This is a genomic window from Bradyrhizobium sp. CIR48 (assembly GCF_014198315.1).
Taxonomy (GTDB): Bacteria; Pseudomonadota; Alphaproteobacteria; order Rhizobiales; family Xanthobacteraceae; genus Bradyrhizobium.
This window is the reverse complement of sequence record NZ_JACIHG010000007.1, coordinates 333838-388248: the sequence shown is the minus strand read 5'-3', so window position 1 is coordinate 388248 and position 54411 is coordinate 333838. Positions and strand designations below refer to the sequence as shown.

Sequence of the window (54411 nt, the reverse complement as noted above, 5' to 3'; positions counted from 1 at the left end):
TCTCGCAGGCGACCGCGCGGCAGCTGGTGCTCTATCATCGCCGCAGCGGCGGACAATCGCAGTTCTCGAGCTTGCTCGAGCTCAAGACGCCGAACGGCCGCTTCGGCAGCCTGTTGTCATGGGTGCGCGAGAATCTGGATGCGCATCTCACGGTCGAGGCGCTGGCCGAACGCGCCGGGTTGAGCGCACGGCATTTCGTCCGCTCCTTCACCGCCGAGACCGGATCCACGCCGACCAAGGCCGTCGAGCGCCTGCGGGTCGAGGTGGCGCGCGAGCGGGTGCAGTCCTCCGGAGAGGCCATCGAGCGCGTCGCCCAATCCACCGGCTTTCGCGACCCCGAGCGGATGCGCAGGGCCTTCATCCGCGCATTCGGTCAGCCGCCGCAGTCGCTGCGACGCGCGGCGCGAAGCGCATGAGAAGCGGCCGATCGACCTCAAGGCCCGCCGGCGACTGATCCCGCGATCACCATGACGAGGGCGCCAAGGTCGATCTTGCCGTTGACGGTCAGCTCCTCCGAGCTCTTCACCTCGCCCTGGACCTTGAGCGATTGCGGCCGGTCGGCGGCCTGCCGCTGCAGCTCGCCGATGATGGCGTCCTTGAGTTTCTCTTCCAGCATGGGCTTCGTCCTTCAGGCTGCCATCGCGCGGCAGGATTGTGCACAGGAGCGGCACGCCGAGACGCATTCGTCCATGCCGCCGACCCGCTCGCAATCGGCGGCGCATTCGGTGCAGATCTCGGCGCATTCGCCGCAGGTATGCCGGTGGTGCGGCGTGTTGATCAGCATGAAATGCGCAGCCGTCCGGCACATTTCGGCGCAGGCCATCATCAGGCGGAAGTGTTTCGGCTCGACGTGCTTGCCGCCGGTCTCGAGGCAATGGTTCATCGCCGTGCCGAGGCAGGTCTGGTAGCAGCTCATGCAGAGCGAGATGCAGCGGGTCATGTCTTCTGATTGAGCCATCCGGTTCTCTCCGTTGCGCATCGGTATCCCCCGCTCCACCAAGGCAAGGCAACGCACTTCGTTCCTGGTTCCGGCCGATTGTGACGTCCGCGGAACCGCGCGATGCGGCGCTAGCCGAAGCGCCTCTCGCGCAGCGCGCGGTAGCGGAGATTGGTCTGCGGCTTGATGAACAGCGCCGCCACGCCCGGATGCCGCTTGCGGGTTTCCGCCTCGATCGCAATGACACATTGCTCGATGTCGTCCGCGCGCTTGTCATCCGCAAACTCGACGCTCAAGGCGGCGACGATCTCAGCCGGCGACAGCTGTACCGTCAGAAGGCCGTTGGCCCTGAGCACGCCGGGCGAGCGCCGTGCGATATCCAGAACGGACCGCGCCAGCTCCGGATCGGCAGGCTCGCCGATCAGCAGGCTCTTGCTCTCGCGCGCGAGGCCGACGGACGTGACCGCCAGCAATATGCCGATCAGGATCGAGCCGATGCCGTCCCAGACCGGCTGCTCCAGCCATACGGCAGCCGCTGTGGCCGCGGCAGCGATGGCGATGCCGACCAGCGCCGCGCTGTCCTCGAGCAGCACCATGAATGCCGGCGGATCCTTGCTGCGAACGAACGCCTGGTAGTATCCGAAGCGCTGGCCATCGGCGCTGAAGTGCCGCAGGGCGACCAGCCAGGAGGCGCCTTCGAACAGAAACGACAGGCCGAGCACCACGAAGCTGACCATGGGATCTTCGATCTGCTCGGGTGCGGCGACGTGCAGAATGCCCTGATACAGCGAGACACCGGCGCCCAGCGCGAAGATGAGCAGTGCAACGATGAAGCTCCAGAAATACAGCTCGCGCCCATAGCCAAGCGGGTGGCATTCGTCGGGCGGACGGCTCGCGCGCCGGTAGCCGTAGAGCAGCAGGATCTCGTTGGTGGTGTCGACGAGCGAATGCACGGCCTCGCTCGTCATCGCCGAGCTTCCCGTCCACGCAGCGGCGCCGATCTTGGTGACCGCGACGAGGACATTGCCGAGCAGCGCCGCGTAAACAGAGGTCTTCGTCGAAGATCCCCCCGCGACGTCTTCGATGTCTGGTGCCGCGCTCCTCATGCCAGGCGCCGCGGCAGGCTGTGGTGGATCGTGCAGGCGGCAACCGCGGCGTGGCCGAATGCGACCGAGATCTGGTGCAGGTCGGTGACGACGTCGCCGATGCCGTAAAGGCCGTCAACCGAGGTACGCTGATGGTCGTCGACCTTCAGATAACCCTCCCCGGTATGATCGGCGTCCAGCGAGACCGCGAGCTGCGAACGCACCTCGGCCCCCATCGCCGGATAGACCGTGTCGAATTGCATCGTCCGGCCATCGGCGAAAACGGCCTCGACGCCCCCCACCCTTCGCCGCAAGCGCAGGTCGGGCGCGAACACGATGTCGACGCCGGCCTCGACCAGCTCCGATGTCACGCTCTCCTCGTCGTCCAGTCCGGTCGCGAGCAGCGTCACCTCGCGCGAATAGCCGCGCAGGAACAGTGCCTTGCCGGCGGCCCGGCCAAGCGGACCGACGACGCCGATGCGGCGGCCGATCACCTCGAAGGCGTCGCAGACGGGACAATAGCGCAACAGCCCCTCCGCGACCGCGGCGCGCCATTGCTCGAACGGCGGATGGCTGTCGACAATGCCGCTGGCGAGGATGACGGTGGTGGCCTCAAGCGCGCCGCCGTTCCAGATCGCCTGAAAACGGTCGTCGCGCCGCTGCAAGGCGGTGACCTCGGCTTCCACGCGCTCGACGGCGAGCTCGCCCAACTGCGCCGACATGCGCGCGATCAGGTCCGCGCCTGATAGTCCGTGGACGAAGCCGGGAACGTTGTGGCTGCGCGGGATCAGCGCGGCCCGGCTCGCGCCAAGGTCGACGACGCAAACGCTGCGGCGGAAGCGTGCCAGATAGATCGCGGCCATCAGCCCGGCAGGGCCGCCGCCGACGACCAGGCAATCGAACCGCGCGCCGGTCATTTGGGATTCGGATCCGTAAGACCGGCGCCAGGCTCCTGCAGCTGCCCACTCCGCGCCAGCCGGACGGCATTGCCGAGCGCGCGCGCCGCGTTCCGGACCTCCTGCTGGAATTCCCCGTCGTCGTCGAGCTCGCGATGCGAGGTGGCATATGGCTCCATGTAGCCGACATAGCCGTCGAGCTCGGCAAAGCGCCCCGCCGAGATCAGCTGCATGTCGGTCAGCCAGTCCGACAAAGCGCGGCGCACGCCCTCAGCACCGACGGCGTCGCCATGAACGACCACGCCGAAATGACGGCCGGCGAGATGGCGCGGATAGGGCCAGCCCTTCAGCTCCATCGCCTTGGCCTCATCGGCCTTCTTGCCATGCGTCGAGGTCGGATCGGGATTGCCGCCGTCGGCGCAGACCATGCGGTCCATCATTGCCTTCAGCCCGGACGGCACGTGGTACCAATTCACCGGCGTCACGATCAGGATGCCGTGGGCCGCGACCCATAGCGGATAGATCTCGTTCATCCAGTCGCCGGTCTGCCCCAGCGAATAGTTCGGATAGCAGCTGCACGGCCAGTGACAGAGCGGCATGGCCGTGCCGACGCAGGATTTGCAGGGATGAATAGACTTGCCGAACTCCGAGGCGAGGCGCGACAGATCGAGGATGTCCACCGCAAACCCCATCTCGACGAAAACAGGTTCGGCCAACTTGACCAGACGCCAGGTCTTGGACATCTCGCCGGGACAGGTGTGCTCGCTCCGGGCCGAGCCATTAATGATGAGAATGCGCGGCGTCTCCTGCGCATCGTCATGCTGGCGCTGCGCCGCCAGGATCTTCGCGCGCGCGTCGAGCCAGTCGACGGCAATGTCGTAGTCGGGATCAGAGAAACCCGCGCCCGCCTTCCGCGTCAACGGCGCCTTGCGCGAATGGCTATAGGCGTCCCAGGCGGCGCCGACCACGGCATCGAGCTCGCGCTGCAGTGGGGCAAAGGCGGGATCGATGAACTGACGCTTGTAGCGCCGTTCGAACTCCTCGCGCGACAGCTTGACGGGCGGCATCCCCTTGCGAATTTCGGCATCCGTCATGCTGGCTCCCGGCGAGTCGGTATCATCCGACCAACCCGGGGGGCAGCAACCGGTTCCTTGCCGCTACTGGCGCGCCACGTCCTGCGGCGTATCGAATTTCGCGATACGCTGGTCCAGCCGCCACAGCTCGATGCGATGGGCCAGCACGAGCGAGGCGGCCTCGCGCTTGGCCTGCTCGTCATTATCGCAGACGAGATTGATGCATCCGAACACATGCCCGTCCGGATCGATCTGGAACGCGCGGTAGTGCTTGAAGTTGCGCATCGTCATTCTCCTCGTCTCGTGCAGACCGGTGCGCTCAGCCAGTCCGTCAGGTTCGAGGTCACGTCGTTCTGCTTGGCGCGCTGCAGCAGCAGCTCGCGTTCCTTGCCAGGCGGCAGGCTGAGTGCGCGCTCGCGGGCGTTTTCGGCAAATGCGGCCAATCGCTCCTGGAGCGATTGGGTCTGTTTCCTGCGGTTGCGTTTGGCGGTCATTGTTGTTCACGGTGATTTCGGTTGGACGGAAATCGGCGCCGGCGGGGCCGCCGGGGTCGAGGTTCTCTTGTCATTCAGCTTCCGTCGCAACGGCGGGTTCCGGCATTTCAAAAAGTTAAAGCTGCGCGATTTTGCGCGAGGACGGCCGCACGTCATCGTCCCTCGTGCTCGCGTGCCGTTCGTCACGATAATCGACTGCGCCGGAACCGAATTGCTGATTCGCATGTTCAAGAACGACTTGAAGGAGAAACATCATGGCGAAGACAGCATGGAAACGGCCGGGCTCCCCGATCGGCCGCAAGGGGCCACGCAAGGCCAATCCCGCGTACAAGCGCCGCGCGCGTCAGCCGTGGACGCCTGCGGATGTGAGCAAGCTGAAGCAGCTCGCGAAGGGAAACACGCCGACGGGCGTGATGAGCATCAAGTTGCAGCGCCCGGTCGCGGCCATTCGCAGCAAGGCGCAGCGCGAAGGGATTTCGCTGCGTCCGGCCAACCGCTCACCCTACAACCGGCGAACCAAAGCCGCGAAGCGGCGTTGACGGAAGGCACCGCCGGGTGACAACCGGACACAACGGGGACGATGGACGTGGCGCTCATTTTTCCGGTTTCTGCCCACGACATCAGCGCATCGGTACGCGCCGACATCTAACCCGTTCCCGGCGCGTGCCGCCTGAACTGCTGCACGCTTCGCTCCGTTCACACGCCAGACCAAGCCGGCGTCAAACCGGCGGCTGCAAGCCCGGCGAGCGCAGCCACTCGCTCATCTGGGACCCGGTCTCCGCCTGGCGCGCCTTACGCAACATCTCGTCGCGCGCCGCTCCGGGCGGAAGCGACTTGGCTTCTTCGCGCAGCCGCTCCGCTTCGGCGGTCAGACGCATCTCCAACAGATCCGTTTGCTTCACTCGACGCCGCGTCAACATGGGCGTTCTCCCTGATCACTGGGTCGGAGCGCTCCGTTGCGTTCTTACCGATTGAGGTCATCGCGCATAGCGATGGTTCTAGAACGTTCCAGAAGCGCAGCGGTTGCAGGCCAGGCGCATCCCATGGTCGCGGCATAACCTAGGTTAAATTAGTCGGTGACTAAATTTGCTAATCTGGCAACATCGAGTGACCGGCTTGGATTGGCGCAAATGGACGACTATCGCCGACTGCAGAAAATCTGCGAGAGCCAGGCCGCTCTCAGCTCCTCCCCCGCAACGCGGACTGCGCTGCTGGAAATGGCGGAGGAGTATCGCAAGCGAGCCGAATGCACGGCACTTCAGGGGGGGCGAGCCGGCCAGTCCCGGACGCACCGAAGGTCTCGGCTAGCCGGCTGTCCCGGCCTCGATCAATCGGGCCGATAGAGCTGCAGGTAGTTCGGCGAGAACAACGCCGCGTCCTTGAGCGCGTCGAGATCGTTGATGGTGAGCGTGCGGTCGCGCAGCACGATCAGACCGGTCGCACGCAGCTCCTGCACCGTCCGGTTAAGATGCACCACCGACAACCCGGTGGCGTCGGCAAGATCCATCTGCGTGACCGGCATGACGCAGGAATTGCCGTCGACCATCCCGACGGGTCGAAGCCGCTCGAATATCTCGCAGAATAGATGCGCCACGCGCTCCAGGGCGGTGCGGCGACCAAGGTTAATGGCCCATTCGCGCTGGATGGCGTTGTTGACGAGGGTCTCGCACCAGAACGCCTCGGCGAGCGAGCGATCGCTCATCGTCAGACTTTCGAAACGTGCGCGCTTGATCTCGGCGTAGACCACCGGCGTCATTGTCGCGATGGAATGGTCCATCACGGGGAGCAAGAACGCGTGCGCGTCACAGCTCTCGCCCGGAAAGATGAAATTGACGATCTGGCGCCGGCCGTCCTCGAGCGTCTTGTAGCGGCAGAGCCAGCCTGATAGCACCACACGGACGCTGTCAACGGGATCGCCCTCCGAGATCAAGTCTTCACTCGCCCCGGCGCGCTCGAGACCTTCGAGCAACGCATATTCAAGCGACGCACGGGCCTCCGACGACAACCGCCGCATCACGTTCAGCCGGCGAATGACCAGCTCCACCAGGCTGCGATCGGAGGTCGACAAGGACATCAGTCAGCCATCGCCGGTGTGTGGAACGTGCGCTTGTTCAGCGGAATAGCGATCGTGCATTGCAGCCCCGGGGGGTCGAATGCCAGGGAGGTCAGCCCCTTGAACTCGAACGCCAGCGTGCGCTCCAGAAGCTCCGTGCCAAAGCCCTTTCGCGGCGGCGGCTTGACCTGTGGCCCGCTGCGCTCGCGCCATTCGAACACCAGCTCCGCGGGCTCCGTGCTTTCGTCGATGCGCCAGCCGATTTCAATACGCCCGCTCGGCTGGCTCAAGGCGCCATATTTCAGCGCGTTGGTCGCAAGCTCGTGGATCGCGAGCGCGAACGTTTCGGCGGCCTTGGGCTGGAAGCGCACCTTGGGACCTGAGACCTGCATCTGCTCGCCCTCGCGGGCATTATAAGCGAGAAGCTCCTCGACCACGAGATATTCCAGATCGACACCGCCCTCGGGATCGCGTGTCACCAGCGCCTGGGTGCGGGCAAACGCGTTCAGCCGTCCGTCGAGATGGGAAGCATATTCCTCGACAGTAGTGGCGGATTCGGCCGAACGGCGGGCGATGGAGCGCACCACGCCGAGCGTATTGCGAACGCGGTGCTGCAGCTCGGCCAAAAGCAGGCGCTGCCGCTCCTCGGCGCGGGTGATCGCCGGAACATCGATGAAGGTGATGACAACGCCAGCGATGACATCGTCGATGCTGTGATAAGGCAGGATGCGCACGATGTAGCGCGTGTCGCCATCCAGCGCGCTCAGCTCACGCTCGGCGCTCGCAAGCGTACGCAGCACGCGGCGAATGTCGTCATAGAGTTCCTCGATCGGGATGCGCGCCTTGATGTGAGTGATGGGCCTGCCCGTGTCGGTCTCCACGAGATGCAGGAGCTGGGTAATTGCCGGTGTGAAGTTCATCACGCGCAGCTCATTGTCGAGAAAGACGGTCGCGATGCGCGTGCTCTCCAGGAAACTCTTGAGATCGCGGGTGGCGCGCGTCAATTCCTCGACACGGTGCGTCAGCTCGCCGTTGATGATGGTCAGCTCCTCGTTGACCAACTGCAACTCCTCGGGCGAAGCTCCGGGCTCCTCGTGGGCCAAATGTAACTCCTCGTTGAGAGACTGGTATCCTCGTGGACGGTTTCGGCTACTCAGGGATGCTCTTCAGGGTTGCTCGCGAACTCCTCGAAATGTGGCCTGGAGGCGCTCGCCTGTGGCGCGCGCAGCTCGCTCCCGGGACGCTCGACATGCTCGGTGCGCACTGGCCCCTACCATAGCAAAAATCGACATTCTCCCAACGGATCAAAGGCAAATGATGATGGAGTCGCGTTTGGCCATGGAACCCACCCCGGCTTCCATCGTTGGGACCAAACCGGCCTCCGACCCTATGTTCCCATCGGTCCGGCAGGCTTGCTGGAGGGATCATGTCTGTCTCCACCACCCCGCCTAGGCTAAGCTCCCCACTAACGGGTCGCCGTATCCTCGTGGTCGAGGATGAATATTTTCTCGCCGATGACATCGGCAAGGCGCTGCGCGCGCTCGGCGCGGAGATCGCCGGTCCCGTCGGCCACATCGAGGATGCGGTGGAAATGCTGCACGATGGCGGCGTTCTGGATGCAGCCGTGCTCGACGTGAACATCCGCGCCAAGCCGATCTTTCCCGTCGCCCGAGAGCTTAGGGCACGCCAGGTGCCCTTCGTGTTCACCACGGGCTACGACAGGATCAGCATCGAGCCGGAATTCCAGGACGTGCCGATCTGGGAGAAGCCGATCGACATCGTGGCCATGGTGCAGAATCTGGCGAGCCTCGTCGACGGTCAACCGTCGTCGCCGCAGCCATCGTCGCCTGAACGGGCTGCGCCTGCGGGATGAGCGAGCCGCAACCAAACGGGAATCAGAACAGATGCGCGAAGGCGAGCCAGGCGGTCACCGCCAGGCACAACACAACGGCGACGTAAGGTAGCGCGACGCGCAAGACGGCAAGCCTTTCCGCGTCAGCTCATCATCATCCAGGTAAATGCCGCCACCATCACGAGAAAACCCGTGATCGCGGTCGCGACAAAGGCCTGTTCGATGCGATCCATCGCCATCGCAGCCCCCTTTCCAGCCCGGGCAATGTGACCGCTTCGGGGCCGCCGCGCATTAGGCTATGTGAATCGGCTTTCCTCCTTTTGTCAGTCCGCCGGTTCAGCCGGGCAGCGCCGCGGAAGTTGCGACGACATCGCCCTACGACTTCGCCGTTCCCGGCTCGGCCATCTTGCGATGCTGCCTGGCCAGCATCTCGTTCGGGGTGACGTTGGCGACCGTGCTCTGGATCTTGTTCTTCAGCCCGGTGACGACATCGGACTCGCCGCGCAGCATCGCATCGAACCCCGCCTTGGCGACGTCGTAGGCGCCGTCCTTCTGCTCGGTGCCGACCTTGGTGTCCATCATCCCGGCGCGGCGGAAGAACTCGGTATCGGTGGCGCCCGGCATCAGGCAGGTGACGGTGACGCCGCTGTCACGCAATTCCTCGCGCAGCGCGAACGAGAATGAGTCCAGGAACGCTTTGCTGGCGTTATAGGCCGCCTGGAAACTGCCGGGCGTGAAGCCGGCGATCGAGCCCGTGATCAGGATGCGTCCGGACTTGCGCCGCAGCATCTCGTTGCCGACGCGATGGATCAGATAGAGCGTGCCGGTGATGTTGGTGTCGACGAGGTGCCTGACCCTGGCAAAATCCTGATCGAGGAACGCCCTGCCGAGCCCGATTCCGGCATTGGCCAGCAGCGCGTCGATCGGCCTGTCGCCGACCGCGGCGCAGAGCTTGTCGACGCCCTCGGTGGTGGCGAGATCGGCCTCGACGGGCTCAACGCTGACGCCGAGCCTGCGCAGATCGACCGCCACCCGCTCGATCATCGGCTCGTCAGCCGCGATGACGAGGTTGAAACCCGCCTGGGCGCAGCACCTTGCGAGTTCCAGGCCGATACCGGTGGAAGCGCCGGTGACGATTGCGAGTTGATTGGCGGGCATGAGCGTGTCCTCGCTTGAGGTTGATCACGCCCAATCACTGCCCTGCGCCCTCGTTCCTATCCGCGTCGCGATTTGCGCCAGCCGGTGCAGTGCGAAGAATTTGCGCGCGGCGTTAGCAACCATCGTTCACCCCTCGACTTAGATGGCCAACTGGTTCAGTCGGGAGGACGGAAGGATGAAGGCGCTGGTTTGGCACGGCAAGGAGGACATAAGGTGCGACACCGTCACCGATCCGGAGATCCAGGACCCGCGCGATGCCATCATCAAGGTCACGAGCTGCGCGATCTGCGGCTCCGACCTGCACCTCTTCCACAATTTCATCCCGGGCATGCTGCCCGGTGACATCATGGGCCACGAGACCATGGGCGAAGTGGTCGAGGTCGGCTCCGGCGTCGACGGCAAGCTGAAGAAGGGCGATCGCATCGTCGTGCCCTTCACGATCATCTGCGGCGAATGCGACCAGTGCAAGCGCGGCAATTTTTCCGTATGCGAGACCACCAACCGCAAGCGCCATCTGGCCGACAAAGTGTTCGGACACACGACGGCCGGCCTGTTCGGCTACACCCATTTGACCGGCGGCTATCCAGGCGGCCAGGCCGAATATCTCCGCGTGCCCTATGCCGATGCCACCCACATCAAGGTGCCGCCAGGCATTCCCGACGAGCAGCTGCTGTTCCTCAGCGACATCTTCCCGACCGGCTGGCAGGCCGCCGTGCAATGCGACATCGAGCCGACCGACACCGTCGCGATCTGGGGCTGCGGTCCCGTGGGGCAGATGGCGATCCGCAGCGCCATCCTGCTCGGCGCCAACCAGGTGATCGCGATCGACTGCCTGCCCGAACGGCTCAGCATGGCGGAGGCCGGCGGCGCCACCACCATCAACTTCGAAACCGAGAGCGTGGTGGAGCGGCTGAACGAGCTCACCGACGGCAGGGGACCGGAAAAGTGCATCGACTGCGTCGGCATGGAATCGCACGTGATGGCCTCCTTGCCCGACACGCTGCTCGACCGCGCCAAGCAGATGGTGATGGCGGAAAGCGACCGGCCCCACGTGCTGCGCGAGATGATCTATGTCTGCCGGCCCGGCGGCATCATCTCGGTGCCCGGCGTGTACAGCGGCCTGTCCGACATGCTGCCGATGGGCGCGTTCATGAACAAGGGCCTGACGATGCGGACCGGCCAGACCCACGTCAACCGCTGGACCGACGACCTGCTCCGTCGCATCGAGGAGGGCGAGATCGATCCCTCCTTCGTCATCACCCACACCGTCCCGCTCGAACAAGGACCGGAGATGTACCAGGTGTTTCGCGACAAGCGCGACTCCTGCGTTAAGGTCGTGCTGAGGCCCTGAAGGAGCAAGCCATGTTTCATTTCTCCAACATCGTCCGCACCAAGGGCGATCCGAAAATCGTCGAGGGCGGGCCGAGCCTGAAGCGGCCGGAGGATCAGCTCGCCCGCGCGCTCGGCTGGTTCAGCATCGGCCTTGGCGTCGTCGAATTCTTCGCGCCGAGACGCGTCACGGAAACGCTGGGCATGGAAGGCCATGAGACCATGGTCCGCGCCTTCGGCGTGCGCGAGATCCTGGCCGGGATCATGTCGCTGTCAGTCGACAAGAACGCCGGCCTGTGGGCCCGCGTCGGCGGCGACGGTCTCGATGCCGCCGCGCTGCTGTCGGGGCTGACAGCCGACAATCCCAAGAAGGGCAACATCGCGCTGGCGCTCTTGATGGTCGGCGGCATCGCCATGCTCGACTACCGCGCCGCGCAGGACACCAAGCCGAGGCGGCCGCCGCGCGAGGCACGGCGCAAGCTGTATCCGAACCGCAGCGGCTTCCCCAAGGGCATCGAGAGCGTCAGAACGGCGGCCAGGCAGATCGCAGCGCCCGCCGATAATGAGGTGAAGCAAGGCGATGAGCGTCGAGTCCCGTGATAAAGCTGCGTGGTGGGAATCCGCCGTCATCTACGAGATCGCACCGATCTCCTTCCAGGACTCCAACGGCGACGGCAAGGGCGATCTCGCCGGTTTGCTGTCGCGCATCGACTACCTGAAATGGCTCGGCGTCGACGCAGTCTGGCTGACGCCGATCTACAAAAGCCCGTTCCGCGACCTCGGCTACGACATCTCCGACTATTGCGCGATCGATCCTGCCTTCGGCAGCCTCGAGGATTTCGACCGGCTGCTCGAAGCTCTGCACGCCGAAGGCATCCGGCTCATCCTCGACCTCGTCCCCAATCACACCGCCGATGATCACGAATGGTTCGTCGAGAGCTCCAGCTCGCCCGCCAGCGCCAAGGCAGACTGGTACATCTGGGCCGATGCGGCCGAGAACGGCGGGCCGCCCAACAACTGGCTGAGCCGCTTCGGCGGCAGCGGCTGGGAATGGTGCGAGGCGCGGCGGCAATACTATTATCATTCCTTCCTGGTCGAGCAGCCCGACCTCAACTGGCGCAATCCGCAGGTGCGCGGCGCGATCGCGGGCGTGATGCGGTTCTGGCTCGACCGCGGCGTCGACGGCTTTCGCGTCGATGCCAGCGCGGTCCTGATCAAGGACGAATTGCTGCGCGACAACCCGCCCAATCCGGCGGCCGGGAGCAAGCCGCCGCCGCAGCGCCAGACGCCCGTCTTCACCGACGACCGGCCGGAGACGATGGATTGTATCGAATTCATCCGCGAGGTGATCGACGGCTATCGGGGGCGCATGCTCTGCGGCGAAGTCCAGGGCAAGGCCGACCGCATCGGCCACTTCTACGGCAACGACAAGCCGCGCCTGCATCTGCCGCTCAGTTTCGCCCTGCTCGACTCGCAATGGGACGCTCTCTCGCTGCAGGCAACGATCGATGCGTATTTCAACGCCATCCCAGAGCACGCCTGGCCGGTCTGGGTCGTCGGCGGCCACGACAGGCAGCGGGTCGCCAGCAGGATCGGCGAAGCGCAAATGCGCGTGCTGGCGATGCTGCTGATGACGCTGCGGGGAACGCCGTTCCTCTTCATGGGCGACGAGATCGGCCGCAAGCGCGTGCCCATTCCACCCGACCGCGTCCATGATCCTTTCGAGAGGCTGGTGCCGGGATATGGCCTCTGCCGCGATCCCGAGCGCGCACCGATGCGATGGGACGACAGCCCCGACGGCGGCTTCACCACGGGCCGTCCGTGGCTGCCGCTGGAGCCCCCGGATGGCGCGGCCAATGTTGCCGGGCAGCGGCGCGACGAGCATTCGATCCTGGCGCTGTTTCGCGCGCTGATCACGCTGCGGCGCGAGCATGCGGGCCTGCATCACGGCGGACACGAGCCGCTGCGCGCGCAGAACGACGTTCTCGCCTACAAGCGGACCGACGGCCGCAACGAATTTCTGGTCGCGCTCAACATCGCCGCCGAGCCGCGCAAATGGCACTGGCTGGGCCGCGGCCGCCTGCTGATGTCGACGCATCTCGACCGGCCGCCGGAGCCGTTACCGGATGCTTCCATCCTGCTCCGGGGCAATGAAGGCGTGATCATCGCGCTCGATCCGCGCTGAAGGCCGCGAGGAACCATCCGCGCGGCAGAGCGTCTGATCAACGCCTCCGACGTCCCCCCTGCCGGAGGCAGACTGCACGAAACCGCAACCCCGGCGCTCACCGCCCCTTCAGGCGCCGGGGTTAGCGGCGTGGGTCTGGGAGGCAGGTCACCTTGGAGACAGCCATTTGGAAACTAGCCATGGGCAAGACAAAGGGACTTCAGCAACGCATCGTCGGCAAGACCAGGCAAGCCGTCGGCGAGATCATCGGCGACCAGGATCTGCACGATGACGGCAAGGCCGAGGCCGAGCGCGGCCGCGACGAACGGGACAAGCCGAGCGAGCTCAACCCGCTGAAGAAGCTCAAGCAGCTGACGTGAACGCAGAGCCGCGACCAGCACTTGCCAACGCAGCGCGGCGCACTGACGAAGGCCTGTCGCGGGTCACGGGGAGACGACGACGTTCGCGCTGGATTGCCGCCGCCGAACTCGGCCTGATCAGCAGCACCTTCTCGACCATCGTCAGCCAGCTGTTCGCCGCGCGGATCGGCCGCGATGCCGCGGTCGACTGGATGACGGTCGCCGCCATCCCCGCGCGCGACTGGGCGATCAGCGCGGAGCCGTCATGGAGTGCGGTCCTGATCGGGATCGCCTTTCATCAATGGGCGGATTTTTCCTGGGCGCTGGCGTTCTTCGGTGTGCTCGGACGCTGGACCGCCGAGTTGCGGCCGGCGACCATCCTGCTGCTCGCGCTGCCCTGGGCCGCGTTCTCGTCGGCCACGGAATGGTTCGTGCTGGTGCCGCTGTTTCCGTTCTGGCAGCCGCAGTTCACGCTGCAGCAGCCCTATTGGATCGGCCTGCTTGTTCATGGCACCTCGGCCCTGATGTATCCCCTGTTCGCCCGGTTGCGCTGGAGGCGCGGCGCTGCAGCCGAGCGCGATATCCGTTTCACCAATGCCTGGATCACCGGTGCGCTGGCTGTGATGGCCCTGCTCGGCGTGATCGCGCTATTCGGCAGCCACGGCTACGAGCCGCCCTGGATGGGCCGCGACAGGGATGCGGACCAGACCTATATCCGTCACATGACGGCGCATCATGCCCAGGGCATCGAGCTGGCCCGGATCGCCATGGAGCGCACCCAGGACCCGCATCTGCGCAAGCTCGCGATGCTGATGGTCGCGAGCCAGGCCGGCGAGAGCCGGATCTTCGAAAACTGGTGGCTGAGCTGGTTCGACACGGAGATGCCCGACTGCAGCACCGAAGAGCGTGCCGCCATGCCGGGCTTCCTGACTCAGGCCGAGATGCGACAGGTCAAGGCCGCGCCGGTCGACCGGTTCGACGCGGTGTTCGTCGAGACCATGAGCAAGCATCACATGGGCGCGGTCAGGATGGCCGACCGGATGTGGCGGAGTAGCGGAGACCCGCGCCTCCGCATCATGGCGCATGCCATTCGCCACGCCCAGCAGGGCGAGATCGCGCTGATGCACGATGCGAGCGGCATTTCGGCGGTCGCCACGGCCGTCCGCAACATGCTCGCCGACAACGTCAATTGAGCGCCCCTACTCGCGCCAGAACTTCGCAAGCTCCTCCGCGGTCACCAGGTCGACCTGGCCGTGAAACCGGGTGCGATACATCGTCATGAGCGCGTCGTGCCCAACGTCGGACGAGCTGCACAATGCGTCCTCGACGATGACGACCCTGAAGCCGAGATCGACCGCGCTCAGGACCGTCGAGAGCACGCAGACGTCGGTCTCGGCGCCCGAGATCACGACGGTGCCGACGTTCTTGTCGATCAGCCGGCCCGCAAGCGCGGGATTGCTGAACGCGGAATAGGCCGGCTTGTCGATCATTGCAGCCGGCGGAACGAACTTGCTCAACGCGGGCACGAGCTCGAGCGCGGATGGCGGCAGATGCTTGCGCGTTGCCTGGCTCCAGCGATGAAAATAGCGCCGCCACTGGCCGGGACGGTCTTCCGGATCCTGCGGCGTGATGAAGCGCGTGAAGATGGTTCTGGCCTGGTGGCGCGCAACGATCGAGACGATCGCCGGCAGGACCCGCTCCATCCACGGCGTCGCCCACAGACCACCGGGGGCGAAAATGTTCTGCATATCGATGCAGAGGTGAACGGCCTCCCTGACCTCGGCCACTTCCGACGTGCTGTCCCTCATCGTCCTCCACCATCAAGCGCATTCGGCGATCCATTGCGAATGCGAAGGCGAAGGCTTTGGTTCCGAACCGCCGCGGTGCAGAGGCAGACCTGGAACTCGCTCCGCGCGGTCACGCCGGCGTTGCGGTCGGCGCCACGTCGAGGCGAACCGCAATCCCATTCAGCTCCGGGCTTGGCGCCGGGTAGAGCTTCATGACGAGCGGATCATGGCCGGGGACGATGTGGTCCGCATCAGGTGCCGCGGCGCGCAGCTTGTCGAAGCCCACAAGCATGTCGCCGACATGAAACGCCGTCGTGAACGGACGCTCGCTGGTCATGTTCTCGTAGAAATGACTGACGTCGGAGGCGAGCACGACAGGGCCGCGGCATGTGTTGACGCGGACGAATTGGAGACCGGCGGAATGCCCGCCCGCCGCATGCACCGTCAGCCCGGGCGCAATCTCGGCATCGCCGTCGTAGAACAGCACCCGGCGTGCGTAATTCAGCCGCACGATCCCGCAGACGTCCTCGACCTCGAACGAATGCGACAATCTCGGATATTGCATATAGCGCCCGGTGGCATAGGCGAGCTCGCGTTCCTGCAGATGAAATCGCGCGTTCGGAAATCGGTCGAAATTACCGACATGATCGTAGTGCAGATGGGTGAGGATCACATCCCCGACGTCGGCAGGGTCGATATCGAATGCGGCAAGCGTCTCGACCGGGCAGCGCAGGAAATTCCGCCTGCGCTGCCTGGCCACTTCCGCGTTGAACCCGGTGTCGATGACGAAGCTGCGCCCGCCTCCCCGCGCCAGCCACATGAAATAGTCCATCGGCATCGGCCCGTCATGCGGGTCGCCGCCGATGAAGTGCTCGCTCCGCTGCGCATCCCGCGTTGCGTAGCGGATGGCGAAGAGCTCGTAGTCCGGGTCAGCCATGGGATTCGCTCAGGAACCGGCCGCGTCGACCTCATTGAAGGCCTCGCGCGCATTGCGGAAGGCGTCGATGCCGGCGGGAACGCCGCAATAGACCGCGACCTGGAGCAGGATCTCCTTGATCTCCTCCTTGGTCAGCCCGTTCTTCAGGGCGCCCTTGACGTGCAGCTTCAGCTCATGCGGCCGGTTCAGCGCGCCGAGCATCGCCAGATTGACGATCGAGCGCGTGCGCCGGTCGACGCCGGGCCGCGTCCACAAGGCACCCCAGCAGAATTCGGTCGACCATTCCGCCATGGTGCGCGTGAACTCGTCGGCCCCGGCAATCGACTTGTTGACGTAGTCCTCGCCGAGCACCTCCTTGCGAACCTTGAGGCCTTTTTCGAACAGTTCGGTCTTGCTCATGATCGTCCCTTTCAGGTCTTGAGAGAGTTGAGTTGGAAGTTGATTAGCGCGATGCCGGTCGCAGCGATTGCAGGAGATTGCCGACGTCGTCGACCGAATCGAGCCGCCAGACTGCGTCGATGACACGGTCCGCATCCCAGTCGCTTCGGCCGGTCCGCACGGCCTCGCGCAGCTTGGCCTCGAGGTCGCGATCTGTGAGCGGCGCAGCAAGACTGCCACGCGGCGAAATGACGGTCTCGGTGAGGACCTCACCGGACGAAAAGCGCAACGTCACGCGCGCGGCACCATCGGGGATCTCGCTGTCCAGCTCCGCCCTCACCTTCTGCCGCAGCTGCGCGATATCGGGCCGGACCACCGTCTCACGCGCGAATTCGGCCACCCCGGCCGTGCCGAGCAATAATCCGCACGCCACGCAATGATGGATGCTGACGCGCGCATCGCGCTCGTTGTTGACCGGGCGATCGCCGCGGGCAAGCAGCAGCGCCGAGCCCTGCACAATCACCAACTCGATCTGGTCGACGCGTCCAGCGATGCGCTCGCGCAATGAGAGGCAGGCGTCGATCACCGCGTGAAAGACGATGCCGGCGGGATAAGGCTTGTAGGTGTTCTTCGCGATCTCCCAGGTCTTGCCGAGACCATCGAGCAGGCAAGCAATATCGGGCTCGTCTCCCGTGGTGCGCGCCCAGCCGAGCGGGCCTTCGATGGCGCGGGGCGCCGCTTCATAGCCCTGCTGCGCAAGCAGTGCTGCAAACAATCCGTTCCGCGCCGCGTTGCCGACGCTGACATTCTTGGCTGCACTGGGCAGGTTCTCGACATTGCCCGCCGACTGGCTCGCCGCGAGCCCGATTGCATTCGCAATCCCCTCCGCGGGCAAGCCCAGTAATTTCGCGCAAGCCGCCGCTGCACCAAAAATCCCGCAGGTCGAGGTGATGTGCCAGCCGCGCGCGTAGTGGCGCGGCGAGACTGAATTGCCGATGCGGCATTCCACATCCACGCCGAGAATGAACGCGGTCAACACCTCCCGGCCCGACAGCTTGCGCATCTCCGAAAGCGCCAATATCGGCGCAGCAACCGGCGCGGCGGGATGAATGATCGTCTCGGGATGGGTGTCGTCGAAGTCGAGCAAATTGGCCGAGATGGCATTGAGAAATGACGCACACAACGCATCCATCGGCTGCGAGTGACCGATGACCGTCGATGTCGCGGCCCCGCTGAACGGCGACAGCGTGCGCATCGCCGCCATGACGACGGGATCGCGCGCGGAGCCGAGCGCCGTCGCGAAGAAATTGAGAATCGATCGACGCGCCTCAAAGCTCTGCGCCTTCACCTCCGCCCAGGACGAAGCAGCGACGAAATCGGCGAGCGTCTTGCTCACACTCGGAATTGGGACTTGCGGCACGCGGAGCGTCTTCCTCGTTTTCCCGAACCTTATGCCGATCCGCGGCAAACTGTCGACCCTAAATGTTATGCTTGACAGCTTGTCTGACAATCATAACAATCCGGCCCGTTGGCGCGGGATCCCCCGCTGCCACGACGACGGCGGCCGAGACGACCGGCCGGCGAACGCGTTCGACCAACGAGATGAAGAAGGCGCACCCGTCACGGGATCGCGCGACAGGGAGTAGACGATGGCGGGAGAGATTCTCGGCGTAATCGGCACGGGCCGCATGGGCGGCCCGATGGCGGGACGATTGATGGACGCGGGCTATTCGCTCGTCGTCTATGACACGCAGGCCGAGGCGACTCAGCCGCTGGTCAAGCGCGGCGCACTCCTCGCCAGCTCGCCGGCCGACGTCGCTTCACGCTCCGACATCGTGCTCGCCAGCCTGCCGACGCCCGACGTCGTCAAGGCCGTTGCGCTCGGCCAGGACGGCATCAGCAGCGGCAACCGTGCGAAGATCGTCATCGATCTCTCGACCTCTGGGCCCGGCGCAGCGAAGTTCGTTGCCGAAGGCCTGAAGGCCAAGGGGATGACGCTGGTGGATGCGCCCGTGAGCGGCGGCATCAAGGGCGCCGTCAACGGCACGCTGGCGGTGATGGTGTCCTGCCCGCAGGCGACCTACGACACCGTGCAGCCGATCCTGAAGAACTTCGGCAAGCTGTTCTACACCGGCGACAAGCCGGGCGTGGCGCAGACCGCCAAGCTCGCCAACAATCTGATGGCAGCCGCCGCACTCGTCATCACCTCGGAAGCCGTCGCGATGGGCGTCAAGGGCGGCGTCAACGCAAAAGTGCTGATCGACATCATCAACGCCAGCAGCGGCCGCAACAGCGCCTCCGAAGACAAATTCCCCCGCGCGGTGCTGCCCGGCACCTTCGATTTCGGCTTCGCTACCGGCCTCTCCTACAAGGACGTCCGTCTTTGCGTGGACGAGGCCGAGGCGATGGGCGTGCCGATGGTCTGCGGCGCGGTGGTGCGGCAGATGCTCGCGATCACCAACGCCAAATACGGCGCCTCATCCGACTTCACCTCGATCGCCAAGGTGCTCGAAGAGTGGGCCGGGGTCGAGATGCGCGGCTGATCGCGCAGCCTTTCAGGGAGAACGACCGGCGATGACGACCGGCCCGACCGTATCAAGCAAGGTCCCGCTCGCGCGCCAGATGGCGCGGAGCGTGCTTGCGCTGGATATTGGTTATTTCGGGCCGGACGTCATCGCCAAAGCAAAACTCTGCCTGCTCGACTTCCTGTCCTGCGCCTTCGAGGCGGGCCATCATCCCTGGAGCCGCCAGGCGATTGCGATCGCGCAAGCCGGCGACAGCGCAACGATCATCGGGACGTCGCAACTCTCCTCGCCAGCCGACGCAGCTTTCGCCAATGCGGTGATGGGGCACGGTCTCGTGCGCGAAGACATGCATGCGGCCAGCATCGCGCACCACGGCGTGGTGATCTGGCCGGCCCTTCTCGCGCTGTCCGAACAAACGCCGCTGCACGGCGCCGGACTGCTGACGGCAGCCATCATCGGCTATGAGACCGGCGCAAGGATCGGCCGCGCGCTGCTGACCTCGGACCTCGCACGCCTCTATCGCCCGACCGGCCTCGTGGCCCCCTTGGGCGCCGCGCTCGCGGGAAGTTTTGCACGCGGCCTTTCCGAGGACCAGGCCACCAGCGCGATCGCGATCGCGGCCAATACCTCCAGCGGGCTCAACGAGTGGCCGCATGCCGGTGGCTCCGACATGTATTTCCATCCGGGCTTTGCAGCCAGCAATGCGATCAAGGCAATTGGCCTGGCCGCAGCCGGCGCCTTCGGCTCGGAAACCATACTGGAGGGTGAAGCCGGCCTGTTCGCCGCTTATCGCCGCCAGGCCGCGCCGGACAGCATCGCGCTGTTTCCCAATGGGGAGTGCGAGATCATGGCCGTCTACAACAAGCCGGTGCCGGCCTGCAATTTCGCGCAGACCGCCGCGCAAGCAGCGCTACGCGTTTCGCACGAACTCGCCAGCGCGGAGGAGATCGACCGGGTCGTCATTCGCGCGCCGGATGCCGCGGTTCGCTATCCCGGCTGCGACTCCATAGGTCCCTACCGCAATGCGCTTCAGGCCAAGATGAGCATTCCCTTCAGCGTCGCGGCGACGCTGGCGCGGGGCGAGATCGAGGAAGACAATTACGCCGAGCTCGACGATGCCGACATCATCCGCCTGATCTCGGTGACCGAGCTCAAGGCGGAAGCCGGCTTCACCGCCGCCTTCCCCGGCAAGCAGGGTGCGGAAGTGTCGGTGCAGCTGCGCGACGACCGGACCATCCGGCACGCTCTGCCCGACGTCATTGCCGCGACACCTGCGGATATTCGCGCACGCTTTCGCAGCTCGGCAGCGGGAGTCCTCGGTGAGGACCGCGCGCATCGGCTCGAGCAACTCATCGACGATTGCGAGCAGCTCGGCAATGCAGGCGACATCGCCGCGCAGTGCCGCCTGAACGCAACGGAACGGGCTTTACGATCGGCATCATGAGAAGTGCCGGAGAGTACGGGGGAAACATGGTCGATCTCGAGACCAGCTTGGAATTGTCAGCGGCGCGGAGGCGGGGCTGATGGAAGGATTCCTGCAAGCGCTCGCCGCGGGGCTTTTGATCGGCGCCGTCTACGGCCTGATGTGCGTCGGGCTCGGCCTGATCTTCGGCGTCATGCGCGTCATCAACTTCGCCCATGGCGATTTCATGATGCTCGGCATGTACACCGCCTTCTATCTCTTCACCGCCGCCGGCATCCAGACATTGTTCGGCAATGCCGTCGGGCCGTTCGTCGCCATCCTGCTGGCCGGGCCGGTGCTCGCACTGTTCGGCTATTTCGTGCATCGGGCGCTGATCTCGCACGTGTCAGGCACGCGCACCGCCTCGCTCGAAGGCGAAGGCCATTACGCCCAGCTCATCCTCACGCTCGGCATCGCGCTGATCCTGCAGAACGGCGGCCTCATCGTGTTCGGCTCCGTGCTGGCCTCGATCCGCACGCCGCTGTCGAGCTCGGCCTGGGAGCTCGGGCCCTTCTTCGACATGAGCATCTTCCTCAACAAGGCTCGCAGCATCGATATGATCGTCTCGCTGGCGATCATGGTCTTTCTGTCGCTGCTGATCACGCGCACGCGGATCGGCAAGTCGCTCCGCGCCGCCGCGGACAATCCGACGGCTGCGACCTATATGGGCATCGACGTCGACCGCGCGCATCGCACCGCCTTCGCGCTCGGCTGCGGCATCACCGCGATCGCCGGCGGCCTGCTCGCCACCAACTACCCGTTCCACCCCTTCGTCGGTCTTGAATACGTCATCGTCATGTATGCCGGCGTCGTGCTCGGCGGCATGGGCAGCATCATCGGCGCGTTCTGGGGTGGCATGACGATCGGCCTCGTGCAGCAGATGTCGACGCTCATCCTGCCGACGCAATTGCAGAACGCCGCGATCTTCGCCGTCTTCCTCCTCATCATCTTCTTCCGTCCGCAGGGCTTCTTCGGGCGCATGGTCGAGAGGACGTGACCATGCTGCGGATGCGCTCCTGTCTGCCTCCCCTGCTCTTCACGCTCGCCTATGCGGTCGTGTCGCTCGGCGTCACTAACTCCTACTATCAGCTGATCCTGACGCTGGTCCCGGTGTGGGCGGTGTTCGGGCTGTCGTGGAACCTGCTCAGCGGCTACACCGGCCTGATCTCGTTCGGCCATGCCGCCTTCTTCGGGATCGGCGCTTACGCGACCGCGCTCGGCCAGATCTATTTCGACATCTCGCCCTGGCTGCTCATCCCGGTCGCCGCCATGCTCGGCGGCATCGCCGGGCTCCTGATCGGTTTTCCGACCTTCCGCCTGCAGGGCCACTACTTCGCCTTGGCAATGCTCGCCTACCCGCTCGCCATTCTCTACGTGTTCGAATGGCTCGGCTTCCAGGAGGTGACGCTTCCGATCAAGCGCGAGGCGCCGATCGCCTACATGCAGTTCGCCGATCCGCACCTCTACACGCTGCTTGGGCTGGCGCTCATGCTCGCCACCATCGTTCTGACACAGGTGATCGAGCGATCCCGCTTCGGCATGGCGCTGCTCGCGATCAAGCAGAATGAGGCTGCGGCCGAAGCCGCCGGCATCAACACGCTGGCCTGGAAGCTGCGCGCGATCACGCTGAGCGGGGCGATCGCCGCCGCCATCGGCGGGTTCTACGCGCAGGTGCTGCTGGTCGTGACCCCGGCATCGGTGTTCGGCATGCTGGTGTCCGCGCAGGCGCTGACGGTCGCGATGTTCGGCGGCGTCGGCACGGTCTGGGGCCCGGTGATCGGCTCGGTGATCCTGATCCCGCTCGCCGAGATCCTGCACGCCGAAGCCGGCGCGCGCATCCCCGGCATTCAGGGCGTCATCTTCGGCATCGCCATCGTCTGCGTCATCCTGCTCGCGCCGGAAGGCCTGTTCTGGAAGCTGCGCGACCTCCTGCGCAAGCGCACCGCATCCAAGGCGGCGGTCAGTGATACACCGGAAGCAGCAGCTGCCAACGTGACGGCCCTGAAGCCGGCTGCGCGACAGCGTGCCGCCACCGGCGAGGTCGTGCTCGAAGTGAAGAACCTCTCGCGCTCCTTCGGCGGCCTCAAGGCCGTGCAGGACGTCAGCTTCAGGCTGCACAAGAACGAGATTCTCGGCATCATCGGGCCCAACGGCGCCGGCAAGACCACGCTGTTCAATCTCCTCAACGGCTTCCTCAAGCCGAGCCAGGGCGAGGTGCTGATCGACGGCCGCAACATGTCGGGCCAGCGGCCGCACGTGATCTGCGAGGCCGGCATCGGCCGCACCTTCCAGGTGATGCGGCCGTTCCTGCGCATGTCGATCCTCGACAATGTCGTGGTCGGCGCCTATGTGCGCGCCCGCACCGACGATGAGGCGCGCAAGATGGCCGCCGACGCGGTCGCCCGCGTCGGGCTCTCTGCCGTCGCCGACCGCGTCGCCGGAGAGCTCTCGACCAAGGAGCTGCGGCTGATGGAGCTCGCCCGCGCGATCGCCGGCCAGCCGCGCATCCTGCTGCTCGACGAGACGCTCGCGGGCCTCGGCCACGGCGAGGCCGACGAGGTCGTCGCCGTGATCCAGCAGCTCGCGCGCGACGGCATGACCATCGCGATCATCGAGCACACCATGCAGGCGATGGTCCGGCTGGTCGACAGATTCCTCGTGCTCGACCACGGCGCCGTCATCACCGAAGGCCTGCCGGAAGTGGTGACGCGCGACAACCGCGTGATCGAGGCCTATCTCGGCAAGAAATGGGTGGGCCATGCTGCGAATTGAGCGATTGAGCGCGGGCTATTCGGCCAAGCCCGTCCTGAACGACGTCTCGATCAATGTCGGCGCGGGCCAGTTCGTCGCGATCGTCGGACCCAACGGCGCCGGCAAGACCACGCTGTTCAAGACGATCTCCGGCATCGTCAAGCCGAGCGGCGGCGCGATCACGTTCGACGGCGTCGATCTGCTCGCGGTGCCGCCGCCACAGCGCGCCCATCTCGGCATCGCCCACGTCCCGGAGGGACGCCAGGTCTTCCCGTCACTGACCGTGATGGAGAATCTGGAGATGGGCGCGATGACCGAAAGCGGCCGGCGGGACTGGCAGGCCAATATCGAACGCATCTTCGAATGGCTGCCGGTGCTGAAGGAGCGCCGCGATCAATTCGCGGGCACGATGTCCGGCGGCCAGCAGCAGATGCTCGCGATCGGCCGCGGCCTCGCCTCCTCCCCGAAGCTTCTGATGCTGGACGAGCCCTCAATGGGGCTGGCGCCCTCGACTGCGGACTTCATCTTCGAGCGGCTGATCGAGATCCGGCGCCAGTCCGGGCTGACCATGCTGCTGGTCGAGCAGCGGGTCGCGGAAGCGCTGGAATCCGCCGATCACGGCTATGTCCTCGAAGCCGGACACGTCGTGCTCGAAGGCAACAACGCCACGCTGCGCGCCGACGACCGCGTGCGGAAGGCCTATCTCGGCATGTGACGACGATAAAAAAACAGGGACCAGGGAGCAAACAAAATGGACAAGACATCGAAGAGTAAAATATCGACGGGCCTCACGCGCCGCACCGTGCTCTCCGGCGCCGCGGCCGTCGGCCTCGCCGGTGTAGCGCGCGCGCAGGCACCTGGCGAGATCAAGGTCGGACTGATCGTGCCGCTGTCGGGCATCTACACCCGCCCCGGCCAGGTGATGAAGATGGGCGCCGAGATGGGCATCGAGCACATCAACGCGCAGGGCGGCATCAAGGCGCTCGGCGGCGCTAAGCTGAAGCTGGTCGTGATCGACTGCGGCGATACCACAGAAAAAGCCAAGAACGCGGCGCAGCGCATGGTGGCGCAGGAGCCTGATCTGGTCGCCGCCACCGGCTCCTATCTGTCCTCCTTCACGTTGGCCGTCACCGAGGTGACCGAGCGCGCCGAACTGCCGGTGCTGACGCTGTCCTATTCGGACCTGCTGACTGACCGCGGCTTCAAATACATCTTCCAGACCGCCGCGACCGCGAGCCGCCAGTCCGAGCTCGGCCTGCCGACGCTGATGAAGCTCGCCGAGAACGCCTCGGGCAAGAAGCCGAAGACCGTGGCGATGTTGATGGACAACACCGCGACGTCGGTGGCAACCGCCAAGGCTCTCAAGGAGCGGCTGTTCGCGCAGGAGGGCCTCCAGCTCGTCGTCGAGGAAGTCTGGACCCCGCCGCTGTCGGATGCGACGCCGCTGATCCAGAAGGTTCGTTCGGCCAAGCCCGATCTGCTGCTGTTCATGCCAAATGCGGTGTCGGACGCCAAGCTGGGCCTCGAGAAGATCAGCGAGTTCGGCCTCGGCCAGGGCAAGATCCCGACCGTGTCCTTCAGCATCACCATCGCCGAGCCCGACATGCTGCAGAGCGTCAGCCCGGAGACGGTGCAAGGCATCATGACCATCGTCGCCAATTGGGGCTCGAAGGGCCACGAGGCGCTGATCGCCGAGCTCAAGACCAAATACAAGGAGCCCTGGATGACGCAGAACGTCATCTCGACCTATGGCGACATGTGGCTGATGAAGGAAGCCCTGGAGAAGGCCGGCAAGGCCGACCGCAACGCGGTCGCGCAGGCCTTCCGCACCATGGATGCCGGTCCCTCGAAATATTATCCGGGCGGTCAGCTCAAATTCGACGAGAAGGGCCGCCGGGTCGGCGCCGGCGTCGTCATCGTGCAATGGCAATCGGGCGTGCCTGTCACCGTTTATCCGCCCGAGCTCGCGCAGGCGCAGCCGTTCTGGCCGAAGAAATCCTGACAACGTCGCGCAATTTTTCAGGGAGGAGAATTGTCATGACTGCCAAGAGCAAGATCACGATATCGCGGCGAACGCTGCTGGCCGGCGCCTCCGGCACGCTGATCGCGTCCCGCGCCGGCTGGGCGCAGCAACCTTCTGAAGTGAAGGTCGGCCTGCTTGTGCCGATCTCGGGACTCTATGCCCGCCCGGGAACGGTGATGCGCGAAGGCGCCGAGATGGCGATCGACCACATCAACGCGCAAGGCGGCGTCAAGGCGCTCGGCGGCGCCAAGCTGAAGCTCGTGGTGCTGGATTCCGGCGACACCACCGAGAAGGCCAAGAACGCGGCACAGCGCATGGTGGCGCAGGAGACCGATCTGGTCGCGGCCAGCGGCGCCTATCTGTCCTCGTTCACCCTCGCCGTGACTGAAGTGACCGAGCGCGCCAACCTGCCGATGCTCACCCTCTCCTACTCCGATCTCATCACCGAGCGCGGATTCAAGTACGTGTTCCAGACCGCAGCCACGGCGGGATCGCAGGCAGGGCAGGCGCTGCCCCAGATCATCAAGCTGGCGGAGACCGCCTCGGGCAAGCGGCCGAAGACGGTCGCGATCCTCACCGATAACACGGGGGCCTCGATCGCCTCGGCCAAGGCGATGCGCGACGGCCTGCTGGCGGAGAACCAGCTGCAGCTGATCGTCGACGAGACGTTCACGCCGCCGCTGGCGGATGCGACATCGCTGGTGCAGAAGATCCGTTCGGCCAAGCCCGATTTACTGTTCTTCCTGCCGACCGTGATCTCGGACGCAAAGCTGCTGCTCGAGAAGATGAACGAGTTCGGCCTCGGCCAGGGCAAGGTGCCGACGATCTCGTTCGGCATCGCGATCGCCGAGCCCGACATGCTGCAGACCGTCAGCCCGGAGCTGCTCCAGGGCGTGTTGACCTGCGTCGCCAGCTGGGGCGCCAAGGGCCATGAGGCGCTGATCGCCGAGTTGAAGACCCGCTACAAGGAGCCGTGGATGACGCAGAACGCGATCTCCACCTATGGCGACATGTGGGTGATCAAGGACGCGCTGGAGAAGGCCGGCAAGGCCGATCGCGTCGCCGTCGGCGAAGCGCTGCGCACCATGGATGGCGGCCCCTCGAAATATTACCCGCTGGGCGAGATCAAGTTCGACGAGAAAGGCCGCCGCGTTGGCGCGGGCATGACCATCGTACAGTGGCAAGCCGGCATTCCAGTCACGGTGTTCCCGCCCGAACTCGCCCTGGCAAAACCGTTCTGGCCCAAGAGCTGACCTAAGAGCTGACAACGCCAAACCAAGAAACGGAGACCACAATGGACAAGGCGACCTACGACCGCGGCCTCGAAATCCGCAAGAGCGTGCTCGGCAACGAATTCGTCGACAAGGCGATCGCATCCGCGGACGACTTCAACCGGCCGATGCAGGATCTGACCACGGAATATTGCTGGGGTTACGTCTGGGGCCGCGAGGGCCTCACCCGCAAGACACGCAGCTTCCTCAACCTCGCAATGCTCTGCGCGCTCAATCGCCCGCACGAGCTGAAGACCCATGTCCGCGGCGCGCTCGCCAATGGCGCGACCAAGGAGGAAATCCGCGAGGTCTTCATGCAGGTCGCGATCTATTGCGGCGTGCCGGCGGGCGTCGATGCCTTCCGGAACGCGAAGGAAGTCTTCGCCGAGCTCGACAAGACGTAGCGGAGCGTGGCTGCGATGAAGGACAAATGGGCACTCGTGACCGGTGCGACCGCGGGCCTCGGCTTCGCCGTCGCGGAAGGCCTTGCCGGCGCGGGCGCCAATATCGTCCTTCACGACCTCGCTCAGCCGAAACAGGCCGCAGATGATCTGCGCGCCCGCTTCGGCGTCGAGGTCATCGCAGCCGGCGCCGATCTGTCCCGGCGCGAGGCGATCGAGCCCATGATGGCGGATCTGCTCTATCGCTGCGGCGCCATCGACATCCTCGTCAACAACGCCGTCGTGCGGCATTTCTCTGCCATCGACCAGTTTCCGCCCGAGCGCTGGGACCAGGCCCTCGCCGTCAATTTGTCGGCGCCGTTTCACCTCATCCGCCTGGCGCTGCCGGCGATGAAGCAGCGCGGCTGGGGCCGGATCATCAACATGGGCTCGATCTATTCAAGCCGCGCGGTCGAGGACCGCATCGACTACGTCACCACCAAGACAGCGATCGCAGGCATGACCCGCGCGGTGGCCATCGAGACGGCGCGCAGCGGCATCACCTGCAACACGCTCTGCCCCGGCACGCTGCCGACGCCGGCCATCCTCAACAAGATCGCGACGATGGCTTCGAGCAGCAATCGTCCGGTCGACGACGTCACCCGCGACTATCTCGGCGAGCGCCAGCCGACGCAGCGCTTCATCGAAATGGATGCGGTCGCCGCCATGGTCGTCTTCCTCTGCGGTCCGGCCGCAAACGACATCACCGGCGCCAGCCTGCCGATCGACGGCGGTTGGTCGGTTGCATGAGAACTGGAATGGGAGTGCTGCGATGACTGAACAATCGGGACAAACCGTCGTGCTGACCGGTGCCGCCGGCGGTATGGGACGGGCCATCACCAAGGCGCTGCTCGACAGCGGCCGCCGCGTCGTGCTGGTCGATCGCGACGCCAAGGCGCTGCAGGAATTCGCGGCAACGTGCGGCGACGCGGTATTTCCGATCCAACTCGACATCAGCGACGCCAAGGCTGTGGATGCCCTGCCGAACGCCATTCCCGCCCGCTTCAAGCCGGTCGAAATTCTCATCAACAATGCCGGCCACGACATCGGCGGCCGGACGCGCTTCGACATCGGTTCTGCGGACGACTGGTCCAACATCATCCAGACCAATCTGATCGGCCTGATGCGCGTGACGCGCGCGATCCTTCCCGGCATGGTCCAGCGCAACGCCGGCCATGTCGTCAACATCAGCTCCATCAACGCGGTGCGGATCGTGCCCGACATGGCGGCGTACAGCACCAGCAAGGCGGGCGTGCACATGTTCACCGAGACCGTCCGGGGCGAGCTGGCGGACACCGCGATCCGGGTCACCGAGCTGCAGCCCGGCCTGACCCGGACCAATATCATCCTGACTCGCTACCGCGGCGATCAGCAGAAGGAAAAGGACTATTTCGACCAGTTCAGGATGGCGCTCGATCCGGCCGATATCGCCCGCTCCATTGTCTTCGCCCTCGACCAGCCCGCCCACGTTCAAATTGCCGAAATGATGATTCTGCCTGTAAACCGGTACTGAGTTTTCCCGAACAGGACCCGGACATGGAAAGACGCCGCGAATTGCAGTCGACACTCCGCATCGAGGACGTCCCGACCGTCCGGGCGATGGTGGCGCAGAAGCTGCGTGAGGCGATCATGTCGGGAACGTTGAAGCCGGGCCAGCGCCTGGTCGAGCGCGAGCTTTGCGAGATGATGGGCGTCAGCCGCCCCTCGATCCGCGAAGCGCTGCGTGCGCTCGAAGCCGACGGGCTGGTCAATACGGTTCCGCACCGCGGCCCCGTCGTGTCCACGATCAGCCTCGAAGAGGCCCGGCAGCTCTACGCGGCACGCGCGGTGCTCGAGGGCTTCGCCGGCCGCGAATGCGCCAGGCTTCACGACCCCGAGGTCGCGCGCCGGATCGGCGACGCCCTGACACGGCTGAAGGCCGCCGCCGCCAAGCAGGACCTCGTCGGCAGCCTCGAAGCCAAGACCGATTTCTACGCGGCGCTGATCGGCGGCTGCCGCAATGCCTTCATCGAGCGCATGCTCAAGCCGCTGCACGATCGCATCCAGCTGCTGCGGATCACCTCGATGTCGCAGCCGAAGCGGATCAACAAGAGCCTTCGCGAGGTCACCGCGATCTGGCGCGCGATCCAGAACGGCGATCCGGATCTCGCCGAGCGTTGCTGCGTCGACCACATCAATGCGGCTGCGGTGGCCGCGCTCGACATGATCGAAAAATCGTCGGCGGCCAAGGAGGCGGCGCCTTCCGACGACTAGAACAACGCCGCCAGGGAGTGTTCGATGAAGTTTCTCGTACGATCGCTGATCCTGTTCCTCCTGCTCTGCCCTCGCGATGCGGCGATCGCCGACGACTACCCCGCCCGCCCGGTCACGGTCATCGTGCCGTTCTCCGCCGGCGGTCCCGGCGACGTCATCGCGCGTATCCTCGGCAGCGCCATGAGCGCGACACTGAAACAGTCCATCGTCATCGAGAATGTCGTCGGTGCCGGCGGCACGCTCGGCACCAACCGCGTCGCCAAGGCGGCCGCGGATGGCTACACGCTGCTGCTGATGCATGTCGGCCAGGCCACCGCCCCTGCCCTCTATGCCAAGCTGCCGTTCGACCCGGTCGGCGACTTCGCCCCGATCGGGCTGGTCACCGACGTCCCGATGATCCTGGTGGCGCGGCCGAACTTTCCGGCCAAGGATCTCACCGAGCTGGTCACGCACATCCGCAATGCCGGTGACAAGGTCACTTTCGGCAATGTCGGTCTCGGCTCGGCCTCGCAGCTCTGCGGCCTGATGTTCATGAGCGCCACGGACACCAAGCTCACCCCGATCTACTACAAGGGCGGCGGGCCGGCGCTGAACGACGTCATCGCTGGCCATATCGACGTCTATTGCGATCCCGCGACAGGGCCGACGCCGTACATCCAGTCGAAGACGATCAAGGGCTATGCCATCACCAGCAAGACGCGTGTCGCGACGCTGCCTGATGTGCCGACCTCGGCTGAAGCCGGCGTTCCCGAGTTCAATGTCACGACCTGGTACGGTCTCTACGCACCGCGCGGCACGCCCAAGCCCGTCGTCGATCATCTCGTGGGCGCACTGCAGACGGCGCTGAAGGATCCCGCGCTGATCAGCCGCTTTGCCGAGCTCAGCATGGCGCCGGTCGAGCCCGAGCGCGCGACGCCGGAAGCTCTCGAGACGTTCCTGAAAGCCGAGATCGGCAAATGGGGACGGATCATCAAAGCGGCCGGAATCGAGCCGCAGTAGGTTCGCGCCACGTTCTGATCAACGTGCAGAAATATCCGAGATTTCAAGGGAATATTGACTTTGGGGCACTCGAGTGGCGGCCGCGTTGAGAGTTCAGGTGCAGTTCCAGCTGATCGGTGCACTTTTCCGTAGGTCGGCCGAGCCCCATTGCGGGACTTCGTCGCGAGGCGTAATTTTCAACTCTACGTAGCTCATTCGAAAGCATCTATCGGGTTCGGCCTAGCGGGAGCGAGCAATGGCGGATGTCCCATGGCACCTTTCCGGTGACTATTTCGAGAATTGCAGTTGCAGCATCGTGTGTCCCTGTCTGGTGTCGGCGGCGCCGCCGTTGACCGCGAGACCGACCGAGGGCTTCTGCAACGTACCGCTGATCTTCCACATCGAAAGCGGACGCTATGGTGAGATCGCGCTCGATGGACTGAATGTGCTCGTCATCCTCCACGCACCTGGGGTCATGGCGGACGGAGATTGGTCGATCGCCGCCTATATAGACCAGCGCGCCAGTGATGAGCAGACCGAGGCCCTGGCTGCGATCTTCACCGGCGGTGCCGGCGGTCCGATGGCCGCGTTCGCGCCGCTGATCAGCAAGAACCTGGGGGTGCGCAAGGTCCCGATCACGTTCCGGATCGACGGCAAGACGCGGTCCGCGGAAATCCCCGGCATCCTGCACATGTCCGTCGATCCCCTGCCAACCATGCATCCGAGCGGGGAGATGTGGGCGAACATCGGCCATCCGGTCAGCCCCGATGCCATGGTGATGGCCGTCGGCGCCGCGGGCAATACTTTCAGCGATCATGGCATGCGCTGGGATAACTCCGGCAGGAACGGCCTCTATGCGCCGATCCGCTGGTCGAACCAGGCGTGATGTAGACTTCCGATACCGGCCTGCGTCAGGGCCGCCAATTTCGATCGCAAATGAAGGACAGCCCACTTGAAACCGTGCTGCGTCGCGATCGCTGGATCGTCGGCGGCGCGATCGGCCTCATTGTCGCGCTGGCATGGACCTATGTGCTCTGGCTCGCCCACGACATGGACATGGGCGGCATGGACATGACCGGATTCCGCATGATCCCGGCCGGGATCGGAATCATGCCGCCGACGAGCGAGCCGTGGCGAACCTTCGAGTTCGCCTACGTGCTCCTGATGTGGGCGGTGATGATGATCGGAATGATGGCCCCCTCGGCTGCGCCCATGATCCTGATGTACGCCCGCGTAGGCCGACAGGGCAAAGCACAGGGCAAGCCGTTCGCCGCGACCGGCTGGTTTGCGGCCGGTTATCTCCTCGCCTGGTGCGGCTTTTCGCTGGCAGCCACCTTTCTCCAATGGGCGGTCGAGCGGGCCACCTTGCTGGATCCCGGATGGCGCTCGCAAGCAACCTGCTCGGCGCCATCGTGCTGGTCGCGGCGGGTGTCTATCAATGGACGCCGTTGAAGAACGTCTGTCTCGCCCAATGCCAGTCGCCGTTTCTGTTCCTGATGCGCCATGGCGGCTTTCGTAGCGACTTGCGCGGCTGCCTGCTGCTGGGACTTCGGCACGGAGGCTATTGTGTCGGTTGCTGCTGGATCTTGATGGCGCTGTTGTTCGTCGGCGGAATAATGAACGTGCTCTGGATCGCGGTTTTGGCGCTGCTTGTCCTCCTGGAGAAAGTTACGCCGATCGGACGATGGATCGCGCGCGCTGCAGGGATTGCATGTGTGGCCGCGGGCGCCTGGCTGCTGGTGTTCTTGCCGCAGTCGTGAGCAACCTCTGAACGGGCCGCCGCTCGTCCTTCGAGCCGTCCGGCATTTTGCCTGCCCCGCCGCTCCGTGCAGGGCAAAGAACAATCACTTGAACGTTCGTAACTCCAGCTGAGTCGCAAAACGGCTTGACGAGGACGCCGACAATGAATGTAATGTTATAACATTACATATCTGGTCCCGATGCCCAACCGTCACCCTATCCCCTTGAAAAGACTGTTCGATCTCCATGCGCAAACTCCCCGTCACCGTCTTGTCCGGCTTCCTCGGGGCTGGAAAGACCACTTTGCTGAACCACGTCCTGAACAACCGGCACGGCCTGAAAGTGGCGGTGATCGTCAACGACATGAGCGAGGTGAACATCGATGCGGATTTGGTCCGTGGTGGCGGTGCGAACCTGTCCAGGACTGACGAGAAGCTCGTCGAGATGACCAACGGGTGCATCTGCTGCACGCTGCGCGACGACCTCCTGAAGGAGGTGCGCGCCCTCGCCGAAAACGACCGGTTCGATTATCTGCTGATCGAATCCACCGGCATCTCCGAGCCGCTGCCGGTTGCAGCGACCTTCGACTTCCGTGCCGAGGACGGCGAAAGCCTCTCCGACGTGGCACGCCTCGACACCATGGTCACCGTGGTCGACGCGGTGAATCTTCTGAGGGATTATTCATCGACGGATTTCCTGGAGCTGCGCGGCGAAGCGCTGGCGAACGACAAGCGCACGCTGGTCGATCTGCTCGTCGAGCAGATCGAATTTGCCGACGTGATCGTGCTCAACAAGGTCGATGACGCCTCGCCGGCACAACGCGAAGCAGCGCGAAAGATCATCCGCGCGCTTAATCCGGAAGCGGAGCTGATCGAAACCAACCACAGCCGGGTCGCCTTCGATCGCATTCTCGACACCGGCCGGTTCGACCTCGAAAAGGCGCAAGCGCATCCGCTCTGGTTCAAGGAACTCTACGGCTTTGCCGATCACGTGCCGGAGACGGAGGAATACGGCGTGAGCAGCTTCGTCTATCGCGCGCGCCGGCCGTTCGATCCCGAAAGATTCGACAAGTTCGTGCGAGAGCCCTGGCCCGGCGTCATTCGCGCCAAGGGACATTTCTGGCTGGCAACGCGGCCGCAATGGCTGGGCGAGATCAGCCAGGCCGGCGCGATCACGCGCACCGAGGCCCTTGGATTCTGGTGGGCGAGCGTGCCTGCAGAACGCTGGCCGGACGACCCGTTCTGGCGCAAGCGATTGCGCGCGAACTGGAACGACGTCTATGGCGATCGTCGTCAGGAAATCGTGTTCATCGGCGCGGGCATGGACGAGCGCGCGCTCCGCGCACGCCTGGATGCCTGCCTTGTGCCGGGCAAGCCGGCCATGAACGTCACGGAATGGGCGAAGCTCGCAGACCCGTTTCCGGTCTGGCGGCGCGCGAACGAAGTCGTGGAACGCGAATGAGCAACGTCGTCCGCTTCGTCTCGAAATCCGAACTCGAGCGGCAGCGCCTCATCCGCGAGGCGCGTGCGATCTACGACAGCATCTTCCCGCCGGACGTCCCCGCCAGCGGCTGCGCGCATGATCCGTCAGATCAATGGGCGGCGCACGAGGCGGCCGCCGAAATCCAGCCCAAATAATAATAAGGGATGAAGGTGGTGCGCTCGGAGGGACTCGAACCCCCACGATTTTACTCACTGCCACCTCAAGGCAGCGCGTCTACCAGTTCCGCCACGAGCGCTTTGGGGATGCCGGCTTGAGGCTTGAAGGCCGGCCGGATCAACGGCGCCGATCTAACAAATCCATCAGAGGGGTACAAGCCTGCAAAGGCCCTGAATTCCACAGCTTTGCAGGAAAGTTCCTGGCCTTCCCCCGAATCGGCCCTTACCGCAGGTCCAGTGCCCTACCGCATGCCCGGGCCGCGACCACGTCCCCCTATCGGGTCCCCGGCGTGCGCGGCAGCATCTGCTTGACCTCGACCGCGATCCGGTTGCGGTCGACCAGCACGACGCCGGAGGCGACCGGCAGATTATTGGCCAAAACCTTGACCTCATCGGCCTCGGTTGCGTCCAGCTCGATGATGGCGCCGCGGGAAAGACGTAATACTTGATGGATCGGCATCGTGGTCGTCCCGAGGACGACCATGAGATCCACGGTGACTTTATCGAGAGTGGGCACTGTCAGGACCGCCGCAACCAGGGACTAAGGACCAAGGACTTAGAACAAGGCCTTGGCATTTGCGCCTGCAATGATCACCACGTTATGGTTAGCCAATGGTTAATTTGCCCCAAAACCCGCGCCAAGAGCTGGATTTGACGTCGTTTTCGGCGTCCCGCGGCCAGCCCGTGGAGTGGCGCATCTCCGACGCGCCAGTGCCCTATCCGGAGGCGGTGGCCGCCATGGAAGCCCGGGTCGCCGCCATTGCCGCGGGCGAGGCCCCGGAGCTGGTCTGGCTGCTCGAACACCCCCCGCTCTACACCTCCGGCACCTCGGGCAAGGACAGCGACCTGCGCGATCCCCGATTCCCGATCTTCGCCACCGGGCGCGGCGGGCAGCTCACCTATCACGGGCCGGGCCAGCGGGTTGCCTATGTCATGCTTGACCTCAAGCGCCGTCGGCCGGACGTCCGGGCCTATGTCGCGAGCCTGGAGGAGCTGATTCTGCGCACGCTCGCCGCCTTCAATGTCCGCGGCGAGCGGCGCGAGGACCGGGTCGGCGTCTGGGTCAGGCGGCCCGACAAGGGCGAAGGTTACGAGGACAAGATCGCGGCGATCGGCGTACGGCTGAAGCGCTGGGTCTCGTTCCACGGCATCGCCATCAATGTCGAGCCGGACCTGTCGCATTTCGCCGGCATCGTACCGTGCGGCGTGGTCGATCCCCGCTACGGCGTCACCTCTCTGGTCGATCTCGGCCAGCTCGTGACCATGGCTGAGGTCGACATCGCGCTTCGGCAGGCGTTCGAGGAGCTGTTCGGGCCAACCAAGGCGTTGGTGCCGGAAGCGGCCGCCTAGCATTGCTTCCTGAACAATTCCGAAGTTCAGTTCCGGGCAGCAAGCTGACGATCAGGCCGCGGGTGAGATGGCTCACCCGCGGCTTCAGCCTCACGCCGCCTGCAGCGACACGTCGAGCTTGCCGGCGATGTAGCGGCGCTCCTGGGTGAGGCCGCCGAAACCGTAGGCATCGCCCTTGACCTCGTCGACATGCGCATAGGTCTCGGGATGCAGCGGGCCCAAAATCTCGGCCATGCGCTTGAACATGGCGGCGAGATAGGCCGCCTTTTCGTCCTTGGTGTTGGTGCCTTCGGTGACGTGGATATCGAGCCAGTAGCTGGCGAGCTTCTGCTCGGCGAGCGACTTGCCGCCGGCGAACCAGTCACCGGCCTCCACCGATTTCACGATGATGGCAGTCACCTTGGGATCCTTGTGCAGGATTTTTGCCGTGAGCTCGGACACGGCGTTGGCGATGTCGGCCTTCAGCGAGGGCGACTGGCGGGACGAGGCGTAGGACACGGTGATCAGCGGCATGGTGGCTCTCCTCAAGATGCAGCGCGGGATTTGCGCGGCGTTGGTGAGAAGCTAGACCTCCCCTCGCCATTTTGATATCTTATCTCTATTGATACCAGTGATAATGATACATAATGACAGCCACCCTCGACATCGCCACGATCAAGGCCTTCCTGCTGGTCGCCGACCTCCAGAGCTTCACCCGCGCCGCGGAGGCGCTAGGCACGACCCAGGCGGCGGTCAGTCTCAAACTGCAGAGGCTGGAAACATTGCTGGCAAAACGCCTCGTCGAGCGCTCGCCGCGCGCGGTCCGGCTCACGGCCGAAGGCGCCAGCTTCCTCGATCGCGCCCGCGCGCTGATGGCGGCGCATGACCGCGCGCTGTCCGGCGAGGCCCCGGCTGCGCAATCGCTCTCGCTCGGCATCTCCGATCACGCGGCAGGCCCCGAACTGGTCCCGCTGCTGGAACGCCTGCACGCGATGTCGTCAAATCTCACCCTCGCCGTCACCATCGGCTTCTCGCGCGAGATGCAGGATGCCTATGACGCCGGCGAACTGGATGCTGTGATCGTGCGCCAGGAAGGCAGCCGCCGCGGCGGCGAGAAGCTGACGGAGGACGGGTTCGGCTGGTTCGCCGCACGACGCTTCACGCTGCCGAAGGGCGAAGCGCTGCCGCTTGCGACCCTCGCCCCGCCCTGCGGCGTCCGCGCCGTCGCCGTGCGCGCGCTCGACAAGGCCGGTCTCGCCTGGCGCGAGCGCTTCGTCGGCGGCGGCGTCACCGCGGTGGTCGCGGCGGCGCTAGCGGGACTTGCGATTGCACCGCTGGCGCGGCGGATCGCACCTCCCGGGCTGGTCGACATCGGGCCCGCGCACAAGCTGCCCAAACTCGGCAGCTCGAAGGTGATGCTGCATTCGAAGGTCAGCGATCCCGCCAAGCTCGCGGCGCTACGCGCGGTGGCGGCGACGTTCCGGAGTGCGGCGGCGACCTGATGCCTCACAGGATCGCCTCGAACGCGCTACGCAGCGTCTCGTGCCGGAACACAAAGCCCCGGCTCAGCGCCTTGTTCGGCAGCACTCGCTGACCGCCAAGCAGCAGCTCGTCGGCGAAGCCGCCGCCGATCCGGCGCAACAGGCCGCCGGGAATGCGGAAGATCGCTGGCCGATGCAGGCGGCGGCCGAGCTCCTCGGTGAACTTTGCGTTGGTGACGGGGATCGGCGCGGTGGCGTTGACGGGGCCCGACAGATCGGGCGTTGCCATCACATAGGCGATTAGCCGGATCAGATCGTCGCGCTCGATGCAGGACATCCACTGCCGCCCGGTGCCGATGGGACCACCGAGGCCGAACTCGAACGGCGTCAGCAGGCGCGTGACGAAGCCGCCTTCGGTGCCGAGCACGAGGCCGATGCGCAAACAGACCACACGGACGCCGAGCTCTTCCGCCGGCCACGCCGCCTTCTCCCACGCCGCGCAGAGCTCGTGGCTGAAACAGGCGTGCGACTTGGCGGACTCCGTCAGTACCTGGTCGGCCCACAATCCGTACCAGCCGATCGCGGAGCCGCTGACCAGCACCTCGGGCTTGCGATCGAGCCGTGCGATCAGTTTGACGACCTCACCGGTCATGTCGATGCGTGAGCCAAGAATCTTCGCCCGCTTCGCCTCGGTCCACAAGCCGTTGCCGATCGGCTCGCCGGCGAGATTCACGATGGCGTCGATCGGCGTGTCCGAAGCGAGCTGATCGAGGCTGGTGATCAGCGTGACCGGCGGCGGCAGCATCTCGGCCTTGGCGGGGTGCCGGATCAGCGCGATGACGTGATGCCCTGCGGCGCTGAGGCTCGCCGCGAGGCGACTGCCGATGAAGCCGGTGGCGCCCGTGATCAGCACGGTCTTGCGGCCGGGGAGCTTCTCGACGAGCCCCTCGGCGGGAACGCTGCGCATGCGGCCGAGCCGACGCATCGCTGCAAAATCCCTGAGGCCGCACAGCGCGGCACCTACCGCGCAGGCGGTCGCGGCGATGCTGAGCAGACCCTGATAGACGACGATCACGCCAAAGGGCTGCATTGCCCAGTCGATCAGCACGGGCAGCAGCAGCACCAGAATGGCGCCGTAATTGATCGCGAGCAGCGTGTGGTTGATGCGCTCGCTCGGCGGCAGTTTCCGGCTCAGATCCTCCTCGACGAAATCCATCAGCGTGATGACGATCTCGGCGACCAGCACCGCGACGATCAGGAGCGCCAGCAATCCATAAACCTCGAGCCAGCCGAGCACGAGGAATAGCAGCGCATAGAGCATGTTGCGGATGCCATGCAGCTTGAGCTCGAAGCGCTGCGACACCCGCCAGGCCAGGCGCTCGGTGAATTCGTGGTGATAGAAGGTGTCGAACACGCCCATCACGATCTGGATGGCGATGAGCGTCCACAACAGCGGCGTCATGATACGGCCTCCCTGAAGGTGGCGGACTGGTGGATCAGCGCGCCGAAACGTGGATGAATGACATCGAGGGTGAAGCGGAATGCGCCCTCGCCGAGATCGCGGTGCGTCACCGTGAGATCGCCCGGCGTGAGCCAGCGCGGCAAGGGGATCCACAGGCGTCCGAGCTGGAGCCCATAACCGGCGCTGCGGAAGGTCAGCGTCTGGTCCTCGACCGCGGTGCGGAGCGCCATCGAGACGCCGAAGCCGACATATTCCTCGAGCCCGGTCGGACCGGCAAAACGCTTGGCGGAATGGATCACGTGCGGAAAGCCGCGCTTGCGCGCGCAGATGCGGGTCCAGGTCTGACCGCCGGTCGTGCCGTCCTCAGTCACGGTAACGATCATGGGAACACCGGTGTCGCGGCCGGTCGGCAGCGGCCCGCCGATCAGACGCGCAGCCTGGGCGAACCACCAGCCGATCTCGCTGAAGGAGACCTCGTCGACCACGCCGACATAGACGACGCTCTCGCCGTCCGCGACGCGTTTGGAGAAACGCCGCCAGGTCGCGAGCGGCAGGCGGCCCCAATCCTCGTCCGACAGCAGCGCGCGGAAACGGCGGTCGTCGAGCAGTTTGGTGTGAGTGGAGGTCGATGCGTTGGAGCCTGATAATCGAGCCGACGTCATCGCACCCTCCTCAGCGCTATTTGGCCTTGCCCAGCGGCAGCAGGCTGACGATCTTCTCGCCAAGCCGCATCAAGGCGACCAGCCGCGGCCGCGGCACCTTCAGCATCTGCATGAACCAGTGATCGGCGAGCTCGGTGAAGGCAAGCATCTCCTTCAGCCGCTTGGCTGCGACCGGATTGATGGTGGGATCGCCGGCGGCATCGGACACGCAGGCCCTGAGCGCCGTGATCGCCGGATCGAGCTCCCGCTCCTTGCGCCGCGCCGCTATCCTGGCGGCGACCTCCCAGATGTCGGTCTCGGCCTCGTAATGGTCGCGGCGGTCACCGAGGATCGGCACCCGCCGGATCAGGTTCCAGGCGAGCAGCTCCCTGAGTGAGTTGGAGACGTTCGAGCGGGCCATGCCAAGCGTGTCGGCGATGTCCTCGGCGGTCATCGGCGCCTCGGCGAGATAGAGCAGCCCGTGAATCTGGCTGACCGAGCGATTGACGCCCCACTCATCCCCCATATCGCCCCAATGCAGGATGAAGCGCTCGACGGCGCTTGGGAGTTTCTTCTTTCCGGTTATTTCTGTCATTACAGAAATATCTGACGATAACGTCCCCTTGTCAAGCGGGCTTCGTCCCGTATACGGGTGCGGGATATCTGCCTAAAAATGTCCCAACTTCAGGGAACCATCCGCTTTCTGTGGCGTTTGCTCCCGTCGAGGCAGGGTCCCGGAATGATCGGAAAGTTCAGTCAACAGCGAGACTTGTTCGAGAGCGAGCGCAGTTTCCGGCTGTTGGTTGAGGGAGTTGCGGACTACGCGCTCTATATGCTCGATCCCAGGGGGATCATCACCAGCTGGAATATCGGCGGCGAGCGCATCAAGGGCTATTCGCCCGGGGAGATCCTCGGCCAGCATTTCTCCCGCTTCTACACCGAGACCGACCGTGCCAACGGCAAGCCGGCCCGCGCGCTCGGCATCGCCAGGGAAAAGGGCCGCTATGAGGAGGAAGGCTGGCGCGTCCGCAAGGACGGCACCTTCTTCTGGGCAAGCGTCGTGATCGACCCGATCTACGAGGACGGCGAGCTGGTCGGCTTCGCCAAGATCACACGCGACATCACAGAACGCCGCAATACGCAGCTCAAGCTCGAGGCGATGCAGAAGCAGCTCGCCGAGTCCCAGAAGTTCGATGCGCTGGGACAGCTCACCGGCGGGGTCGCGCACGACTTCAACAACCTCCTGATGATCATCAGCGGCAGCCTGCACATGCTGAAGCGGGGTCCCGACGACGCGGCCAAGGTTCAGCGCGCGATCTCGGCGATCGAGACCGCCACCAAGCGCGGCGCGGCGCTGACCAACCAGCTCCTCACCTTCGCGCGGCGGCAGAGCGTCAATCCGCAGGCGATCGATTTCGCCGAACGCATCGCGGAGATCCGCGAGGTGCTCGATGCCGGCGTCGGCAGTTCCGTACGCCTGGCCTTCGACATCGGCCACGATGTCTGGCCGGTCAAGACCGACGCCTCCGAGCTCGAGACCGCGATGCTCAACCTCGTCATCAATGCCCGCGACGCGATGCCCGACGGCGGCACGGTGACGATCGGCGCGCACAATGTCGTGCTGGACGAGGCGCCGCTTGCCGGCGACTTCGTCGCAATCGACGTCACCGATACCGGGCTCGGCATTCCCTCCGACGTTCTCGACAAGATCTTCGAGCCGTTCTTCACCACCAAGCCGATCGGAAAGGGCACCGGCCTTGGCCTGTCCCAGGTGCACGGCTTCGCCCATCAGGCCGGCGGCACGGTGAAGGTCGCAAGCGAACTCGGCAAGGGCACGACGTTCACCATCCTGTTGCCGCGCGGAGAAGACACGCCGTCGCGAGAGACGGCTGGGGGACCATCCTTCCAAGGCAGCGGCACGGTGCTGCTGGTCGAGGACAATCCCGACGTGGCGCTGGTCAGCATCGGTCTGCTGGAGCAGCTGGGCTACCACGTCCGCCGGGTCGCCGACGCCGAAGCCGCCTTGCGCGAGATCGAGAAAAACGGCGTCGACTTCGTGTTCTCGGACATCGTCATGCCCGGCAAGATGGACGGGCTCAGCCTCGCCCATCGCCTCCGTCAGATCCGCCCTGGCCTGCCGATCCTGCTCGCCACCGGCTACAGCGACGTCGCCGCCGGCGTGCGCGGCGATTTCCCGATCCTGCGCAAGCCCTACGAAATCCACGAGCTGAGCGAAGCAATCGCCAAACTGCCAAGGTGAGGCTTCGTCTTCACCTCTCCCCGTAAGAACGGGGCGAGGGAGCGCATCATCTGTGCGGCGAGACCGCCCTACACTGTCGGCAACACCGAGAACGCTTCCCCTGCCCTGCGCAGGTTCAGCTCATCCGCGCTGGCCGTCTCACTCGTCACGCTGTCGACGCGCGAGGACGGGGGGCCATGGCGGCATAGCGCGACCATGTCGGCGACGTGCTTTGGCGCGCCCGCGAACAGCGCTTCGACGCAGCCGTCGCGGCGGTTGCGGACCCAGCCTTCAAGGCCGCTCGCAGTCGCCTGGTACTCGACCCAGGCGCGATAGCCGACGCCCTGGACGCGGCCGCGGATCATCACCTGAAGGATCGCCCGGCTCATTTTTTCAGCCCGAGAAAGTCGGCGCTACGCGCCTTGACGTCGGCCTCGCGCATGACGCGGCTGGTCAGGTCGGATGATGCCAGACCTCTCAGCGCCTTCGGCGCCGTGCCCTCGCGCAGCGCTTTCTGCGTTTCATACACGGCTTGCGTCGCAGCGGCGATCGGCGCGTGGCCCTGAAGCGCGATACGCACGCGCTGGCCGGCGAGATAGTCGAGCGCGCTCAGCTCCTCCGGCGCACCACCGAGCACGATTGGCAGGCGCGTGGCGGCCGCGACGGCCTCGAGCTCCGCGCGCGACTTGATGCCGGTGAAGAACAGCGCATCGACCCCGGTCGCTTCATACGCCTGCGCGCGGCGGATCGCGTCCTCGATCGAGGTGATCGAGGCAGCTCCCGTGCGGCCCATGATGACCAGCGAGGCATCGCTGCGGCCATCGAGCGCGGCCTTCATCTTGCCGACGCCTTCCTCAAGCGAGATCAGCTGCGTCCTCGCCTCACCGAAGGCAGCCGGCAGCAGCGTGTCCTCGATGGTGAGACCGGCGGCGCCGGCCGCCTCCAGCTCCTGCACCGTGCGACGAACATTGAGCGCATTGCCGTAGCCGTGATCGGCATCGACCAGCACCGGCAGCACTGCGGCGCGCGACATCCGCCGCATCTGCTCGGCAAGCTCGGTGAGCGTGATCAGCGTGACGTCGGGGTCGCCGAGCACGGCGAGCGAGGCGACCGAGCCGCCGAACATGCCGAGCGGAAAGCCGAGGTCCTCGGCGATGCGGATCGAGATCGCGTCATAGACCGAGCCCGGATGGATGCAGGCCGAGCCCGACAGGATGAGGCGCAGTTTCTCGCGGCGGGAACGAAAGGCCATGGTGCCTCACTCCAAAATCCTCATCCTGAGGAGCGCGCTCTTGCGCGCGTCTCGAAGGATGCAGGCCCGGCTGTGGCCTCGCCCTTCGAGACGCCGCGCAAGCGCGGCTCCTCAGGGTGAGGGTCGACTGTCGTGCTCCGGAGCGCCTTACGCAAACTCCAGAATCAGCGCGTCCACCGCGAGCGTCGCGCCCGCGCTGGCGTGAACCTTCTTCACGGTGCCGTCCTGCTCGGCGCGCAGCACATTCTGCATCTTCATGGCTTCGACCACCGCGAGCGTCTCGCCGGCCTTGACCTCCTGCCCTTCGGTCACCGCGATCGAGACCACGAGCCCGGGCATCGGGCACAGCAGCTTCTTGCCGGTGTCGGAGGCCGTCGTCACCGGCATCAGCCGCGCCGAGGTCGCTTCCGCTTCGGTCCAGACATAGACGGGGACCTCGACGCCCTGATGCGCGAGGCGAATGCCGTTCGGAATCGGCCGCGCCTGCACCGCGACGAAGTGGCCGTCGATGGTACCCTGCCAGACCGGATCGCCCGGCTTCCACGGCGACTGCAACAGATGCGCATTGCCGGCCTTGCCCTCAGCATCGACGAAGCGGATCGCGATCGCATCACCTTCGCGCGCGACCTCGAGCTGGATCTCCTGGCGGTCGAGCCAGACCGCGCGACGGCGCTCGCGCTGCACGACGCGGCCGCCCAACTGACCGGAGATCTGCCGCTTGCGTTCGCCGAGCACGTGATCAATGGCGGTGCCGACCGCGGCGATGCGCCGGGCGACCTCGCCTTCCGGCACGCGCACGGCAAAGCCCTTGGGAAATTCCTCGGCGATGAAGCCGGTCGAGAGCCGTCCCTCGCGCCAGCGCGGATGATGCATCAACGCCGACAGGAACGGGATGTTGTGCCTGATGCCGTCGACATAGAACGAATCCAGCGCGGTCGCCTGCGCCTCGATCGCGGCCGCGCGCGAGGGCGCATGCGTGACGAGTTTTGCGATCATCGGATCGTAATGGATCGAGATCTCGCCGCCCTCCTGCACGCCGGTGTCGTTGCGGATGGTGATGCCGTCGTGGCTCACTTCCGCCGGCGGACGATACTTCACGAGCCGCCCGATCGAGGGCAGGAAGTTGCGGAACGGGTCTTCGGCGTAGAGGCGCGATTCCACCGCCCAGCCCGTCAGCGTGACGTCCTTCTGCGCGATGGCGAGCTTCTCGCCGGCGGCAACGCGGATCATCTGCTCGACGAGGTCGATGCCGGTGACGAGCTCGGTGACGGGATGCTCGACTTGGAGGCGCGTGTTCATCTCCAGGAAGTAGAAGCTCTTGTCCTGCCCCGCGACGAACTCGACGGTGCCGGCGGAGTCGTAATTCACGGCCTTGGCCAGCGCGACGGCCTGCTCGCCCATCTTGCGGCGCGTGGCCTCGTCGAGCAGCGGCGACGGCGCCTCCTCGATGACCTTCTGGTTGCGGCGCTGGATCGAGCATTCGCGCTCGCCGAGATAGATGACGTTGCCGTGCTTGTCGCCCAGCACCTGGATCTCGATGTGGCGGGGATCGACGATGAATTTTTCGACGAAGACACGATCATCACCGAACGACGCCTTGGCCTCGGCCTTGGCGAGATTGAAGCCCTCGGCGACCTCGGCCTTGGAATGGGCGATGCGCATGCCCTTGCCGCCGCCGCCGGCGGAGGCCTTGATCATCACGGGGTAGCCGATCTCGTCGGCGATGCGGACCGCATGCTTGTCGTCCTCGATGACACCGAGATGGCCGGGCACGGTCGAGACTTTTGCTTTTGCGGCGGCCTTCTTGGACTCGATCTTGTCACCCATCGCCGCGATAGCGCCGGGGTTCGGGCCGATGAAGACGATGCCGGCGGCCTCCAGCGCGCGCGGAAACGCCTCGCGCTCGGACAGGAAGCCGTAACCGGGATGCACGGCTTGCGCGCCCGTCTTGCGGCAGGCCTCGACGATCTTCTCGATCACCAGATAGCTCTCGGCTGCCGCCGGCGGGCCGATCAGCACGGCCTCGTCCGCCATCTCGACATGAAGGGCGTCGCGGTCGGCTTCGGAATAGACGGCGACCGTCTCGATTCCCATCTTGCGGGCAGTCTTGATGACCCGGCAGGCGATTTCGCCGCGATTGGCGATCAGAATGCGTTTGAACATGCTTTTCTTGAGTCTCGACCTTGGGCGGGACCCTTCCCTGGCCGTTGGAGCCTATGGGACGGGCCGTGTGGCTCCCGTGGTACATCAAAATGGGCCGGAGGCAACGGTCTAAATCCGGGCCATCTGGCGTACCAGCGCAAGACCGAAACGGGCTCGGCGAGCCCTAGGGACGCCCTGCGGCGTCCTGCGCCTTCCCAGACTTGGCGACGTCCCGGACCAGGCCATGAATGAAGCCCAGCTTGCCGACCACGGCGGGCGACAGGATGAAGGGATAGAGGTCGCGCAGGCCCATGGCGCGGTTGACGCTGTTCATGGCGAAGGTGAAGGGCAGCCATGCGTTGACCAGCGCCTCGACGTCCCTGGCCTCATAGGGGTTGAAACGGATGCGCGCCGTCAACTCCCCGTCGCGGTCGACCTTGGGACGCACCTCCATGCCGAACTCGGCGGCCATCTCCAGGGTGTCGACGATGTGAAGATAATGCGCCCAGGTCTCGGCGAAATCTTCCCAGGGGTGCATCGTGGCATAGGCCGAGACATAGTTCTGCTGCCAATCCGGCGGCGCGCCTTCGGCATAGTGACGCTGCAGGGCCTGGCCGTAATCGGCGGAATCGTCACCGAATACCGCGCGGCATTCCTCGAGCTTGCCGCCGCCCTGCACCAGCACATCCCAGAAATAGTGCCCGACCTCATGCCGGAAATGCCCGAGCAGCGTACGGTAGGGTTCTCCCATCTCGAGCCTGCGCCGCTCGCGCTCGATGTCGTCGGTCTCGGTGAGCGCGATCGTGATCAGGCCGTTGTCGTGGCCGGTCATGACCTTCTCTGCGCTGTTCGGATCGTCGGCAAGGAAATTGAAGATCAGACCATGTTCGGGATCGTCTTGCCGGGCCTGGAGCGGCAGCTTCCAGCGGATCAGGGAATAAAACAAACGGTGTTTCGCCACCTCCAGCTCGCGCCAGCCGGCAAGCTGGGCGGGGTCGGACAAATCCGGCACGATGCCGTTGTGGCGGCATGCGCGGCAATAGCCGTTGCTCTCGCCCGTATCCGTCAGCCAGTTGCAGGCATCGTACTCGGCATTCCGGCACAGCATCCGGCTTTCGCCCTTGTCGGCCAGGATTCGCCAGGCCTCTCCGTCGGGCTCGATCGCCGACATTGTCTCCTTCTCCGGCAGGAAGGCGACCCGATGGCCGCAGCGTTCGCAGGCACGGTTCTCGAAATAGAGAACGTTGCCGCAGGCCTGGCAGACAAAGAGCTTCAAGATTTATCCTCTTCGGAAAGAGAGCCTTATCAAAGACGTTCGTGACGCCTCGCGAAGACGCCTCCGCCGGCCGATCGTTCCAGTCTCCGGAACAAATTGCCAGACCCAGCGTTTCACCGCCGTCCGTTTCATGGCGCCTTTCCCAGCCCAATCCCTCTAAACAATGGCCATCACGCTCCGTCTGTGTGAATATCGGTCCGGCACGTGCGCTCCCGCATGACAACGGCCGATGCCTTGAACGATCCCTTGCCCGAGACCATCGCTGCCGAAAGGCTGCGCCAACACCTCGAAGACGTCGCGCGCGAGCGCGACAACGCCTATCGCGCGCTCCAGGAGCGCGAGGCCGAGCTGGCGCGCATCCAGCGCATCGGCAAGGTCGGCGGCGTCGAGGTCGATTTTCGCGAAGGCTTCAAGAACCGCCGCTCGCCCGAATACCTGATGATCCACGGCCTGCCGCCGGAGGCTGCGGAGGAATCGCACGAGGATTGGGTCAATCGCATCCATCCCGACGACCGCGACGCCACCGTCAAGCACTTCATCGAGGCTCTCGCCGGTACGAGCGAAGACTACAGCGCCGAGTACCGCATCGTCCGCCCCAATGACGGCGAAACCCGCTGGATCCGGGTCGTCGCCAAGATCGAGCGCGACAAGGACGGCCGCGCCATCCGCCTCGTCGGCGCCCATATCGACATGACCGACCAGGCGCTCGCGCGCGAGACGCTGCGCGAGAGCGAGGAGCGCTTTCGGCTGATCGCCGACAGCGCGCCGGTGCCGATCTGGGTGACCAAGCTCGATCGCAAGCGCTCCTTCGCCAACCAGGCCTATGTCGATTTCGTCGGCCTGCCCTACGATCAGGCCATCGACTTCGACTGGCGCAAGGTGCTGCACCCCGACGACCTGCCGCACGTGCTGCAGCAATCGGTCCAGGGTGAAGCGTCACTCAAGCCCTTCGTGCTGGAAGCGCGCTACAAGAATGCCGGCGGCGAATGGCGCTGGTTGCGCTCGGAATCGCAGCCGCGCTGGGACCCGACCGGCAAGCATATCGGCTTCATCGGCGTCGCCCACGATATCACCGTCGCCAAGCAGGCCGAGATCGAGCTCAGGCGGCTCAACGAGACGCTGGAAGAGCGCATCGCCGAGCGCACCGCCCAGCTCGAATCCAACGAGGCGCGGCTGCGCGCGATCCTGGAGACCAGCAATCAGTATCAGGGCCTGGTCAATCTTAGGGGCGAGCTGCTTTACGCCAACAACACCGCACTCGACGGCATCGGGGCGAGCTCGTCGGATGTGATCGGAAAGCCGTTGTGGGAGACGCCCTGGTTCAGCGCGACGGAGGGCATGAGCGCGCTGGTGCGCGAAGCCTTCCACACCGTGCTCAAGGGCGAAGCCGTGCGGCTGGAGATGCGGCTGCGCCTTCCCATCGGCGAGCGCGATTTCGACTTCGGCATGCGCCCCGTGCTGGACCGTCACGGCAACATCACCGGCGCCGTCCCTGAAGCCGTCGACATCACCGAACGCCGGCGCGGCGAGGAAGCGCTGCGGCAGTCGCAGAAGATGGAGGCGATCGGCCAGCTCACCGGCGGTGTCGCCCACGACTTCAACAATCTTCTCACCATCATCCGCTCGGCCACCGATTTCCTGCGCCGCCGCGAGCTGCCGGAGGAGCGCCGCCGCCGCTATGTCGATGCCATCTCCGAGACCGTCGAGCGCGCCTCCAAACTGACCGCCCAGCTTCTGGCGTTCGCGCGCCGGCAGCCGCTGAAGCCGCAGATCTTCAACGTCGGCAGCCAGGTCGAGGGCGTCGCGCAGCTGGTCCGGCCGCTGGTCGGCGGCCGTATCGACATCGCGGTGGAGATTCACGATGCCGACTGCTTCACCGTCGCCGACATCGCCCAGTTCGAGGCCGCGCTGATCAACCTCGCCATCAACGCCCGAGATGCCATGAACGGCGAAGGCCGCCTGATCATCGCCGTGCGCAAGGTTTCCGGGATTCCCAGCCTGCGCGCGCAATCGGCGCGCGGCGGCGACTACGTCGCGATCTCCGTCACCGACACCGGCAGCGGCATCGCGCCGGAACATCTCGACTCGATCTTCGAGCCGTTTTTCACCACCAAGGAGGTCGGCAAGGGCACCGGCCTCGGCCTCAGCCAGGCTTTTGGTTTCGCCAAGCAGTCCGAGGGCGACGTCGCGGTGACGAGCACCCAGGGCAAAGGCGCGACCTTCACCATCTATCTGCCGCAGGCACAAAGCCCCGCGACCGACAAGGAGGCCGCGGCGCTGACCCATGAGGCCGCGGCCACCGGGCGCGGCTATCGCGTGCTCGTGGTCGAGGACGACGACGAGGTCGGCCGCTTCTCCACCGAGCTGCTGGAAGATCTCGGCTACGTCGTTCGCCGCGTTGCCAACGCCAACGCCGCGCTGGCGATCCTCGGCGAGAACGAATTTGCCGTCGACCTCGTGTTCTCCGACGTCATCATGCCCGGCATGAACGGCGTCGAGCTCGCCGGCATCATCCGCGAGCGCTATCCGGGCCTGCCCGTGGTGCTCACCTCCGGGTACAGCAACGTGCTCGCCGAAAACGCCCATCGCGGTTTCGAGTTGATCCAGAAGCCGTATTCGGTGGAATCGCTCTCACGCATCCTGCGCAAGGCGATCACGGAGAAGCTATCGGTGGCGCGGTGACGCGAGCCGAGATTTGAGGCTGGCGGATCGATCCGGGGCACGGTAGTCAGGAGCGGTTTTCCGGAGATCAACTTGCCGACCGTGCCGTCTGACGCCATCTGGGCCTGGAGCATCATCGTCGTCGCGACAGCAGGCGTCATCATCCGCCCCTTTCGCCTGCCCGAGGCGGTCTGGGCGGTGATCGGCGCGAGCGTCCTGGTGCTATCAGGCTTGCTGCCGTGGCAAGACGCGCTTGCCGGCATCGAAAAAGGCCTCGACGTCTATCTCTTCCTGATCGGCATGATGCTGATCGCCGAGCTCGCGCGCCTCGAGGGCCTGTTCGACTATCTCGCCGCGCTCGCGGTCGAATACGCGGCCGGCTCGCCGCAACGGCTGTTCCTGCTGATCTATCTCGTCGGCACGCTCGTCACGGTGCTGCTCTCCAACGATGCCACCGCGATCGTGCTGACGCCCGCCGTCTATGCCGCAACGCGCGCAGCCGGCGCCAAGCCACTGCCCTATCTTTTCGTCTGCGCCTTCATCGCGAATGCCGCGAGCTTCGTGCTGCCGATCTCCAATCCCGCCAATCTCGTCGTGTTCGGTGCGCGTATGCCGCACCTGACGGAATGGCTGCGTATGTTCGCCCTGCCCTCGGCGGCCTCCATCCTGCTGACCTACGTCGTGCTGCGCCTGACCCAGCACCGGGCCCTGAAAGAGGAGACGATTGCGCGCCGCGTGCCGCATCCAAAACTCGGCCGCGGCGGCAAGCTGACGGCGATCGGCATCGTCGCGATCGGCGCCGTGCTGATCACGGCGTCCGCGCTGGACAAGCAACTGGGCCTGCCGACCTTCATCTGCGGCGGCGTGACAGCCGCGATCGTGCTGCTGCTCAGCCGGCAGTCGCCATTGCCCGTGCTGCGCGGCGTGTCCTGGAGCGTGCTGCCGCTGGTGGGTGGGCTCTTTGTCATGGTGGAGGCGCTGGTCAAGACCGGCGTGATCGCGCAGCTCAGCGCGCTGCTGCATGAAGCAGTCGCGCAATCCGTCCCGCAAGCCGCCTGGAGCGTCGGCATCGCGACCGCAATCGCGACCAACATCGCCAACAATTTGCCCGTGGGCCTCGTCGCTGGCTCGGTCGCGTCCAGCGATCATCTGCCCGCGCCTGTCGTCAGCGCCATCCTGATCGGCGTCGACCTCGGCCCCAATTTGTCGGTGACCGGCTCGCTCGCCACCATCCTCTGGCTGGTCGCGCTCCGGCGGGAGAAGATCGAGGTCGGCGCCTGGCCGTTCCTCAAGCTTGGCCTGGTGGTGACGCCGCCCGCTCTGATCGCTGCGCTGGCAGCGGCAATCAGGTAACGCAGGCCCCCGGCCTTCGAAATTAAGCGCAAGCTATTTGCGGTGCGTCAATGCCGGCAGCGACGCTGCGGCTAGAATTCCATTGTCGTGCCAATCAGACGGATATGACGCGGCAAGGAAGGTTCATCATGCAGATCCAATCGAAAGCGTTGCCGCAGAGCTCCTTTCTGCGTCGCGCGATCCGGAGCCTCACCGCAGCAAGCGAGAGCGGTGTCGAGACGGCCCATCCCCTGCTGGTCTTCTCCGCAGTGGCGTTGTTCACACTGTTCGTCATCGTGGAGGTCGACCTCCACTCCGCCCAGCTTCAGGCGCTCGGCCTGCTCGGCCATGGCATGGGCATCGATCCGGTCTTCCTGAGCCCGTAGTCGCCGGCCCCAGCGTTCCGAAATCAGTCCCGATCGCGGCGACGACGCCGCGACCGGGAAGCGCATCGTCAGTCGTTCTCGTAGCCGTAGACTTCCGGCAGGATGAAGATCGCGGCGAGCAATCCGATCAGCGGGAAGATCGCGACCATCAGCGTGGCATTCGCCTGCCCGATCGCGGCGAACACCGTCGGGAACAGGAAAATCGCCAGGAACGACGGCAGCTTCACGAACATGTAGGCGAAGCCGCTGGCGGTGCCGCGATATTTCGGCTTGGCGACCATGGTCGGGATCGTCATGCAGTTCGACGCGTCCCAGTAATGGCCCCACAGCATCGCGGCGGCTGCGAACGGCAGCAGGATCTTGTTATCGGTGTAGAGCGCGAAGGCCGCGACCAATAGCGAGGCGAACACGATCGAGAAGCCGGCGATCGCGATGCCGCGGTGGCCGATCTTCGGCGTCAGCAGCGGCCCGACCCAGCCGGACAGAGCGGCGAAGGAGAACAGCGCCATCGTCACCAGGTTGATGCCGAGCACGCTCGACACGCCGACCATCACGAACAGTACCGGCAAATAGAACGCGAAGGTGGAGAACTCGCTCGCCTGGGTGAAACAGGCGATCCAGCCATACAGCGTGGCGCGCCAGCGAATCGGGTCCTTCTTGAGGTCGGCGAGGAACGCACGGGTGCTGGTTTTGGGAACCACCACGTCATGATTCGGCAGCATGTCGAGATTGTCGTTGAACATCTCGCGCGCGACCTGCTTGGCCTCGCGGTAACGTCCCTTCTGCACCAGCCACACCGCCGTCTCCGGCACGTCGTGGCGCATCAGAAGGATGATCAGCGCCGGCACCGCGCCGAGGCCGAGCGTGACCCGCCACAGCATCTCGTGCTGCATGTCGATCAAGAGGAAGATCACGATAACGCCGATGGTCAGGACCTCGCCGACCGCGAACATGAACTGCCAGCGATTGCCCATGACCTCCCGCTCGCCCTTGGCCATGGATTCCATGATGTAGGTGTAGCCGGTCGAGATGTCCGAGCCGAGCGGGATGCCGAGCAGGAAGCGAATCACGATGAGCCAGGTGACGTCAGGCACGAAGGCCTGCGCCAGCGCCAGCACGATGAACATCACCATCGTCACCAGGAACATGACGCGGCGGCCGATCTTGTCGGACAGCCAGCCGCCCAGCAGCGCGCCGATCAGGGCCCCGCCCTGCGTGCCCGCCGCGGCAAGGCCCAGCATCAGCGCCGTGGGATTGTACTGCTCCTTGATGAAGATCAGCACGAAGGCGATCGAATAGAGGTCCCAGGCTTCGACCAGGATCGAGGCCATCATCAGCCAGCCGACCTTGTTGCCCTTGGGACTGTAGTTCGTGATGAGGTAGCGGACCGCGGCTTCGCTCGCGGTCGGTTGTGGCATCGCCATCGTTGTCATGCTTGGTCCTCTTTTCAAAACTCGCTACGTGCCGAGCAGCGGCTCGATGCTGCAATCGAGCAGGCGCGGATCGATCCCCGCTTCCATGCCAGTGAATATCTCGCCCATGTAGTCGATCAGCGCATCGCTCGCCTTCACAGCGTCATCGACGCGGCGGCTGGCCACCGCGGCGAGAATGGCGAGATGACAATCGATCGTGCCCGACAGATCGGCCTGCCCCGGCATGAAGCGGTGGTGGATGTAGCCGATGCGCCGGTACAGCGTGTGCAGCGGCCGCAGCGTGTGCACCAGGAACGGCTCGCCGGCGGCTTCCAGCACCAGCGCGTCGATGCGGCGGTCGATGCTGTTGAATTCGTCGAGGGTGAGGCTGGCGCGGCGCTCGCGCAGGAGACGCTCGATGTGCAGCGCCTGATTGCGATGCGAGAGGCTGGCGCGATCGGCCGCAAGGCGGATCACGAACCGCTCCATGTCGCGGCGCAAGGCCAGCAGCATGCGTTCGCGTGCAAGGTCGATCGGGGCAATGTGCAGGCCGTGGCGCGGACGGATGATGATGAGCGTATCGGCGGACAGACGATTGACGGCGTGGTGCACCGGCGTGCGTCCGAAGCCGGTGATCTGCTGCAATTCCAGCATGGTCATGAACTGACCGGGCTTGAGCTCGCAATGAACGAGGAGCTCCTCGATCCTCTGATAGGCCAGCTCGAAGAAGTTGAGGCGATTGCGCCGGGAGGGCCTGCCCTCGCCGTCATCGTCGCTTCTCACCACTTCGAGCGCGCGCTTGCGCCGTGCCATGTCGTCCTCCCTGCCACCCTGCTCGCGCTGCCGAGCGGCGGCTTATTTGTGATATCCTTAAAACATGTTGTGATATATTACAAGCGGGCGTATGACTGCCCGCCGGCATCGCCGGTTTTGACCGGCATAGACACGAACAACAAGACGGGCGCGAGGCGCCTTATCATGGGAGGACTGTTGCAGTGAAGATCACTTCGATCGAGACCCTGCGCACCGAGGAATTCTCCAACGTCATCTGGGTGCGAATCCACACCGACACCGGCGTGATCGGGCTCGGCGAGACCTTCTATGGCGCGGGCGCGGTCGAGGCGCAGATCCACGACACCTTCGCCGGCCGCCTGCTCGGCCGCAATCCCCTGCACATCGAAGCCATCCACCGCGACATGCTGAACCTGCCGATGGCGCAGTCCTCCACCGGCGTCGAATACCGCGCGGCGTCCGCGATCGACATCGCGCTGTGGGACCTGTTCGGCAAGGTCTGTAGTCAGCCGGTGCACCAGATGCTCGGCGGCCTCTGCCGCGACAAGCAGCGCATCTACAACACCTGCGCCGGCACGCAATATGTCCGCTCGACCAATATCAGCCCGGTCGCGAACTGGAATCTCGGGGCGTCCAAGGGCCCCTATGAAGACCTTGATGGCTTCATGAATCACGCCGATGCACTGGCCGAGAGCCTGCTGGAAAGCGGCATCTCCGCGATGAAGATCTGGCCGTTCGATCCGGCGGCGCAGGAGAACAAGGGCCTTTACATCACCGCCGCGCAGATGAAGCAGGCGATCGAGCCGTTCGAGAAGATCCGCAAAGCGGTCGGCGACAAGATGGAGATCATGGTCGAGCTCCACTCGCTGTGGAATCTGCCGACCGCCAAGCAGATCGCCCGTGCGCTCGAGCCTTACAAGCCGACCTGGTACGAAGACCCGATCCGGATGAACTCGCCGCAGGCGCTGGCCGAATATGCCCGCTCGACCGACGTCTGGGTCTGCGCCAGCGAGACGCTTGGCTCGCGCTTCCCCTACAAGGACATGCTCGACCGCGACGCCATGCACGTGGTGATGGCGGATCTTTGCTGGACCGGCGGTCTCACCGAGGGCCGCAAGATCGCGGCGATGGCCGAGACCTATCACCGGCCCTTCGCGCCGCACGATTGCATCGGCCCGATCGGCTTCATCGCCGCCATCCACATGTCGTTCAGCCAGCCCAACACCCTGATCCAGGAATCGGTGCGCGCCTTCTACAAGGGCTGGTACAATGAGCTCGTCACCACCATGCCCGTGATCAAGGACGGTTTTGTTTATCCGATGGAGGGACCCGGTCTCGGCGTCGACCTTCTGCCCGCCGTATTCGACCGCTCAGATCTCACCGTGCGCCGCTCCAACGTCTAAGGACTTTCTGACATGAGCACCTCTCTTTTCGATCTCTCCGGGCGCACGGCGCTCGTGACCGGCTCCTCCCGCGGCCTCGGCCGCGCCATCGCGGAAGGCATGGCCAAGGCCGGCGCGAAGATCATCGTCAACGGCGTCGATCCCAAGCGAGTCGAGCAGGCTGTCGCCGAGTTTCGGGCCGCCGGGCATCAGGCCGAAGGCGCAGCCTTCAACGTCACCGACGAGCCCGCGATCGTCGCGGCGTTCAACGACTTCGACAAGAAGAACATCGCGGTCGACATCGTCGTCAACAATGCCGGCATCCAGCACCGCAAGCCGCTGGTGGAGTTCACCACCGACGAATGGCGCAAGGTGATCGAGACCAACCTCACCAGCGCCTTCGTGATCGGCCGCGAGGCCGCCAAGCGCATGATCCCGCGCAAGCACGGCAAGATCATCAATATCGGCTCGCTCGGCAGCGAGCTCGCCCGGCCCACCATCGCGCCCTACACCGCGGCCAAGGGCGGCATCAAGAATCTCACCCGCTCGATGGCGGTGGAATGGGCCCAGCACGGCATCCAGGCCAACGCGATCGGCCCCGGCTACATGCTGACCGACATGAACGAGGCGCTGGTCAACAACACCGATTTCAACAATTGGCTGATGGGCCGCATCCCCTCCAAGCGCTGGGGCAAGCCGGACGAGCTGGTCGGTGCCGCGATCTTCCTGGCGTCGGACGCCTCGACCTATGTCAACGGCCAGATCATCTATGTCGATGGCGGCATGATCGCCGCGATGTGATCCGCGAACCAGGAGCAAGCCATGCGCGCTGTCGTCATCCACGCCCCGAAGGATCTGCGGATCGACACTTACCCGGATCCGGCCCCCGGCCCGGGCGAGGTCCGCGTCAAGATCGCCAATGGCGGCATCTGCGGCTCCGATTTGCATTACTACCATCACGGCGGCTTCGGCGTGGTGCGCATCCAGCAGCCAATGGCGCTGGGCCATGAGATCGCCGGCG

General features: G+C 65.1%; 57 protein-coding genes, 1 tRNA gene and 2 pseudogenes (2 of these 60 cut by a window edge). 33 read left to right on the top strand and 27 right to left on the bottom strand.

Annotated elements, in window-relative coordinates; all coding sequences use genetic code 11:
• Positions 1–416, top strand: partial view of a GlxA family transcriptional regulator gene (locus tag GGD66_RS23420; protein ID WP_028140546.1) — the 3' portion only. Its footprint begins 523 nt before the window's first position; only the last 416 of its 939 coding nucleotides appear in the window; its start codon lies off the left edge, out of view; its stop codon occupies positions 414–416.
• Between the two features lie 17 nt (positions 417–433).
• Here the strand turns inward: GGD66_RS23420 and GGD66_RS23415 are convergent, their stop codons facing one another.
• From GGD66_RS23415 to GGD66_RS23385, 7 genes are all read right to left on the bottom strand, one after another.
• Positions 434–616, bottom strand: a complete 183-nt coding sequence (locus tag GGD66_RS23415) for a hypothetical protein (protein WP_179738581.1) — start codon at positions 614–616, stop codon at positions 434–436.
• Between the two features lie 12 nt (positions 617–628).
• Positions 629–958, bottom strand: a complete 330-nt coding sequence (locus GGD66_RS23410) for a four-helix bundle copper-binding protein (protein ID WP_092260383.1) — start codon at positions 956–958, stop codon at positions 629–631.
• A gap of 110 nt (positions 959–1068) precedes the next feature.
• Positions 1069–2043, bottom strand: coding sequence for a cation diffusion facilitator family transporter (locus GGD66_RS23405; RefSeq protein WP_183259107.1), 975 nt, complete (start codon positions 2041–2043; stop codon positions 1069–1071).
• Positions 2040–2939 carry an NAD(P)/FAD-dependent oxidoreductase gene (locus GGD66_RS23400; protein WP_183259106.1) on the bottom strand — a complete coding sequence of 300 codons (900 nt, stop codon included), beginning with the start codon at positions 2937–2939 and terminating at the stop codon, positions 2040–2042. The genes GGD66_RS23405 and GGD66_RS23400 overlap by 4 nt, the downstream gene beginning before the upstream one ends.
• Complete coding sequence (locus GGD66_RS23395) at positions 2936–4012, bottom strand: flavodoxin family protein (protein WP_183259105.1); 1077 nt, start codon at positions 4010–4012, stop codon at positions 2936–2938. Before GGD66_RS23395 ends, GGD66_RS23400 begins: the two co-directional genes overlap by 4 nt.
• A 63-nt stretch (positions 4013–4075) precedes the next feature.
• On the bottom strand, positions 4076–4276 hold the full coding sequence (locus GGD66_RS23390) for a hypothetical protein (RefSeq protein WP_092260010.1): 201 nt from the start codon (positions 4274–4276) through the stop codon (positions 4076–4078).
• A gap of 2 nt (positions 4277–4278) precedes the next feature.
• Positions 4279–4485 carry a hypothetical protein gene (locus tag GGD66_RS23385; RefSeq protein WP_183259104.1) on the bottom strand — a complete coding sequence of 69 codons (207 nt, stop codon included), beginning with the start codon at positions 4483–4485 and terminating at the stop codon, positions 4279–4281.
• Positions 4486–4739: 254 nt separating this feature from the next.
• Between GGD66_RS23385 and GGD66_RS23380 the strand changes: the two genes are divergently transcribed.
• Complete coding sequence (locus GGD66_RS23380) at positions 4740–5024, top strand: hypothetical protein (protein WP_092260012.1); 285 nt, start codon at positions 4740–4742, stop codon at positions 5022–5024.
• 180 nt (positions 5025–5204) lie between these two features.
• Here GGD66_RS23380 and GGD66_RS23375 read toward each other — a convergent pair whose 3' ends face one another.
• From GGD66_RS23375 to GGD66_RS23365, 3 genes and pseudogenes are all read right to left on the bottom strand, one after another.
• Positions 5205–5405 (bottom strand): hypothetical protein, encoded by a 201-nt coding sequence (locus GGD66_RS23375; RefSeq protein WP_018320604.1) that lies wholly within the window; start codon positions 5403–5405, stop codon positions 5205–5207.
• A 407-nt stretch (positions 5406–5812) separates the two neighbouring features.
• On the bottom strand, positions 5813–6559 hold the full coding sequence (locus GGD66_RS23370; RefSeq protein WP_183259103.1) for a Crp/Fnr family transcriptional regulator: 747 nt from the start codon (positions 6557–6559) through the stop codon (positions 5813–5815).
• Positions 6559–7802, bottom strand: a pseudogene (locus GGD66_RS23365) (PAS domain-containing protein); the annotation flags it as partial. The gene GGD66_RS23370 and the pseudogene GGD66_RS23365, both read right to left, overlap by 1 nt.
• Positions 7803–7964: 162 nt before the next feature.
• Here GGD66_RS23365 and GGD66_RS23360 point away from each other — a divergent pair.
• Positions 7965–8411, top strand: coding sequence for a response regulator (locus GGD66_RS23360; RefSeq protein ID WP_049814996.1), 447 nt, complete (start codon positions 7965–7967; stop codon positions 8409–8411).
• A gap of 354 nt (positions 8412–8765) precedes the next feature.
• On the opposite strand, the gene GGD66_RS23355 is transcribed toward GGD66_RS23360, so the two are convergent.
• A complete protein-coding gene (locus GGD66_RS23355; RefSeq protein ID WP_092260016.1) occupies positions 8766–9548 on the bottom strand; it encodes an SDR family oxidoreductase in 783 nt (260 codons plus the stop codon).
• Between the two features lie 175 nt (positions 9549–9723).
• Here GGD66_RS23355 and GGD66_RS23350 point away from each other — a divergent pair, with 175 nt between their 5' ends.
• The 5 genes from GGD66_RS23350 (at position 9724) to GGD66_RS23330 (ending at position 14593) form a co-directional block, all read left to right on the top strand.
• Positions 9724–10899 (top strand): zinc-dependent alcohol dehydrogenase, encoded by a 1176-nt coding sequence (locus GGD66_RS23350; RefSeq protein ID WP_183234540.1) that lies wholly within the window; start codon positions 9724–9726, stop codon positions 10897–10899.
• 11 nt (positions 10900–10910) lie between these two features.
• Entirely contained in the window at positions 10911–11477 is a 567-nt protein-coding gene (locus GGD66_RS23345) for a hypothetical protein (protein ID WP_183259102.1), read from the top strand.
• Positions 11458–13062 carry an alpha-amylase family glycosyl hydrolase gene (locus GGD66_RS23340; RefSeq protein ID WP_183259101.1) on the top strand — a complete coding sequence of 535 codons (1605 nt, stop codon included), beginning with the start codon at positions 11458–11460 and terminating at the stop codon, positions 13060–13062. The genes GGD66_RS23345 and GGD66_RS23340 overlap by 20 nt, the downstream gene beginning before the upstream one ends.
• A 179-nt stretch (positions 13063–13241) precedes the next feature.
• The gene (locus tag GGD66_RS23335; protein ID WP_018320614.1) at positions 13242–13421 is read left to right on the top strand and encodes a hypothetical protein; all 180 of its coding nucleotides are present in this window, start codon (positions 13242–13244) and stop codon (positions 13419–13421) included.
• A complete protein-coding gene (locus GGD66_RS23330) occupies positions 13418–14593 on the top strand; it encodes a DUF305 domain-containing protein (RefSeq protein ID WP_183259100.1) in 1176 nt (391 codons plus the stop codon). Before GGD66_RS23335 ends, GGD66_RS23330 begins: the two co-directional genes overlap by 4 nt.
• 6 nt (positions 14594–14599) lie before the next feature.
• On the opposite strand, the gene GGD66_RS23325 is transcribed toward GGD66_RS23330, so the two are convergent.
• The 4 genes from GGD66_RS23325 to GGD66_RS23310 all read right to left on the bottom strand — a co-directional run bounded on the left by GGD66_RS23325 (position 14600) and on the right by GGD66_RS23310 (position 17922).
• Complete coding sequence (locus GGD66_RS23325) at positions 14600–15208, bottom strand: cysteine hydrolase family protein (protein ID WP_183259099.1); 609 nt, start codon at positions 15206–15208, stop codon at positions 14600–14602.
• 109 nt (positions 15209–15317) lie between these two features.
• Positions 15318–16124: an N-acyl homoserine lactonase family protein gene (locus tag GGD66_RS23320; RefSeq protein ID WP_183259098.1), complete on the bottom strand. Its 807-nt coding sequence runs from the start codon at positions 16122–16124 to the stop codon at positions 15318–15320.
• A 9-nt stretch (positions 16125–16133) separates the two neighbouring features.
• Entirely contained in the window at positions 16134–16523 is a 390-nt protein-coding gene (locus GGD66_RS23315) for a carboxymuconolactone decarboxylase family protein (RefSeq protein ID WP_008557256.1), read from the bottom strand.
• 43 nt (positions 16524–16566) lie between these two features.
• On the bottom strand, positions 16567–17922 hold the full coding sequence (locus tag GGD66_RS23310) for an MmgE/PrpD family protein (protein ID WP_183259097.1): 1356 nt from the start codon (positions 17920–17922) through the stop codon (positions 16567–16569).
• Between the two features lie 229 nt (positions 17923–18151).
• Here GGD66_RS23310 and GGD66_RS23305 point away from each other — a divergent pair, with 229 nt between their 5' ends.
• The 16 genes and pseudogenes from GGD66_RS23305 (at position 18152) to GGD66_RS23230 (ending at position 33582) form a co-directional block, all read left to right on the top strand.
• Positions 18152–19045: an NAD(P)-dependent oxidoreductase gene (locus tag GGD66_RS23305; RefSeq protein WP_183259096.1), complete on the top strand. Its 894-nt coding sequence runs from the start codon at positions 18152–18154 to the stop codon at positions 19043–19045.
• Positions 19046–19076: 31 nt separating this feature from the next.
• Positions 19077–20471 (top strand): MmgE/PrpD family protein, encoded by a 1395-nt coding sequence (locus GGD66_RS23300; protein WP_183259095.1) that lies wholly within the window; start codon positions 19077–19079, stop codon positions 20469–20471.
• A 79-nt stretch (positions 20472–20550) separates the two neighbouring features.
• On the top strand, positions 20551–21486 hold the full coding sequence (locus tag GGD66_RS23295; protein ID WP_092260030.1) for a branched-chain amino acid ABC transporter permease: 936 nt from the start codon (positions 20551–20553) through the stop codon (positions 21484–21486).
• A 2-nt stretch (positions 21487–21488) separates the two neighbouring features.
• On the top strand, positions 21489–23261 hold the full coding sequence (locus GGD66_RS23290) for an ABC transporter permease subunit (protein WP_177237276.1): 1773 nt from the start codon (positions 21489–21491) through the stop codon (positions 23259–23261).
• Positions 23248–23955, top strand: coding sequence for an ABC transporter ATP-binding protein (locus tag GGD66_RS23285; RefSeq protein ID WP_018320622.1), 708 nt, complete (start codon positions 23248–23250; stop codon positions 23953–23955). Before GGD66_RS23290 ends, GGD66_RS23285 begins: the two co-directional genes overlap by 14 nt.
• A 36-nt stretch (positions 23956–23991) precedes the next feature.
• The gene (locus tag GGD66_RS23280) at positions 23992–25242 is read left to right on the top strand and encodes an ABC transporter substrate-binding protein (RefSeq protein WP_018320623.1); all 1251 of its coding nucleotides are present in this window, start codon (positions 23992–23994) and stop codon (positions 25240–25242) included.
• Between the two features lie 35 nt (positions 25243–25277).
• Positions 25278–26516 (top strand): ABC transporter substrate-binding protein, encoded by a 1239-nt coding sequence (locus GGD66_RS23275; RefSeq protein WP_183259094.1) that lies wholly within the window; start codon positions 25278–25280, stop codon positions 26514–26516.
• A 41-nt stretch (positions 26517–26557) separates the two neighbouring features.
• Positions 26558–26938 carry a carboxymuconolactone decarboxylase family protein gene (locus tag GGD66_RS23270; protein WP_179738530.1) on the top strand — a complete coding sequence of 127 codons (381 nt, stop codon included), beginning with the start codon at positions 26558–26560 and terminating at the stop codon, positions 26936–26938.
• 15 nt (positions 26939–26953) lie between these two features.
• Complete coding sequence (locus GGD66_RS23265; protein ID WP_183259093.1) at positions 26954–27724, top strand: SDR family oxidoreductase; 771 nt, start codon at positions 26954–26956, stop codon at positions 27722–27724.
• Positions 27725–27746: 22 nt separating this feature from the next.
• Positions 27747–28487 carry an SDR family oxidoreductase gene (locus GGD66_RS23260; RefSeq protein WP_183259092.1) on the top strand — a complete coding sequence of 247 codons (741 nt, stop codon included), beginning with the start codon at positions 27747–27749 and terminating at the stop codon, positions 28485–28487.
• A 23-nt stretch (positions 28488–28510) separates the two neighbouring features.
• Complete coding sequence (locus GGD66_RS23255) at positions 28511–29227, top strand: GntR family transcriptional regulator (RefSeq protein WP_018320628.1); 717 nt, start codon at positions 28511–28513, stop codon at positions 29225–29227.
• Positions 29228–29251: 24 nt separating this feature from the next.
• Positions 29252–30226: a tripartite tricarboxylate transporter substrate-binding protein gene (locus GGD66_RS23250; protein WP_183259091.1), complete on the top strand. Its 975-nt coding sequence runs from the start codon at positions 29252–29254 to the stop codon at positions 30224–30226.
• A gap of 235 nt (positions 30227–30461) precedes the next feature.
• A complete protein-coding gene (locus tag GGD66_RS23245) occupies positions 30462–31091 on the top strand; it encodes a DUF1326 domain-containing protein (protein ID WP_183259090.1) in 630 nt (209 codons plus the stop codon).
• 164 nt (positions 31092–31255) lie between these two features.
• Positions 31256–31965: pseudogene (locus tag GGD66_RS23240) on the top strand (DUF2182 domain-containing protein).
• A 226-nt stretch (positions 31966–32191) separates the two neighbouring features.
• Positions 32192–33406 carry a zinc metallochaperone GTPase ZigA gene (gene zigA / locus GGD66_RS23235; RefSeq protein ID WP_092260046.1) on the top strand — a complete coding sequence of 405 codons (1215 nt, stop codon included), beginning with the start codon at positions 32192–32194 and terminating at the stop codon, positions 33404–33406.
• Positions 33403–33582: a hypothetical protein gene (locus GGD66_RS23230; protein WP_092260048.1), complete on the top strand. Its 180-nt coding sequence runs from the start codon at positions 33403–33405 to the stop codon at positions 33580–33582. Before zigA ends, GGD66_RS23230 begins: the two co-directional genes overlap by 4 nt.
• 16 nt (positions 33583–33598) lie before the next feature.
• On the opposite strand, the gene GGD66_RS23225 is transcribed toward GGD66_RS23230, so the two are convergent.
• Both GGD66_RS23225 and GGD66_RS23220 read right to left on the bottom strand, forming a co-directional pair.
• Positions 33599–33683: transfer RNA gene (locus GGD66_RS23225), tRNA-Leu, on the bottom strand.
• Between the two features lie 194 nt (positions 33684–33877).
• Positions 33878–34120, bottom strand: a complete 243-nt coding sequence (locus GGD66_RS23220; protein WP_011088012.1) for a FliM/FliN family flagellar motor switch protein — start codon at positions 34118–34120, stop codon at positions 33878–33880.
• Positions 34121–34215: 95 nt separating this feature from the next.
• Between GGD66_RS23220 and lipB the strand changes: the two genes are divergently transcribed.
• Positions 34216–34953 (top strand): lipoyl(octanoyl) transferase LipB, encoded by a 738-nt coding sequence (lipB, locus tag GGD66_RS23215; RefSeq protein ID WP_092260050.1) that lies wholly within the window; start codon positions 34216–34218, stop codon positions 34951–34953.
• Between the two features lie 90 nt (positions 34954–35043).
• Here lipB and GGD66_RS23210 read toward each other — a convergent pair whose 3' ends face one another.
• Positions 35044–35466: a 4-oxalocrotonate tautomerase family protein gene (locus GGD66_RS23210; RefSeq protein ID WP_092260052.1), complete on the bottom strand. Its 423-nt coding sequence runs from the start codon at positions 35464–35466 to the stop codon at positions 35044–35046.
• Between the two features lie 113 nt (positions 35467–35579).
• On the opposite strand from GGD66_RS23210, the gene GGD66_RS23205 reads away from it, so the two are divergent.
• Positions 35580–36434, top strand: coding sequence for a LysR family transcriptional regulator (locus GGD66_RS23205; RefSeq protein ID WP_092260054.1), 855 nt, complete (start codon positions 35580–35582; stop codon positions 36432–36434).
• 4 nt (positions 36435–36438) lie between these two features.
• On the opposite strand, the gene GGD66_RS23200 is transcribed toward GGD66_RS23205, so the two are convergent.
• The 3 genes from GGD66_RS23200 to GGD66_RS23190 are packed head-to-tail and all read right to left on the bottom strand — an operon-like array spanning position 36439 to position 39111.
• Positions 36439–37875: a TIGR01777 family oxidoreductase gene (locus GGD66_RS23200; RefSeq protein WP_183259089.1), complete on the bottom strand. Its 1437-nt coding sequence runs from the start codon at positions 37873–37875 to the stop codon at positions 36439–36441.
• A complete protein-coding gene (locus GGD66_RS23195; protein ID WP_183259088.1) occupies positions 37872–38537 on the bottom strand; it encodes a DUF4166 domain-containing protein in 666 nt (221 codons plus the stop codon). The genes GGD66_RS23200 and GGD66_RS23195 overlap by 4 nt, the downstream gene beginning before the upstream one ends.
• Positions 38538–38553: 16 nt before the next feature.
• Positions 38554–39111: a GbsR/MarR family transcriptional regulator gene (locus GGD66_RS23190; RefSeq protein WP_183259087.1), complete on the bottom strand. Its 558-nt coding sequence runs from the start codon at positions 39109–39111 to the stop codon at positions 38554–38556.
• Positions 39112–39255: 144 nt separating this feature from the next.
• Between GGD66_RS23190 and GGD66_RS23185 the strand changes: the two genes are divergently transcribed.
• Complete coding sequence (locus GGD66_RS23185; RefSeq protein ID WP_092260062.1) at positions 39256–40776, top strand: PAS domain-containing sensor histidine kinase; 1521 nt, start codon at positions 39256–39258, stop codon at positions 40774–40776.
• Between the two features lie 68 nt (positions 40777–40844).
• Here GGD66_RS23185 and GGD66_RS23180 read toward each other — a convergent pair whose 3' ends face one another.
• The 4 genes from GGD66_RS23180 to GGD66_RS23165 form a co-directional block, all read right to left on the bottom strand.
• Positions 40845–41144, bottom strand: a complete 300-nt coding sequence (locus GGD66_RS23180; RefSeq protein WP_018320639.1) for an acylphosphatase — start codon at positions 41142–41144, stop codon at positions 40845–40847.
• On the bottom strand, positions 41141–42007 hold the full coding sequence (locus GGD66_RS23175) for an oxaloacetate decarboxylase (protein WP_183259086.1): 867 nt from the start codon (positions 42005–42007) through the stop codon (positions 41141–41143). Before GGD66_RS23175 ends, GGD66_RS23180 begins: the two co-directional genes overlap by 4 nt.
• Before the next feature lie 147 nt (positions 42008–42154).
• A complete protein-coding gene (locus tag GGD66_RS23170; RefSeq protein ID WP_018320641.1) occupies positions 42155–44170 on the bottom strand; it encodes an acetyl/propionyl/methylcrotonyl-CoA carboxylase subunit alpha in 2016 nt (671 codons plus the stop codon).
• A 163-nt stretch (positions 44171–44333) separates the two neighbouring features.
• Positions 44334–45425, bottom strand: coding sequence for a putative zinc-binding metallopeptidase (locus GGD66_RS23165; protein WP_183259085.1), 1092 nt, complete (start codon positions 45423–45425; stop codon positions 44334–44336).
• A gap of 204 nt (positions 45426–45629) precedes the next feature.
• On the opposite strand from GGD66_RS23165, the gene GGD66_RS23160 reads away from it, so the two are divergent.
• The 3 genes from GGD66_RS23160 to GGD66_RS23150 all read left to right on the top strand — a co-directional run bounded on the left by GGD66_RS23160 (position 45630) and on the right by GGD66_RS23150 (position 49804).
• Positions 45630–48107: a PAS domain-containing sensor histidine kinase gene (locus GGD66_RS23160; RefSeq protein ID WP_179738504.1), complete on the top strand. Its 2478-nt coding sequence runs from the start codon at positions 45630–45632 to the stop codon at positions 48105–48107.
• 81 nt (positions 48108–48188) lie between these two features.
• The gene (locus GGD66_RS23155) at positions 48189–49439 is read left to right on the top strand and encodes an arsenic transporter (RefSeq protein WP_183259154.1); all 1251 of its coding nucleotides are present in this window, start codon (positions 48189–48191) and stop codon (positions 49437–49439) included.
• Positions 49440–49567: 128 nt separating this feature from the next.
• A complete protein-coding gene (locus GGD66_RS23150) occupies positions 49568–49804 on the top strand; it encodes a hypothetical protein (RefSeq protein ID WP_026202394.1) in 237 nt (78 codons plus the stop codon).
• 68 nt (positions 49805–49872) lie between these two features.
• Here the strand turns inward: GGD66_RS23150 and GGD66_RS23145 are convergent, their stop codons facing one another.
• Together GGD66_RS23145 and GGD66_RS23140 are read right to left on the bottom strand one after the other, a co-directional pair.
• A complete protein-coding gene (locus GGD66_RS23145; RefSeq protein ID WP_018320646.1) occupies positions 49873–51237 on the bottom strand; it encodes an MFS transporter in 1365 nt (454 codons plus the stop codon).
• A 24-nt stretch (positions 51238–51261) separates the two neighbouring features.
• A complete protein-coding gene (locus GGD66_RS23140) occupies positions 51262–52029 on the bottom strand; it encodes a GntR family transcriptional regulator (RefSeq protein ID WP_018320647.1) in 768 nt (255 codons plus the stop codon).
• A 182-nt stretch (positions 52030–52211) separates the two neighbouring features.
• On the opposite strand from GGD66_RS23140, the gene GGD66_RS23135 reads away from it, so the two are divergent.
• The 3 genes in view from GGD66_RS23135 to GGD66_RS23125 are tightly spaced (at most 21 nt apart) and all read left to right on the top strand, a layout consistent with a single transcriptional unit that may run on beyond the window.
• The gene (locus tag GGD66_RS23135) at positions 52212–53411 is read left to right on the top strand and encodes a mandelate racemase/muconate lactonizing enzyme family protein (protein ID WP_183234569.1); all 1200 of its coding nucleotides are present in this window, start codon (positions 52212–52214) and stop codon (positions 53409–53411) included.
• Positions 53412–53423: 12 nt separating this feature from the next.
• Positions 53424–54191 (top strand): glucose 1-dehydrogenase, encoded by a 768-nt coding sequence (locus GGD66_RS23130; protein WP_091957176.1) that lies wholly within the window; start codon positions 53424–53426, stop codon positions 54189–54191.
• 21 nt (positions 54192–54212) lie between these two features.
• On the top strand, positions 54213–54411 hold the start of the coding sequence (locus tag GGD66_RS23125; protein ID WP_183259084.1) for an L-idonate 5-dehydrogenase. The gene runs 833 nt beyond the window's last position; the window shows 199 of its 1032 coding nt (coding positions 1–199); its start codon is at positions 54213–54215; the stop codon falls past the right edge of the window.

What these genes read in the sequence shown, in the direction of transcription:
- GGD66_RS23415 (WP_179738581.1), bottom strand. Translation starts at nt 616, where the DNA reads ATGCTGGAAGAGAAACTCAAGGACGCCATCATCGGCGAGCTGCAGCGG.
- GGD66_RS23410 (WP_092260383.1), bottom strand. Translation starts at nt 958, where the DNA reads ATGGCTCAATCAGAAGACATGACCCGCTGCATCTCGCTCTGCATGAGC.
- GGD66_RS23405 (WP_183259107.1), bottom strand. Translation starts at nt 2,043, where the DNA reads ATGAGGAGCGCGGCACCAGACATCGAAGACGTCGCGGGGGGATCTTCG.
- GGD66_RS23400 (WP_183259106.1), bottom strand. Translation starts at nt 2,939, where the DNA reads ATGACCGGCGCGCGGTTCGATTGCCTGGTCGTCGGCGGCGGCCCTGCC.
- GGD66_RS23395 (WP_183259105.1), bottom strand. Translation starts at nt 4,012, where the DNA reads ATGACGGATGCCGAAATTCGCAAGGGGATGCCGCCCGTCAAGCTGTCG.
- GGD66_RS23390 (WP_092260010.1), bottom strand. Translation starts at nt 4,276, where the DNA reads ATGCGCAACTTCAAGCACTACCGCGCGTTCCAGATCGATCCGGACGGG.
- GGD66_RS23385 (WP_183259104.1), bottom strand. Translation starts at nt 4,485, where the DNA reads ATGACCGCCAAACGCAACCGCAGGAAACAGACCCAATCGCTCCAGGAG.
- GGD66_RS23380 (WP_092260012.1), top strand. Translation starts at nt 4,740, where the DNA reads ATGGCGAAGACAGCATGGAAACGGCCGGGCTCCCCGATCGGCCGCAAG.
- GGD66_RS23375 (WP_018320604.1), bottom strand. Translation starts at nt 5,405, where the DNA reads ATGTTGACGCGGCGTCGAGTGAAGCAAACGGATCTGTTGGAGATGCGT.
- GGD66_RS23370 (WP_183259103.1), bottom strand. Translation starts at nt 6,559, where the DNA reads ATGTCCTTGTCGACCTCCGATCGCAGCCTGGTGGAGCTGGTCATTCGC.
- GGD66_RS23360 (WP_049814996.1), top strand. Translation starts at nt 7,965, where the DNA reads ATGTCTGTCTCCACCACCCCGCCTAGGCTAAGCTCCCCACTAACGGGT.
- GGD66_RS23355 (WP_092260016.1), bottom strand. Translation starts at nt 9,548, where the DNA reads ATGCCCGCCAATCAACTCGCAATCGTCACCGGCGCTTCCACCGGTATC.
- GGD66_RS23350 (WP_183234540.1), top strand. Translation starts at nt 9,724, where the DNA reads ATGAAGGCGCTGGTTTGGCACGGCAAGGAGGACATAAGGTGCGACACC.
- GGD66_RS23345 (WP_183259102.1), top strand. Translation starts at nt 10,911, where the DNA reads ATGTTTCATTTCTCCAACATCGTCCGCACCAAGGGCGATCCGAAAATC.
- GGD66_RS23340 (WP_183259101.1), top strand. Translation starts at nt 11,458, where the DNA reads ATGAGCGTCGAGTCCCGTGATAAAGCTGCGTGGTGGGAATCCGCCGTC.
- GGD66_RS23335 (WP_018320614.1), top strand. Translation starts at nt 13,242, where the DNA reads ATGGGCAAGACAAAGGGACTTCAGCAACGCATCGTCGGCAAGACCAGG.
- GGD66_RS23325 (WP_183259099.1), bottom strand. Translation starts at nt 15,208, where the DNA reads ATGAGGGACAGCACGTCGGAAGTGGCCGAGGTCAGGGAGGCCGTTCAC.
- GGD66_RS23320 (WP_183259098.1), bottom strand. Translation starts at nt 16,124, where the DNA reads ATGGCTGACCCGGACTACGAGCTCTTCGCCATCCGCTACGCAACGCGG.
- GGD66_RS23315 (WP_008557256.1), bottom strand. Translation starts at nt 16,523, where the DNA reads ATGAGCAAGACCGAACTGTTCGAAAAAGGCCTCAAGGTTCGCAAGGAG.
- GGD66_RS23305 (WP_183259096.1), top strand. Translation starts at nt 18,152, where the DNA reads ATGGCGGGAGAGATTCTCGGCGTAATCGGCACGGGCCGCATGGGCGGC.
- GGD66_RS23300 (WP_183259095.1), top strand. Translation starts at nt 19,077, where the DNA reads ATGACGACCGGCCCGACCGTATCAAGCAAGGTCCCGCTCGCGCGCCAG.
- GGD66_RS23295 (WP_092260030.1), top strand. Translation starts at nt 20,551, where the DNA reads ATGGAAGGATTCCTGCAAGCGCTCGCCGCGGGGCTTTTGATCGGCGCC.
- GGD66_RS23290 (WP_177237276.1), top strand. Translation starts at nt 21,489, where the DNA reads ATGCTGCGGATGCGCTCCTGTCTGCCTCCCCTGCTCTTCACGCTCGCC.
- GGD66_RS23285 (WP_018320622.1), top strand. Translation starts at nt 23,248, where the DNA reads ATGCTGCGAATTGAGCGATTGAGCGCGGGCTATTCGGCCAAGCCCGTC.
- GGD66_RS23280 (WP_018320623.1), top strand. Translation starts at nt 23,992, where the DNA reads ATGGACAAGACATCGAAGAGTAAAATATCGACGGGCCTCACGCGCCGC.
- GGD66_RS23275 (WP_183259094.1), top strand. Translation starts at nt 25,278, where the DNA reads ATGACTGCCAAGAGCAAGATCACGATATCGCGGCGAACGCTGCTGGCC.
- GGD66_RS23270 (WP_179738530.1), top strand. Translation starts at nt 26,558, where the DNA reads ATGGACAAGGCGACCTACGACCGCGGCCTCGAAATCCGCAAGAGCGTG.
- GGD66_RS23265 (WP_183259093.1), top strand. Translation starts at nt 26,954, where the DNA reads ATGAAGGACAAATGGGCACTCGTGACCGGTGCGACCGCGGGCCTCGGC.
- GGD66_RS23260 (WP_183259092.1), top strand. Translation starts at nt 27,747, where the DNA reads ATGACTGAACAATCGGGACAAACCGTCGTGCTGACCGGTGCCGCCGGC.
- GGD66_RS23255 (WP_018320628.1), top strand. Translation starts at nt 28,511, where the DNA reads ATGGAAAGACGCCGCGAATTGCAGTCGACACTCCGCATCGAGGACGTC.
- GGD66_RS23250 (WP_183259091.1), top strand. Translation starts at nt 29,252, where the DNA reads ATGAAGTTTCTCGTACGATCGCTGATCCTGTTCCTCCTGCTCTGCCCT.
- GGD66_RS23245 (WP_183259090.1), top strand. Translation starts at nt 30,462, where the DNA reads ATGGCGGATGTCCCATGGCACCTTTCCGGTGACTATTTCGAGAATTGC.
- zigA (WP_092260046.1), top strand. Translation starts at nt 32,192, where the DNA reads ATGCGCAAACTCCCCGTCACCGTCTTGTCCGGCTTCCTCGGGGCTGGA.
- GGD66_RS23230 (WP_092260048.1), top strand. Translation starts at nt 33,403, where the DNA reads ATGAGCAACGTCGTCCGCTTCGTCTCGAAATCCGAACTCGAGCGGCAG.
- lipB (WP_092260050.1), top strand. Translation starts at nt 34,216, where the DNA reads ATGGTTAATTTGCCCCAAAACCCGCGCCAAGAGCTGGATTTGACGTCG.
- GGD66_RS23210 (WP_092260052.1), bottom strand. Translation starts at nt 35,466, where the DNA reads ATGCCGCTGATCACCGTGTCCTACGCCTCGTCCCGCCAGTCGCCCTCG.
- GGD66_RS23205 (WP_092260054.1), top strand. Translation starts at nt 35,580, where the DNA reads ATGACAGCCACCCTCGACATCGCCACGATCAAGGCCTTCCTGCTGGTC.
- GGD66_RS23200 (WP_183259089.1), bottom strand. Translation starts at nt 37,875, where the DNA reads ATGACGCCGCTGTTGTGGACGCTCATCGCCATCCAGATCGTGATGGGC.
- GGD66_RS23195 (WP_183259088.1), bottom strand. Translation starts at nt 38,537, where the DNA reads ATGACGTCGGCTCGATTATCAGGCTCCAACGCATCGACCTCCACTCAC.
- GGD66_RS23190 (WP_183259087.1), bottom strand. Translation starts at nt 39,111, where the DNA reads ATGACAGAAATAACCGGAAAGAAGAAACTCCCAAGCGCCGTCGAGCGC.
- GGD66_RS23185 (WP_092260062.1), top strand. Translation starts at nt 39,256, where the DNA reads ATGATCGGAAAGTTCAGTCAACAGCGAGACTTGTTCGAGAGCGAGCGC.
- GGD66_RS23180 (WP_018320639.1), bottom strand. Translation starts at nt 41,144, where the DNA reads ATGAGCCGGGCGATCCTTCAGGTGATGATCCGCGGCCGCGTCCAGGGC.
- GGD66_RS23175 (WP_183259086.1), bottom strand. Translation starts at nt 42,007, where the DNA reads ATGGCCTTTCGTTCCCGCCGCGAGAAACTGCGCCTCATCCTGTCGGGC.
- GGD66_RS23170 (WP_018320641.1), bottom strand. Translation starts at nt 44,170, where the DNA reads ATGTTCAAACGCATTCTGATCGCCAATCGCGGCGAAATCGCCTGCCGG.
- GGD66_RS23150 (WP_026202394.1), top strand. Translation starts at nt 49,568, where the DNA reads ATGCAGATCCAATCGAAAGCGTTGCCGCAGAGCTCCTTTCTGCGTCGC.
- GGD66_RS23145 (WP_018320646.1), bottom strand. Translation starts at nt 51,237, where the DNA reads ATGACAACGATGGCGATGCCACAACCGACCGCGAGCGAAGCCGCGGTC.
- GGD66_RS23140 (WP_018320647.1), bottom strand. Translation starts at nt 52,029, where the DNA reads ATGGCACGGCGCAAGCGCGCGCTCGAAGTGGTGAGAAGCGACGATGAC.
- GGD66_RS23130 (WP_091957176.1), top strand. Translation starts at nt 53,424, where the DNA reads ATGAGCACCTCTCTTTTCGATCTCTCCGGGCGCACGGCGCTCGTGACC.